This is a genomic window from Streptomyces sp. NPDC002690 (assembly GCF_053592415.1).
In genome coordinates, this window is the sequence record NZ_JBSFVR010000009.1 from 1 (window position 1) to 55,409 (window position 55,409).

Consider the following 55,409-nt stretch of genomic DNA (forward strand, 5'->3'; position numbering starts at 1 on the left):
GGACACGCCGTGGACCTGGGCGCCCTCGTACAGGGGGACCGTGTCGGCGTGATCGAGGAGCCAGTCGACGGCGGAGCCCCGCCCCGCGCCCGTCCTCAGGCCTCGCGCGCCCCCGCGTACATGTCCTCGATCAGCGCCTTGTACTCGCGTTCGACGACCGGCCGCTTCAGCTTGAGGCTGGGGGTCAGCTCGCCGTGTTCGATGTCCAGGTCACGCGGGAGGAGGCGGAACTTCTTGATGGTCTGCCACCGCTGAAGGCCCGCGTTGAGCTCCTTGACGTAGCCCTCGATGAGCTCCACGGTCTGCGGGGCGGCCACCACATCGGCGTACGCCTTGCCGTCCATGCCGTTCTCGGCGGCCCAGCCGAGGATCGCGGGCTCGTCCAGGGCGATGAGCGCGGTGCAGAAGTTCCGGTCCGCGCCGTGCACCAGGATGTTGGAGACGAACGGGCAGACCGCCTTGAACTGGCCCTCGACCTCGGCGGGCGCGACGTACTTGCCGCCCGAGGTCTTGATCAGGTCCTTCTTACGGTCGGTGATGCGCAGGTAGCCGTCGACGGAGAGCTCGCCGATGTCGCCGGTGTGCAGCCAGCCGTCGGACTCCAGCACCTCCGCCGACTTGTCCGGGAGCCGGTGGTAGCCCTGCATGATCCCGGGGCCGCGCAGCAGCACCTCGCCGTCGTCGGCGATGCGGACCTCGGTACCGGGGAGGGGCTTGCCGACGGTCCCGGTGCGGTAGGCCTCGCCCGGGTTGCAGAAGGAGGCCGCGCTCGACTCGGTCAGCCCGTACCCCTCCAGGATGTGCACGCCCGCACCGGCGAAGAAGAAGCCGATGTCCGGGGCGAGGGCGGCGGAGCCTGAGACGCAGGCACGCAGCCGGCCGCCGAAGGCCTCGCGGATCTTCGAGTAGACGAGGGCGTCGGCCGCCTTGTGCTTGGCGCCGAGGGCGAAGGGGACGGAGGCGGTGCCGGTACGGCGGAAGTTGTCCTGCGAGACCTTGGCGTACTCGCGGGCGACGCCCACGGCCCACTGGAAGATCTTGTACTTGGCCCCGCCACCGGCGCGGGCCTTGGCCGCGACGCCGTTGTAGACCTTCTCGAAGATGCGCGGTACGGCCGCCATGTAGGTGGGCCGGACCACCGGGAGGTTCTCGATGATCTTGTCGACCCGGCCGTCGACGGCGGTGACGTGGCCGACCTCGATCTGCCCGGAAATGAGCACCTTGCCGAAGACGTGCGCGAGCGGCAGCCAGAGGTACTGGACGTCCTCGGTGGTGACCAGCCCGGTCGCCGGGATGGCCTTGGCCATGTACGACCAGTTGTCGTGCGGCAGCCGCACACCCTTGGGCCGCCCGGTGGTGCCGGAGGTGTAGATCAAGGTCGCCAGCTGGTCGGCGGTGATGGCCGACACCCGCTCCTCGACGGCCTCCGGGTGCTCCGCCAGGTGTGCGGCGCCCCGGGCCTCCAGCTCGGAGAGGGTCAGCAGCCAGCCCTCGGGGTCGCCCTCGACCGGCTCGGCGCCGGCCGGGTCGATGACGACGACGTGGGTGAGGTCGGGCAGCTCCGCGCGTGACTCACGGGCCTTCGCCACCTGGACCGCGTTCTCCGCGATCAGCACCCGGCTCTCGGAGTCGGCCAGGATGAAGGCGGACTCCTCAGTGTTGGTGGAGGGGTAGACCGTGGTCGTCGCGGCCCCGGCGCACATCACGCCCAGGTCGGCGAGGATCCACTCGATCCGGGTGGAGGACGCCAGGGCGACCCGCTCCTCGGGCTGCACGCCGAGCGCGATCAGGCCCGCCGCGATGGCGTGGACCCGCTCGGCGGACTCGCCCCAGCTCAGCGACTTCCACTCGTCCGGGCCCTCGCCCGTGGACGAGGGCACCGGGTAGCGGTACGCCTCGCCGTCGGGGGTGGCGGCCACCCGCTCGATGAAGAGATGCGCCACGGAGGGCGGTCGATTGTCGATCAGGGTCTGTGGTGTGTCGCTCACGACGTCCTCCGGGCCTGCGGCATCACTACGACCGGCCGCTTGGTGATCCTGCTGTCTCTGCTTGCTTCTCGTTCCCGCTCTGCGCGTGATCCTGATCCACCCGCGCGTCCTGCTCGTCCCGCTCGCTCGGCTGTTCCCGCCCTGTACGGCCGGCTCACCACCGGCTTGTTTAACTGGCGAGTAACTAGACGAGCCGTGATCAGGGTAAAGCTCGCCCGGGCCTCGCGTAAGAGGCCACGGGCCCCCGGTTGATAACGAACGGGCCCCCGCCCTCCGCGCTGTGCGGAGGAACAGGGGCCCGAACGTGTGACGCCTCGAACGCCGCCCCCATACGCCCGGTGGAGGTGTCCACGGGCGCGTGGGGGCGGCTTACGGGGATGCCGCGGCGGGTTCGCCGCGGGGCGGGGCTACTTCTTGCCCTTGGCCTCGGCACCGGACTCGTCGGTGGACAGGACGGAGATGAACGCGTCCTGCGGCACCTCGACGTTGCCGACCATCTTCATCCGCTTCTTGCCTTCCTTCTGCTTCTCCAGCAGCTTCCGCTTACGGGAGATGTCACCGCCGTAGCACTTGGCGAGGACGTCCTTGCGGATGGCGCGGACGGTCTCACGGGCGATGACCCGGGAGCCGATGGCCGCCTGGATCGGCACCTCGAAGTTCTGCCGGGGGATGAGCTTCTGCAGCTTGGCGACGAGCCGGACGCCGTACGCGTACGCCTTGTCCTTGTGGGTGACGGCGGAGAACGCGTCGACCTTGTCGCCGTGCAGCAGGATGTCGACCTTGACGAGCTGCGCCGACTCCTCGCCGGTGGGCTCGTAGTCGAGCGAGGCGTACCCGCGGGTCTTGGACTTCAGCTGGTCGAAGAAGTCGAAGACGATCTCGGCGAGCGGCAGGGTGTAGCGGATCTCCACCCGGTCCTCGGAGAGGTAGTCCATGCCGATCAGAGTGCCGCGCCGGTTCTGGCAGAGCTCCATGATCGCGCCGATGAACTCGCTGGGCGCGAGGACGGTGGCCCGGACGACCGGCTCGTGCACCGAGTCGATCTTGCCTTCGGGGAACTCGCTCGGGTTGGTGACGATGTGCTCGGTGCCGTCCTCCATCGTCACGCGGTACACCACGTTGGGTGCGGTGGCGATGAGTTCGAGGCCGAACTCGCGCTCCAGGCGCTCGCGGATCACGTCGAGGTGGAGCAGACCGAGGAAGCCGACGCGGAAACCGAAGCCGAGCGCGGCGGAGGTCTCCGGCTCGTAGACCAGGGCCGCGTCGTTGAGCTGGAGCTTGTCCAGGGCCTCACGCAGGTCCGGATAGTCCGACCCGTCCAGCGGGTACAGCCCGGAGAACACCATCGGCTTGGGGTCCTTGTAGCCGCCCAGCGCCTCGGTCGCCCCGTTGTGCAGGGAGGTGATCGTGTCACCGACCTTGGACTGACGGACGTCCTTCACGCCGGTGATGAGGTAGCCGACCTCGCCCACGCCGAGACCGTCCGCCGGAGTCATCTCCGGGGAGGAGACGCCGATCTCCAGCAGCTCGTGCGTGGCGCCGGTCGACATCATCCGGATGCGCTCGCGCTTGTTGAGCTGGCCGTCGATCACACGGACGTAGGTGACGACGCCCCGGTAGGAGTCGTAGACCGAGTCGAAGATCATCGCGCGGGCGGGGGCGTCCGCGACACCCACGGGGGCCGGAACGTCCCGGACCACCCGGTCCAGCAGCGCTTCCACGCCGACGCCGGTCTTCGCGGAGACCCGCAGGACGTCCTCCGGCTGGCAGCCGATGAGGTTCGCCAGCTCCTCGGAGAACTTCTCGGGCTGCGCCGCCGGAAGGTCGATCTTGTTCAGCACCGGGACGATGGTGAGGTCGTTCTCCATGGCCAGGTACAGGTTGGCCAGGGTCTGCGCCTCGATGCCCTGGGCCGCGTCGACCAGCAGGACCGTGCCCTCGCAGGCGGCGAGCGAACGCGACACCTCGTACGTGAAGTCCACGTGACCGGGGGTGTCGATCATGTTGAGGATGTGGGTGCTGCCCTTGCCCTCCGCCGTGGCGGGCGCCCACGGCAGACGGACCGCCTGGGACTTGATGGTGATACCGCGCTCGCGCTCGATGTCCATCCGGTCGAGGTACTGAGCGCGCATCTGCCGCTGGTCGACCACGCCCGTCAGCTGGAGCATCCGGTCGGCAAGGGTCGACTTGCCGTGGTCGATGTGCGCGATGATGCAGAAGTTGCGGATCAGCGCCGGGTCGGTACGGCTCGGCGCGGGCACGTTGGTAGGAGTCGCGGGCACGCAGGGTCCTGATTCTTGAGACGCCGAACGCCGTGTCTCGGGTCGATGTCGGGTCGGTCGGATCTATACGTAGCTTCCATCGTCCCACGCCTGCGGGCCGACGACGGGTTTGGGCCGGTAGGAGGGTGACTGGTACCGTGGTCAGCTGTGCCTCGTGGCTCCTCGGACGACTCCCAGGACGACTCCTCGGAGTGGCGTGGCGCACTCAGAAGATCCAACGAACCTGAAAAGGCTCTCTCGTGGCGAACATCAAGTCCCAGATCAAGCGGAACAAGACCAACGAGAAGGCGCGCCTGCGTAACAAGGCCGTCAAGTCGTCGCTCAAGACCGCGATCCGCAAGGCCCGTGAGGCTGCCGTCGCCGGTGACGTCGAGAAGGCCACCACGGCCGCTCGCGACGCTTCCCGCGCGCTCGACAAGGCCGTCTCCAAGGGTGTCATCCACAAGAACGCCGCGGCCAACAAGAAGTCGGCCCTGGCCTCCAAGGTTGCCTCCCTCAGCGCCTGAGCACCCTGATGTGATCGCCGGAAAGGACACAGCGGGCCCTCTCTCCCGCTCCTGACCGGCACCCCGTGCCGCACACCGAACCTGCGTTCGCCACGCGGGTGCGGCACACAGAGCGTGAACGGAAAGGCCCCGTACGTCCCCTCCCCAGGGTGACGTACGGGGCCTTTCCGCGTGTGGTGTGAGGTGTGGACTGCTGCCCTCACTGGGGGCACGTCCGGGGCTTTCCGCCTTCCGTCTTTCCGTCTTTCCGTCTTTCCGCGCGTGGGCGGGGCCTCGCGGGGCCCGTCCGGGGCTCGTGACGAGCGTCTCGGGCCGGGCTCAACGGCCGCCCCGCGCGGGCCTCGGGTCCGAGCGGCTCAGCGGCCCGCGCGGGCCGCTCGTGCCACGGCGACGACCGCCTTCTCCAGGGCGTATTCAGGGTCGTCGCCGCCCCCCTTGACGCCCGCGTCGGCGGCTGCCACGGCCAGCGTCGCCGCGGCGACCCCGTCCGGGGTCCAGCCGCGCATCTGCTGGCGCACGCGGTCGATCTTCCACGGCGGCATACCCAGCTCACGGGCCAGGTCGGCCGGGCGCCCGCCCCGGGCCGAGGAGAGCTTGCCGATGGCCCGGACCCCTTGGGCGAGGGCGCTGGTGATGAGGACCGGGGCGACCCCCGTCGACAGCGACCAGCGCAGCGCCTCCAACGCCTCGGCCGCCCGGCCTTCGACCGCCCGGTCCGCGACGGTGAACGAGGACGCCTCGGCGCGGCCCGTGTAGTACCGCCCGACGACAGCCTCGTCGATGGTGCCCTCCACGTCCGCGACCAGTTGCGAGACGGCACTCGCCAGTTCCCGCAGATCGCTGCCGATGGAGTCCACGAGGGACTGGCACGCCTCCGGGGTGGCGGACCTGCCCAGCGCCCGGAACTCCGACCGTACGAAGGTGAGCCGCTCGGCCGGCTTCGTCGTCTTCGGGCAGGCGACCTCGCGGGCTCCCGCCTTCCGCGCGGCGTCCAGCAGGCCCTTTCCCTTGGCGCCTCCCGCGTGGAGCAGCACCAGGGTGATCTCCTCCGCCGGGGAGTCGAGGTATGCCTTGACGTCCTTGACGGTGTCGGCGGAGAGGTCCTGGGAGTTGCGGACGATCACCACCTTCCGCTCGGCGAAGAGGGACGGGCTGGTCAGCTCGGCGAGCGTGCCGGGCTGCAACTGCTCCGAGGCGAGATCGCGGACGTCCGTGTCGGCGTCCGCGGCGCGGGCTGCCGCCACCACCTGCTGCACGGCGCGGTCGAGGAGGAGGTCCTCCTGGCCCACGGCGAGCGTGAGAGGGGCGAGCGGGTCGTCGGTGGGATTCCTTCTGGTGGCCATCGCCGTCCAGCATCCCACGCCCCACCGACAGCCACCGTCGGCCCGCCCGGTCCATGACCGGGCCCGGGGGCGGGAGCCGGGAGCCGGAAGCCGGGGGCCTGGGGCGGGGGCCGGGGTGGCGGGAGCCGGATGCGATCCCGCCCGGGAAACACCGTTCTGCCCGTGGGAAACCGCCGTTCCCCGGGCCCCCCTACCGTCCAGCCGTATGACGAACCGAACGACGGTGACGACTCACTCGGTCGAATACCCGCCGACGGCCTGACGATGGTCGGCCGCCTCGCGCTCCCGGGAGGCACGGGCCCTCGGCCGGCCGTCCTGCTCGGGCCCGAAGGGCCGGGGCTGAGCGACTTCCAGCGCCGCCGCGCCGACGCCCTGGCCGAGCGGGGATACGTGGCGCTGGCCTTCGACATCAACGGCGGGCGCTGGTTCACCGACCCGCAGGAGATGCTCGCACACGTGACCCCTCTGCTCGCCGATCCGGACCGGATGAGGAGGATCGGCCACGCGGCACTGGACGTCCTGCGCTCCGAACCCCGGACCGATCCGGAGCGGATCGCTGCCATCGGTTACGGCACCGGGGACGCGATCGCGCTGGAACTCGACCGTGACGGCGTGGACCTGCGCGGAATCGGAACGGTCAACGCGCTGACCACCGGCCGCCCGGGCGAGGCGACGCGCATCCGCTGCCCCGTGTGGGCCGGGGTCGGTTCGGAGGATCCGATCATGCCGAGCGCGCAACGGGACGCGTTCACCGCCGAGATGCAGGCAGCGGGCGTCGACTGGCGTTTGGTGGTCTGCGGAGGCGCCCTGCACGCCTTTCACCATCCGACGGTCGACCAGGCCGTACTCCCCGGCGTCGGCCACCACCCGCTGCACGCACGGCGGGCCCGGCGCGACATCCTCACTCTGCTCGACGAGTGGGTGCCCGTGACGGAGTGATCCTGCGCACGCGAACCACGGGTTGTCGGCCCCTGCCGGAACGGGTGCCCGCGAGCGCGCACCCACCGTGGTCCGGCCCACGGTCGCACCCGGGGAGAATGGGCGGGTGAGCGATGTGAGACATGTACTGGTTCTGCCCGACCGTGACGCCGCCCAGGAGGTGGCGGAGGAGCTCCCCGACCGCTTCGCCGTCGGGGAGGAACCGCAGCTGCTGAGGGACGCGCTCGCCGGTGAGGACGACGCCGAGGACGCCCAGTGGCTGGTGGTCGTGGAAGACCCGGACGGGCTTCTCGACGCCGCCGCCCTCGACGCGTTCGCGGCGGAGTACGAAGGCTGGCTGGAGACCCCGTAGGGCGGCGCCGCCGACCGGCTCCCGAGCTGCGGGAAGCGCCGCCCCCGGGCTGCGGGAAGCGCCCCTCCCGGACGGCAGAGCCCTGCTCCCGGGTGGCAGAAAGCTCTGCCACCCGGGAGCCCGGCCGGGGTCAGCTCTTCTGGACGATCTGGATGTCCATCTCGATGGCGATGCTGGAGCCCACCACCGCGATCCCCTTGGCCAGCATCGTCTGCCAGGTGAGGGTGAAATCCTCGCGGTGCAGTTCTGTGGTGGCCCGGCAGGCGGCCCGCGCCTCGCCCTCCAGCCCGTTGCCGAGGCCGAGGTACTGGGTGTCCAGCGTCACCGTGCGACTGACGCCGTGCAGGGTGAGCGCGCCGGTGACGGCCCACCGGGTCCCGCCGCGGTGCGCGAAGCGCTCGCTGTAGAACTCCAGCGTCGGGTAGCGGCCGACGTCCAGGAAGTCGCCCGACCGCAGGTGGTCGTCGCGCATCTGGACGTTGGTGTCGATCGAGGCGGCGTCGATGATGACGTGCATCGCCGAGTCCTCCATGTGCTCCGCGATGCGGATGGCACCGGCGAAGGTGTTGAACCTGCCGTGGACGCGCGCCATGCCGATGTGTCGCGCCACGAAGCCGATCTGACTGTGGGTCGGCTCGATCTCCCAGTCGCCGGGGGTGGGGAGCTGCGGGGGCTGTGCCAGCTGGAGCCGTATGTCGCCGAGGTTCGCGTGCCCGTTCTCGGTCACCACGACCGGCCCGTGGAACGGTGTGAACCCCTCGGAGGTGACACCCAGCCGGTACTCCCCCGCCGGTACCGCGGCGAGAATCCTGCCGTACGGGTCGGTGTCGCCGCCGAAGACCCTGCGGCCCGAAGTGTCCGTGACGACGAACTCGGCCTCCAGCACGGGCTGGTCGACGGGGTCCAGCACCCGGCAGCTGATCATGCCTGCGGACTGCGGCACGGTGACACCGGCGAGGGCGCCGCCGGAAGCGGCCCCCGACTGTCCATTGCTGCGAAACAAACGGCCGAACATGCTGCACTCCTGGGGCGATCAGATCACCTGGGGCCCCTGCATCTGTACGTCGCTGTCGGAGCAGCGGCCCGCCGACGAAAATGCATTCGATCACTCTTGCCGCGTTCGAGGCAAACAGAGTCGGTCATGCGGGGATGAAGGGAGCTGTCACGGACTGCTACCGAAGATCCTTATTGACGCCACCTCTCATAGATTGATCCGTATTGCGGAATCCGTATTGCGGATTGCCGTGCCTCCGGCGGCCCCGGTACGCGACATCGGTCCTGGCAGCGGTAGGCGCGGCCCCCGCGCCCCTACCGGCGCCCCATCACCCGTAGTCCCGCTCCCGCGCCGCTCACGGCGATCGCGCCGTCCACGTCCGTACGCATGACCTTCGCGCCTCCCGCTGTCAGCGCCGCCACGGTGCGCGGGGCGGGGTGCCCGTACGGGTTCCCGGCGCCGCAGGAAATGAGCGCGAGCCTCGGTCGCAGCCGGCGCATCAGCCTCGGGTCCTGGAACCCGGAGCCGTGGTGTCACAACTTCCTTGGAGTACATCTACTCGCTAGCCTTGTCGTCATGAAGACCTCCGCCAGGGCCCGCAGAGTCGGCCTGTACCTCCGCATCTCCGATGACCGCGAGGGAGCGGGACTTGGCGTAGAACGCCAGAAGAAGGAGTGCCTCCCCCTCATCAGCCAACTCGGCTGGCACGTCGTAGAGATCTATGACGACAACGACATGTCGGCGACCGACCGGCGGAGGAAGCGCAAGGGCTACCACCGGATGCTGGCCGACATGGAGAGCGGTCACATTGACGCTGTGGTCGCCTGGCACCCGGACCGCCTTTACCGGCAGCCCCGGGAGCTGGAGGACCTGATGGACCTCTTGGACAACCCGAACCTGGACGTGGAGCTGAGGACGGCCAGGACAGGGACCATCGACCTCTCTACTCCCGATGGCCGGATGCTCGCCCGAATCCAGGTGGCCGTGGCCAAGCGCGAGGTCGAGCACCGCCGGGAGCGCATCTTGAGCAAGGTCGAGGAGTTGGTGGTCGCTGGGAAGATCCACAACTCCGGCCACCGGGCCTTCGGCTACGACCGGCACTTCGACGGCACGGGGGAACGTCGAAAGATCACCCACGAGACAGTGAACGAAGAAGAGGCCCGCTGGATCAGGCGCTGGGCTGACCGGGCTCTGGCGGGCGAGACGATGTACAGCCTGGTGATGGACGCGGTCGACAACGGAGTGAAGACCACCACCGGCGGCGATTTCTCTCACCAGGCGATGCGGTTCATGCTCAAGTCCGGCCGCATCTCGGGCCGCAAGGAACACAAAGGCGTGATCAGGGGAAAGGCTGTCTGGCCCGCCATCATCACACCAGAAAAGAGCGACGCCCTCCGGGCTCTGCTCGCCGAGCACTCCGCAGAGTACAAAGCAGAGTTCGGGGAGCGCGACTCTACCGCCCGGAAGTACCCGCTCTCGGGTCTGCCCCGGTGCACTTGCAAGATCCCGCACATCGTAGGGGAGCCCTGTTCATGCGCGGCGGAAGGGCGTCGGCATCACAGGATGAGCACAGGCCAGCGCGGGGACAAGATCATGGGCATCTACACATGCAAGCGCGACACCGGCGGTTGCGGCGGACGGACGATCCAGATCCCTGACCTGGAACCGCTCATGGAGGAGCTGCTGTTCAAGAGGCTGGAAAAAGTCGAGGCGGCAGCCGAGGGGGACCCTCATGACCCCCGGCCGGCCCTGGAAGCCAAGCTCGCTCGCTGGGAGCAGAGGAAGGCCGAACTTGAGGAAGAACTCCTGGACGGCGACCGGCCGGCCCGCGAGATCCGGGATGCGATCGACAAGCTCAACGTGCGGATGGGGAACACCCGCCGCGTGGCCGCGGAGTACAGCGTCAAGGCCAACCTCTCCGAGGTCAGCGCCGCTGAGCTGAGAAGGGAGTGGAAGGGCTACTCCGTGGCCCGGAAGCAGTCGGTGTACCGAGGTCTGATCAAGGAGATCCTGATCCACCCCGCGACCCGGCCGTTCAACCGCTGGAACCCGGACCGGGTCGAGGTGTTCTGGAAGTGATCAACCCGAGCCGCTTCGCCACCCATCAGGTGAAAGGAAGTCTCTGGGATCACCCCCGACAGAGATCTCACTGACCCTGACTCCGGGGATGTGGAGCCCTTCCAGCGGCTGGTCGTCCGGATGGTGGAAGACGCTCCGGTGGGCATTCAACACAAGCTGCTGGTTGAACGTCTGCGCGATTTCGGCGCTCGCCGGAAGCTCACGGTCTGGCCCAGGACAGTTCTGAATCACGAGTCCCACATGGCGGTCCAGGGGGACCAGAAACATCTGCGCTGTCGCCAGACCGACACCATCGTCCCCGGTTCCAGCTCGCGGGACCAAGACCACGGGGCAGTCTGCTGTCAGCAAAGCCTGATCCGGAAATCGGCAGATCCACCAAGCGCTGGCATAGAAGTGGCTAGCCGCCTTGGGACCCAGATCGCTGATGAGCTGCAAGTGCCTGTTCGGGTGCTGCTTCACCTTGTAGGAGTCGAAGTCCGTGAGCCTCGCCCAGCTCACCTCGATCTCCTCTGTTGTCGGTGGTCTCCCCAGTCGTTCTGCGAGCACTTGGCGGATGCGCGGTTTGCCGTTGACCGCCACACTCAGCTTGAGCATGAAGTCCGCGACCTCGTCACCGCCCTGCCGGATGGCCGGAACCCTTACGTACTGAAGCGCCACCCATGCCGCGAGAGCGGCGCGATGCTCAGCGACCAGAGGCCATTCGCCGTCATCGGCGACTGCCCGGATCGCCTGAATACCATCGTTCTCGATCAGCCCGAACGCATCTTCCGCTGCGTCCGACCACTGTCCGGCTGCGGATTCCATGAGGTAGAAGTCCCTCACCACAGTGGACCGCTTGATGGGCTCGCGCCTACTGACGCCGTCCTCCAGCCGAAGACGGGACACCTGCATGTGCTCACCGGCGAAACGCTCCAGGTAGGACCTGGGCACAGTGTGGTTGTTCCGCTTCAAGCCCTTCTTGGCGCTTCCCATGATCAGACCGCGGCCCTTCGCCATGGCGCTGCCGGATCTGCCAGCGTGTCGAGGATCAGCTCGCACCAGGTCACCGCGGCGTTGACGGTCAGGCGAGCATGGCGGACCCCGAGTCCTGAAGGCGCGCTGGCCTGCCCGTGGCCACTGCCGAAGCCCTGGTTACGCAGCTCCGCGACGCCCACGGCGATGTTGACGGCTCCAGACAAGATCCTCTTGATCGCCTTGCTGCCATCCGGCCCCTCGGGCGCTGAAGCGGCATCCAGTCTCAGTTCCTTGTGGACCATGGCCACCAAGACCGGAACGTCTGGCTTCTTCGCGACGACGACACCCAGTTCGTGCAGAGCAGTCTTGGCGGTGGCCTCGATGAGCTGCTTGGCGGCCCCGATGGCCCCCTGGGGGTCAGTGGTCAGGTCCCGCCTGATCCGCTCCAGCTCGACTGCAATACCTGAACTATCGGTGAGAGAGCTGAGGTCACGGCCGAGAAGAGAGATGGGCTGCTGCTTCCACGAGATCCGACCGCTCTGGTCGAGAAGGAAACCGTCGCGTTCCAGCCGGACACCGATGTCCTCCAACCACTTCGGAGTGCCCTCCTGGTCAGGATTCCGGTACTCGCGGATGAAGTCCTCGAAGACGAGGAGTGCTCGCCGAACGTGGCCCGGATCAGCCCAGTCCACGCCCTCCGCGTAGAGCATGAACTCAGTACGCCGCTGGCCTGGATCGCTGTACTTCAGCTCGTCTGGGGGGATAGGGGCGAACCCATGGTCCTCCCATAGCCCGGACACGATCCGGAGGGTCAAATCCGTAGCGAGTGAGCGGAAGGCGTTGCGGGTCGCTGGGCTCACCAGCTCGCGCCGGGCGGTGACGGTCATGATCTGACGATACGAGCAGACCCTGACACCGTCATGACCTTTTCCGACAAAGGACTTCAACTGCGCTGTGCGGATCTCATCAGGTCCGTCTTCACCCGGCGGAGCATCCGGGTCTGGGCCACCGTCAGCGGGGGCGCGGTGGCCATCTGCCGCTCCACCCACGCGGCCTCCTGGCGGTCTCTCTCGACCCAACGAAGCTGATGCATCACGAGGTTGCCCACGAGCTTCCGCATCGCGGGAGAACGCAGGGGCCGGCCGTTCACGACCGGACCGTACGAGACCTTCCGGAAGCCACCCGGGGCCTCGGGGTCAAGGATGACGAGGCCCTTCATCGCGCGGACTCCGACCGATGCGGCAGCGCGCCAATCTCTATGCCAGACATACGGATACGCTGTCACCCAATCGAGTGACAGCGCAACTTCCGGTTGACCGCTCGGGGATCTCGCCAGCATTTCCTGGAGAGATAAACCTGATCGGTCAGCTGGCGACAATCGGCGCCGGGAGATCCATCGTCAAGATCTGATTGATGACGGCGCCGATGTTGAAGCCCGCCTGGGTCGGGTTGTACCGCACGAAGGCGCACCCCAACTGGTCTGCGATGAAGGTCTGGCGCCACCACTCGCCGCTCCGGTCGTACGTCTCGTGGCCGTGCTCATCGCACTCGACAACGACGTTCAACGTCGGCAGGTAGGCGTCCACTTTGAAGGGTCCGACCGAGTACTCCTCGATGAACTCGACAGGCGCCAACGCGGCCTTGAGGACCCTCAAGGTCTCGGCCTGCGGAAGCGGCGCGTAGACCAGCTCGATGCCCAACTCCACGGCCATATCCCAGGCCGTAGCCTTCCGGCTCGTGGCGACAAGGAATTTCAAGCCGCCCAAGGTGATTGCCGTGGTCCTGGTCTCAGCCCGGGGTCCAGTCTCGCCAAAGAGACCCCACCTGACCCGCCGCTTCAACCGGTCCGGAATCCGAGCGCTCGGCTCGGATTGCCGATGCCCGAGAACCCGGCATGCGTCCCACGCCGAATAGACCATCTCGCCGTCTAGCTCAGTAGTCCGAATTTCGCTAAGCTGTCCCAAGTCTGTTTCCTCCAGACCGGTCACGGGGGTGTTTGCTGCACCCACCGAGGCTCTGTTCTCTCGCCAGAGAAAATGTCGAAGGCCCACCCCAGTCCCCCGGGGTGGGCCTTCAACATGTTAGCCGTCTCAAGTGGCTTGCGGTGACGAATCTGTCACGGAGCACGATTACCCAGTAGGGGCCGCCTCGATTCAGATTCCGAGGATGCGGAATTTAAATTCGGACTCGTACAACTGGTCGCGGAACGCCTCGATCTGGATACAGAGGACGTACTCCCAGCAGAGCGGATCGTCAGGGACAAGGCCAGCATCCGGACCACCTCCTGCCCCCCTGACCGCGTACGGCCTCCAGAGCCCCCTTGGCGCCCTCTGGAGGCCCGTCCTGGGTCCTCCACCAATCCGTGCCGACTCAGGGCCTACTGGCGCCCCTCAGGCACCATCGGTGGTCACGGGCTCGTCCTGCGGCTCATCCAGCAGAACCTTCCACGCGGGCCGGAAGGCGAGGTGATCGGCGTACGCCAGTACGAGTTCAATGACTACCGGGCTCCGGCGGCGCAGGGACCCATCACCATAGATTTCCTGGGCGAACGCCTGCCAGCGGGAGCGGGGCTCGTTGGCCGCCACTCTGCGCGGCATCTCCTCCACCCATTCCATGATCCGCCGCTTCGCCTGGGCATCAGCAAGGACCCGCTCCCGCAGACGAGCCACGTTCTCGTTCTTGCCGGGCTTCAGCGCCTTAGCCGCCGCCTCGTCCTCAGCAATGCGAGCCCCCAGGAAGTCCATCAAGTCCGCGAAGTCGATCTTTCCCATCACTGCCCCCCTAGTCGGTGTGCGATGGGGCAATCATCCGCTCCAACCTCAGTCTCTACAGGGCTTCCTGGAGAACTTCCCCGGTCACCGGGGGACCTCGGCGATAATGCGCCTCCGCATCTCCGCCAGCAGCTCCGGGGAGACCGCCGCGGACCCCGAGGAGTCCTGAGCCGGCCGCCGCTGAGGGAGAGGGCGCGAGGTTCCCTCCCTCGCCGTCTCGACCAGTACCGCCGGGGTGGCCGGAACCGGGCCCGCCTCGGCCTCCTGGGCCCGCAGGTGCTCGTACAGCTCCATCTCGTCCCCGGCCGCCACCAGGGCCTTCCAGACCCCGTCAGCGTCCGCCGGGAGCGGGTTGGCCGCCAGGTACTCGTCCCGCCTCGGAGAGGCCGCGCTGATCCTGTACGCGAGGTATCCGGCCGGAGTCCCCCGACGGGCCGAGGTCTCCTGGATGGCCCTGTCCTGGGCGGCCCGGCGGTTGCGCACGTCGTGGCGGGTGACGCGCTCGTCGTACCGGTCGCCCAGCGCCTCGTCGAAGACCTGGTCCCAGGCGATCTCGTACACGAATGACCTTCCCTGACGGGTCTTCTGGACCAATCCGGGGATCGCCCCGGCCATCCGGGCCAAGAGGTCGCGGGCGCTCTTCGGGGCCAAGCCCAGGAGCCCGGCGATGTCCCCGCTGGACAGAGTCACGTCTCGCAGGCCGGTGAGAACGGCGAGCTTCCACGCCTGGCGGCCGAGGGCGAATTCCGGGGCGTCCGGGCCCTGCGCCTCGGACCAGACGTCCAGGGATGCGTCCAGGGCCCGCAGGGTCCGCGCCTCTCGGGACATGCCGGTCATCGAGTCCAGGCGGGAGAGGGTCCTCACCCCCTCGGCCAGGACCTCCCGGGCCCTTTCGCTGATTGCGGCGGTGACTACCGCATTACCCTCCAAGATCCTCTTTCCTCTCTCCAAGGCCAGGAGGGCCAGGGCCTCAGAAGCCTCAGGGCCCTGAAGAGTCTTGGGAGAGGTACTGCGGTAGTCACCGCCGCAGTTGGAGTGGAACCGGAGATGCATCTCCTCGCGCTCCTCAACCGTGGGCGAGGAGGTCCCCCGACTCCTGGTCCAGATGAACCCGTGCTCGCTCAAGCTCCTCTCGGGTCCAGCAGAGTCCCGGACGGTCTTGTCGGAGAGGCCGCACCAGCGCGCGAGGCCACGGGTGCCGTCCAGGTACGGCCGAGAGACGATCTGCCAGGCCATCACCTGCTCCACGAGCGACTCGGCGTGCCCCACGGAGCGCGTGGCGATCTCGACGAGGTGCGCGGCGTTCACCGGCTCCGGCGCGGCGGGGAGATCGGTTCGACCGGTGACGTCACGGCCGCTAGAATTCTGGTTCACGGTGCTCCGGTTCATTGCGTGGGCGGAGTGCCGGTCCTGCGAGGTGTTGGAGCCTCTCAGACCGACGGAATTTAAATTCCGGTGTCGTCGCCCTCGGTTCGCACCCGGGGGCTTCGTCGTGTTCGGGTCAGGATAGACGTTCGGACACCTGATTGGCGAACGTCGAAAACCACTCAAAGAATCCTTGTAGAGCCGTCTCCGTAGGGCCACTCCAAGGAAAGTCCGAGTAGTAAATGCGTCTTGCAGTACCCATTCTCGGAATTGCCTTTCGCATACCCTCCCGGGTAATATCAATCCATCGCCACAGGGCGATACGACTCCACTGGAGGACCCCCGCACGGGGATGTCCTCCGTGCATTGAGTCGAAGGGAATGCCGATGCTCTCCATCGCTCCCATATCACCCCAGGCTCCGGTCAGGGTCTCCTTGTCCACCGGCTCCCTGCTCATCGTCATGCACAGCGGGAAGCCTCACGTGGTCGTCCGCCCGGCAGTCGAGTCCCTGGGACTGGACTACTCGACCCAGCTCCGGAAGTTGAAGACCCGTTCCTGGGCCTGCGTGGTGCAGCAGCCCATGCAGATCCCGGGTGACGACCAGATCCGCTCGGTCGCCGTCGTCCCGGTCCGGACGTTCTTGATGCTGCTGGCCACGATCAACGAGCACCGCGTCGCCGAGCACGCCCGGCCCGCCCTGGTCGCCTTCCAGAACGAAACCGCTGACGCGATCGAGGCGTACTGGACCCAGGGTGTGGCCGTCCGTCCCCGGCCCTGGCAGATCAACCGACCGCGTGGCATGACCGTCTCGGACTTCCGGGTCACGTTTTTCGGGGACGTCGCACCGCGTCAGCTCGACAGGCACCTGTACGACCGGGGATACCTGATCGACCAACGCAACACCCGAATCAACTCTCACGGGGAGCTCCGCGACGGGTACAAGCACCGTCACCCCACCGCCAAGGGCTCCCGGTGGTTCCAGCTCCCGGAGGACCGGTACGTGGACGGCAACGGGCACGAGCGAGGCGGAGCGGTCATCCGACCAGATCGAGTCCACGAGCTCGTCGACCAGCTCATCTCCGAGGGCCTGGAGCACAACGCCACTATCTCCCGGGCCCCGAGCCGGCTGGCCTTGACGGAGTCCACCGAGGTAGTCGACGGCTACCGAATCACCATGCGCAGGGGTGCCTGATGGCACGTCTGAACACCGATCCCGTGAGCACCGACGAGATCCATGCCGTCCTCACCGCCCCGGACCTCCTCATCAGCGCCAAGGCGATCTGGATCTACCTCCGGATCGTCACCGACCCGCAGTCCCAGAAGGCCATCTCTGACGCGCTGCGTATGGACCCCGCCACGGTCTCCCGGCTGGTGAGGGCTCTGGAGACCGAGGGTCTGGCCCGCAAGGTCCACGGTGTCTGGCTCTCGGAGGTGCCCCGATGAGGCCCACGGAGAGGTTCATCGTCGGCTACGGGGCCCAGCCGATCCAGAACACCGTCCATGAGGACGGTGTGATCAAGACGGTCACCATGAGGCCCGTCCGGGTCTTCGAGAAGTGCCCCGACGGCTCCCTGCTGGAGCTGTTCGACAAGGCCAAGTCCGCCGCTCTGGCCGCCTTCTGGGTCGACGCCGAGCGCTTTAACGAGCAGCAGGAGAACTGATCATGGCCGTCATCGAGAAGCCGTCCGGCGCGCTGTTCGACAGCGAGACCGGCGAGTACCTGTACCCGGACCCCTGGATGGTCGGGCAGGGGTACATGACCCTGAAGATCATCGGAGGCGAGCCCGTCATCCGGATCACCGAGATCGGGATCGAGTACCTGCGCGAGCAGCTCCGGCGCGAAGGCCCGGGGGCGCAGGGCCGATGATTACCTGGCACCACACCAACCTGGGACTTCACCTCGTCGCCGCCTCGATCCTGATCGGCTTCGTGATCGCGATCATCCGGCTGATGCGGGGAGCCCGGTGAGCTTGACCGCCCTCAACCAGAACCCCGAGATCCCCGACGGGGCTACCCGGGGCGAGTACGCCGCCCTGCTCCGCCTGCCCCCGATGGGAGTAACCCCGTGAACAACGAGTGCTTCGTCTGCGAGGACCCGCAGGAGGCCAAGACTTGCGACCGGTGCCGGAGCCGTATCCGCGGTGCCCTCGCTCAGCTTCCCGAGCAGTACGCGTACCTCTCCATGAGCCGTCAGCCGTCGCGGGGAGGTGGCGGTGACGGCAGGTCCTCCGCCCGTCTCCACGCCCCTCCCCCGGGTCGGGAGGACGTCCTCAACCTCCTCGGGCCCGCGAGCCGTGACGCCGTCACTGACGCCCATGACCAGGTGGGCCCGGCGCCGTTCCTGGAGGTCCTCCGTAGCTGGTGCGAGGCGGTGACCGAGGAGAGACGCCTGACGCCCGTCAGGCGGGACGTCAGCTCGATGGTGACGCTCTTGACGCGACACCTCGGATGGATCTGCGAACGCCCCTGGGTCCGGGACTTCGACGAGGAGATACGGGACCTGCTCAGGACCGTCCAGAGGATCACGCTGACGGAGCCCCGGAAGGAGCTGCTGAAGGGCGTGACGTGTCCGAGCTGCGAGGGCCTGACGCTCGTCCGGTACGTGCCGGGTGACTGGGCCGCCGAGTGCGCCCTGTGCCAGTCGGTGAAGCTCGACCGGCGGGATTACGAGAACCTCGTCCGAGACCAGGCACTGACCCAGGAGATGTGACCTCCCGTGCCCAGCACAGGACCTGCCCTGCCACCCCATGCGCTGGCAGGGCAGACGCCCGTACGCACCCGCTGGAACGCCCAGCTTGGCCTGACCGTGGGCGCGGCCGTCCTCACGACCGCGCTCACGGTCGTGAGCTTCTGGTTGAGCTTCGAAGCCCTCCACGACCTGGCCACCGACCACCGACTCAGGGGCGAGCGGGCCTGGGCCTGGCCCGCCACGATCGACAGCTTCATCGGCATCGGTGAAATCCTGATCTTGAGGGCCTCGTTGCTCCGACGCGTCGATCCGTGGGCCATCGCCCTGACGGCGGCCGGCTCGGTCGGCTCGATCGTCCTGAACGTCGCCTCCGTCGGCGTCAGCAAGGACGTCCTGGACTACGTCGTAGCCGCCGTGCCGCCCGTGGCCGCTCTGTTGGCCTTCGGCGTTCTGATGCGCCAGGTCCACGAGTTCCTCGCCTCGCGTCAGCAGGTGCTGACAGCTCCGCCCCTGCCGTCAGCCAAACCCCCGACACACCAGAAGGAGCCCGAGGTACCGGAGACCGACGACAGGACCCAGGAGACCGGCGAGTCCCCCGTCGAGGAGGCCGCCGCGGCGGAGGAACCCGAGCCCGTCAGGGCCGAAGGCGAGCGCCGGGAACCGCTGACGCAGCGGGACCGGATCGACCTGGTGATCAAGGGCCTCTACGACTCTCTGGGGCAGCAGCGTCCCGGTACCCGTCACATGACTGACGCCCTGCGGAAGGCCGAGTTGCCCTCATCTGACGGCACGGCCCGGGAGAGCCGGAAGAGGGTGGAGGCCGCCGAGCCTCACCTGAAGACGCTGCCCTCCGCTCCCGCCGCCTGAGCGAGCCCTCGCACCCACCAGGGGTGCGAGGGCTCGCCGGCGGCGGGAGGTCCCCCTGCGCATGGCCCGGGAGATCGCAGGGAGGCTGAAGGAGGGCGAGAGGCCGAGCGACTTCGTGATCCGCCTGGTGTTCCTCGCGATCCCCGTGGGAGTCCTCTGGAGCCCCCTCGCGGCCCGCAGGGGCTTGATATGACTCCTGCTGGCCTGCTGCGTCGGAGCCTGGCGAGCGACGCGACGAACCAAGGGCGAGCCCGGTCTCCGCCCCGAGGATCTGGGACAGATCGCCAACACCCACCGCGGTGCCTACGAGTAGTGGATCGGCGGCTGTCCGCATCAGAGCCGGGACAACGACCGGTAGGCGCACGGTCTCTGGGCATACCGCCCACGACACGGCTGACGGAACGGCACACTGGCCCGATGGCATATGACCTCTCGAAGGGTGTACCTGCACCCGAGTTCGAAACGCAGAGCTTCAAGGGCTACGTCGCGACAGTGACGCTCCACGCAGACCGCGCTGAGATCAAGCGCAAGCTCATGGGGAAGATGACCGGCGCCAAGGACTGCGTCATCCCCCTCAACGACGTCATCAAGGTTCAGTCCAAGGAGCCGACCCGGCTCGTGAACGGGTACGTGCAGCTCGCCACCGAAGAGGATCGGGGGCAGCTCCGACTGGCGACCGCCGAGGCGCAGAAAGCCATCGCGAACAACTCCCACACCGTCCTCTTCACGTGGAACCAGCGGGAGACCTACGCCGCCTACCTGGCAGCGGCTACGGCTGGAGTCCAAGGTCAGGGCGGCAACCCGTTCGGATGAGGGGCACTCCATCCAGGTCGAGGCAAAACCGACATTATGAGACAAGATTCCATAGAGAGGGACAGGGTGGCCGTGGCCAGGTGGATGTGCGAGGCATGTGGTGCGTTACTTCCCGGGCAGTTCGAGCCGGTCACGTCCCGCCACGCCCGACTCGTGGCGCACGAGATCAAGCCCGTACCTTGGGTGGCCCACAAAAATGGCAAGCCGACATCCAGCCCCACCCCGCCGCGCTCCCGGCAGACCCCTCATGAACGCCTGACGTGGATCTCCGTCACGGCCCTGGTAATCGGATGGATCACTTTCGGCATTTGGCACGAGGACGTGTACTGCCAGCAGAATCCGAACTCCGGGCCCAACATGCGCGTGGACAGGTCATGCTACGAGGTCCTTGCAGAATCAAGCACCTGGAGGGCAGTGATGGGCAACCTCGGCCTATGGCTGATCCTTGGAAGCATCGTCGGCTTCATCGTCGCCTCGTGGTGGTGGTTGCGACACAACCTTCGTGAGCGGTGACAGTGGACGAACCGCTTCAACCCCTTGGGTTGATTCAGCAACTGCCGGGCGCGTCAACACCGTCACGATGCCTGTCCTGACGAGCCGGCCAAGCTGAGAGAGAATGACTGCCGTGCGGATAGAGATCCTGGTGGGGCTGATCGGGTTCGGCGGTGCCGTAGTGGGTGCCGGGGGTGCGCTACTCGGCGGATGGCTCCAGCAACGCCACCAGGCCAAGACCGCGAAAGAGCAACGCCGGGACGAACGCCGCTTCACGGCTGGCCGCACGGCCTTGGACATGCTCATACGTCTTCGTCGCGTGGCAATGAGCCGCTCTGAAGGGAGCGCCGAGCGCGAGGAGGCATGGATTGACGAGCTGGTCGAGTGGACCACCACCTTCGATGCCGCCCTCCTTGTCGTGCCCGACGGAGACGAGATGCGTGAGCGCGTGTTCGAGGTCGTCAGGCACCTCGGGTTCTACGACTCGCTCGGTCAGACGCATTCCGAGGCGAACCGCTGGATCGACCTCACGTGCAAGGAGGCAATCGAACTTCTCTCCGCCTTCTTGCGCGAGGAGCCGCTCCCGCCACGGTCGAGGCCATTCGTGAACCAGATAGGGATGGTTCAGGCGCATCTCCGGTCCCGTCAGACCCCGCCCTGACGCCCGCCAGAAGAAGTACTTGCTTTCCCTAACGAACGACTGCATACTCTCGAACAGCAGGACAATTGCGTCCATGTGCAGGCCCCGACTCCCCTGGAGATGCGGGGCCTTTCGCATGTGCTCGGGAGGACTTCAGTGGAGGACGAATCCTGGCTGACGGCCCGAGAGGCTGCCGAGCTGACGGGCGTCAGCATCGTGACGGTCTACTCGTGGGTCCGTCGTGGCCACCTGAAAGTCGAGGGCCTCGATCACCGGGGCCAGAAGCTCTTCCGACACCTGGACGTGGCAAGGGCCGAGCAGGCCACCAGGACCAGGGCCAAGCGTGTCCTGAGCGCGGCAGCCTGACACCCGAACGCGTCACGACCCTAGTTCGATGACGCGGGAGCCGGAACCGAAGCTTCGAACCCGCTGAAATCCGGAACCTCGTTCAAGTTGATGCCGTTGAGGACTGGGATCTCCGCCTGGGCGAACTTGAGGATCAACGCCGCTTCAAGCTGGGCCTTCAGTGCTGGGTTCTGGACCTTGTCGAGGAGTGCTACTGCCTGGCGCGCGTCACGTTCAACAGCCATGTCTGCGCGTAGATTCCGCGTCTGCTCCGTCAGGTGAGCGAGAGCTTTGTCCGCTCGCCGGTGGAAGAGTGTCGCAACGACGGACATAACGAGACCAGCAACGCTGGTGACCATCGCAGAGTAGAACTCACCACTCGTCTCGGCCTTCCAAACGGCCATCCCTGCGCCTCCCAGAAGAACGACACCTCCCAGAACTGAGAAGCTGACGCTGGTAGTCAGGTTGATGCGTGCCGCCGACAGCCCATGTCCGTAGTACTTACGCAGCATCCTCTGGAAGTCACGTTCGAGCGCCCCCATGGGTACACCCGAGGAGTCCACCGGCTCCTGCGGATCTGGTCCGAATTCATCGACCTCCTTCTTAATCAGACGATTGACAAACAAGGACGAGAAGCTCGGCACACCCAGTGCGCCAGCCACGGCAAGCAAAAGTTCAGGGATGAACGTGAAGGGCATGGGGTTGATGGTGTCAGCGCCAGCGCGTCCTCGTCTCCCGGTTGAACTGTTTGACCGGTCACCCGTCACCACGCACACGTGAGGGGGGTGAGCCGGCCGTGGCCCGCACCTTCTCCGCAGGAGACGAAGAGCGTCTCCGTCAACTCCACGCTGACGGCGTCAGCCGCAACGAGATCGCCCGTCAGACGGGCTGGTCCGTCGGCACCATCACGAACCACGCGCAGCGCCTCGGACTGGACTTCGACCGCTCTGCCACGAGGGCCGCGACTGACGCCCGTCAGCTCGACCTGAAGGAGCAGCGTCAGGCGGTACAGCAGGACCTCCTGACGCTTGCCCGGGAACAGGTGGCGCGAGCACGGAGCCGGTACCTCCTGACGGGCATGACGCAGACCGGAGAGGTCACCGCCCAGTGGCTGGACCTTCCTCCGGCGAGGGAGACCAAGGACCTGACGACCGCCGCGACGAACGCCCTGGCCCGGTTCGACCAGAGGGCCAAGGACGACGCGGGCGGGGACGACCGGAACCTCTCGGCCATCGACCGCTTCCTGAGTGCCACCATGGGCAGCAACGAGCCGGACGAGTAGGCCGTGGACCTCCAGCAGCTGACCGCGAAGCAGCGCCTGGCCGTCCGGATCAGCCGTCAGCACCAGATCACGATCTACGAGGGCTCGGTCCGCTCGGCGAAGACCATCACGTCCCTGATCGACTGGCTGGAGTTCGTCCGCAACGGACCGCCCGGCAACCTCCTGATGGCCGGGAAGACCACAAGGACCCTGCGTCAGAACGTCATCGACGTCCTGGTGGAGATGCTCGGCACCCAGCTCTGCTCGTACAACGAGGGCAAGGGCGTCCTGACGCTCCTCGGCCGCAAGGTCATCATCGCGAGCGGCAACGACGAGTCCTCGAAGGACAAGATCCGGGGTCTCTCGCTGGTCGGTGCGTACGTGGACGAGCTGTCCACGATGCCGGAGAGCTTCTTCTCGATGCTCACCTCCCGCATGTCGGACGCGGACCCGCGCCTGATCGGCACGAGCAACCCGGACAGCTCGAACCACTGGCTGAAGAAGCAGTACCTGGACAAGGCCCGCGTGCACCTGACGCGGACCGGTGAGGTCCTGAGGCCCGGTAACGACCTGGACCTTGCCCGGCTGACGTTCGTCATCGACGACAACCCGACGCTGACGCCCACGTACGTGCAGCAGCGCAAGGCCGAGTACTCGGGCCTGCTGTACAAGCGCCTGATCCTCGGCGAGTGGTGCGTGGCCGAGGGCGCGGTTTTCTCGATGTTCGACGAGGACCAGCACGTGGTGGACGACATGCCGTTCATCGTCGACTGGATCGGGACGGGCATCGACGTGGGCCACTCGGTCCCCTTCGCCGCCGTCCTGCTCGGGCTCGGTGAAGACGGCCGGCTCTACTTCACGGGCGAGCACCGGTACGACCCCAACGCCAAGGAGAACCAGGGCGTGGGCAAGACCAACGCCCAGCTCTCCCCTGCGTACCTGAACTGGCTCCGGACGTACCGGAAGCCGCACGGGTCCCGGTTCGGCCCTCAGACGGGCGTACAGCCCCACCGTCACGTAGTGGACGCGGCGGCCAAGGACTTCCGCCTCCAGCTCCACTCCGATCTCCGGAGGCTCGGGAGCCAGTACGGCAGCGTCCACCTGGCCAACAAGGACGTCATGCCCGGCATCAATTGGATGGCCGGACTCCTCCAGGGCGACGCTCTGAAGATCCACCGCTCATGCACGGGATTGATCGAGGAGATCTCCTCGTACGTCTGGGACCCCAAGGCCAGTGCCGAGGGCAAGGACGAGCCCATCAAGCGGGATGACCACTCGATCGACGCCGCCCGCTACGTCCTCTACACGACGCGCCAGGACTACCGCCGTCGCATCCGCTTCAAGCACGAGGAGGTGGCTGCGGCATGACCGGTCTGCCCTCTGGAGACATCGCCTGGCCTCCGGCCTCCGTGGAGCTTCCCTGCCAGCGCTTCACTGAGTGGGGTGCCTGGTGGTCCGGCTCGATCCACCGCCTGGCCAAGGTCTACTCGGGGCAGTACGGGACCACGGTGTCCGGTCAGGTCCTGGGGACCTCCCGGTACGACGCGCCGTTCTGGTGGGGAGCCCCGGTCACCCCGGGCCAGTCCCCCATCCGCGAACACGTCCCGATCGCCGGGGACATCGCGGCCACGAGCGCCAACCTCCTCTTCGCCGACCCTCCCGCCCTGAAGGCCCAGGACGACACCACCCAGCAGCGCATCGACGACCTCATGCAGGACGGCCTTCACGCCGTGCTCCTGGAGGCCGCTGAGATCGCCGCGGCCTTCGGTGGCGTCTTCATCAAGGTCGACTGGGACCTGGAGGTGGCGGACGCCCCCATCGCCCAGGCCATCCAGCCCGAGCGCGCTGTCCCCGAGTTCCAGTGGGGCCGGCTCAGGGCCTGCACCTTCTGGACCGAGGTAGCCGTGGAGAGCGGCAAGGTCTACCGGCACCTGGAGCGGCACGAGCCCGGCGTGGCCTTCCACGGCCTCTACGAGGGCACAGCACAGCGTCTGGGCCATCAGGTGCCGCTGGAGACCCTCTCGGCCACTGAGCCGTACGCCAAGGCCGTGAACGGCGCGGGAGCGGTCCCGACGGGACTGCCCCGCCTCGCGTGCGTCTACGTGCCGAACATGCGGCCCTCCCGGCGCTTCAGTGAGTCCGCCCTCGGGCGCTCGGACTACGCCGGGGTCGAGAAGCTCATGGACGCACTGGACATGTCCTACAGCTCACTGATGCGGGACATCCACCTGGGCAAGGCCCGGCTGATCGTCCCGCAGGACTTCCTGATGCGAGCCCAGGACGAGAAGGGCCAAGGGGCCTGGTTCGACCTGGAGGCTTCGGTCTTCACGCCCCTGGATGTCCTGGCCGACGGAGGAGGTCTCCGCCAGGAGATCACCATGGTCCAGCCGGACATCCGGTACCAGCAGCACCTGGCCACGTCCGGTGACCTCGTCCAGCAGATCGTCCGGAGCGCCGGGTACTCCGCGCAGACCTTCGGGCTGAAGCAGGAGACCAGCGGGGAGACCACGGCTACCGAGGTCAACGCCCGTGAGCGGGCCTCCCTGAGCACCCGGGGCAAGAAGATCCTGTACTGGATGCCGCAGCTCCGTGAGCTGCTGGAGATCCTGCTGACGATTGATGCCCAGATCTTCGCCTCCGGGGTCACGCCCCAGCGCATCGAGATCGCCTTCCCCGAGGCCGTGCAGACCGACCAGCTCACGCTGGCCCAGACGGTCCAGGCGTTCAAGGCCGCCGGGTCCGCATCCCTTCAGACTCTCGTCCGCCTCTCGGGCCTGGTGCCCGACGACCAGGTGGACGAGGAACTGGCCCGCATCGAGGGGGAAGCCCCCGAGCCGGCCGCCATCCCCGCACCCGAGCCGGAGCAGGACTCCGAGCCCGAAGCGGCCTAGCACCACCTCCACGGCACGGCAGGACCGTGCCTTCCCCGACCTAGCTCCAGGAGGGCTTCGTCATGCAGTTCGACACCACGCCGGACCTCGGCACCCCGTACGTCTCCGTGCCGCCCGGCACGGTGCTCGGCCACCGCAAGGACGGTCGCCCCATCTACGCCATCGCCGGTGGGTCCGGCGAGGGTGAGGGCGGCGGCACCGAAGGCGGCCAGGGGAACGAGGGCGGCAACCAGGACCCGGATCAGGACCCGGCTGCCCAGCAGGGTGCCCAAGGCGGCAACGACGACCAGGACGGCGAAAGCTGGCTGGACGCACTGCCCGACAAGGCGCGCAAGGAGATCCTGCGCCTTCGCCGGGAGTCAGCCGCCAACCGCGTGAAGGCCAAGAGCGGCGGAACCGAGCAGAGCGAGCAGCTCCAGAAGGTGCTGAAGGCGCTCGGCCTGGAGACCGACGGCGACGACGCCGACCAGCTCACCGAGAAGCTCACGGCGGCCCAGACGGACGCCAAGCAGCGAGCGGTGGAGCTGGCCGTCTACAAGGCCGCCACGAAGGCAGGCGCCGACCCGGACGCCCTGCTGGACAGCCGGGCCTTCCTGAACGCCGTGTCCGCCCTGGACCACAACGGAGACACCTTCGACAGGGACGTCCTCCGAGAGGTCAGGGAGGCCGCGAAGAGCCCCAAGTACCGCACCGCGCCCGCGCGGTCGGGCGGGGACTTCGGCGGCTCCGACTCCGACGGCGACCGAGCGGCCAAGGCCGAACCCGGCAAGGCCCGGCTCAGCGCCTACTACGCGGAGAAGTAACCGCCCACCCCCATCAGCCCCGGCACTGACCGGGGCTTTTGCATGTCCGAAGGAGCACGGCAGTGGCCGTTTCCCTCGCTGAGTCCGCAAAGCTCAGCACCAACCAGCTCGTGAAGGGCGTCCTGGAGACGTTCCTCACCGACACCGAGTCGGTCGTCCTGGACCAGGTCCAGTTCGAGGACGTGGCCGGTAACGCCTGGGCGTACAACGAGGAGGCCACCCTCCCGGGTGTCGCCTTCCGTGACGTCAACGAGGCGTACACCGAGTCGACCGGCACGCTCAACACCAAGACCGAGTCGCTGAAGATCTTCGGTGGCGACGCCGACGTGGACCGCTTCATCGAGCAGACCCGGGGCAACCTGGCGAGCCAGCGGGCCACCCAGACCGGTCTGAAGATCAAAGCCCTGCGCCTCGGCTTCCAGACCGCGTTCATCAACGGCGACACCTCGGTGAACGCGAAGTCCTTCGACGGCCTCAAGAAGCGCCTCGTGGGCTCGCAGGTCCTGGACACCGCGACCAACGGTCTGCCGGTCTTCACCTCGGCGAACCCGGCGGCTTCGGCCCAGGACTTCTTCGACGCCCTGGACGCCCTGATCGCGGCCGTTCCCGGTGGGGCGAACGCCCTGTACATGAACGCCGGAACCAAGGCCCGCATCAAGTCGGCCGCCCGTCGGCTCGGTGCGTGGCAGCAGCAGCGGACCGAGTTCGGCAAGAGCATCGACACGTACAACGGCGTCGCCCTGCTCGACATCGGCACCGACGCGTCGGGCACCGCGATCCTCCCGCAGAACGAGACCCAGGGCTCGGCGAACGACGCCTCCTCGATCTACGCCGTGCGCTGGTCGTCCGGTGAGGGTGAGGTCGGCGTCCTCGGCCTGTGGAACGGCGGCGTCATGGTCGACGACCTCGGGATGCTCCAGTCCATGCCGGTCTACCGGACCCGCATCGAGCTGTACGGCTCGATCGCTGTCCTGGGCAAGGGTGCCGCTCGCCTTCGTGGCGTGCGCGTCGCCGCTGCCTGACCCCTACAAGTCAAGGAGGACTCGGGATGACCGAGAAGAAGGACGGCCTCCGGCACTCCGAGGGGTGCCCGGCCAAGCGCGTGGAGACCTACGAGGTCGAGCGCCACAACCGCGACCACTCCGTGGACCAGGTGCCCGTCAAGCGGTGCCTGGACTGCGGTGTCCAGGAGGTGTCCCACTGATGCGGACCTACCAGCGCCTGAAGTACATCGACGGCGTCCCCCAGGCCCAGGAGACCCGCAAGGTCACCGAGGAGTCCCCCGAGGACTACGAGCTGGCCCGGAAGGTCTTCGCCGAGGAGGAGGGCTGGGTCCTCACCGAGGACACCAACTCCCTGGCCCCCGACGGCCGGATGCCCAAGCGCGTGCGGGACATGGCCGAGGAGCCCGTCTCCACCGAGCCGGCCAAGGCCGCGCCCAAGCAGTAGGAGGGGCCATGGCCTACGCGACGGAGCAAGAGTTCGCCGCGTTCCTGGACCCTGACGCCGCTCCGCCCAACGCCCGGCGCCTGCTCGACACGGCATCGGATCAGGTCGACGAGCTGATCCATTACGCGGTGTACGAGGTCGACACCGAGGGCAACCCGACGTCCGTCAAGGTCGCCGACGCCCTCACCAAGGCGACGATCTACCAGGCGCAGTACCTGGCGACGACAGGGGACGAGACGGGGGCCAACGCCAACGTCTCGTCCATGTCCCAGGGCGGCCTGAGCATCTCGCGGTCCGTAGGCGGCTCCAGAGGCTCCGGCAGGACTCCGAGGTACTCGGAGAACGCCCTCGGTGTCCTGAAGGCCCAGGGCCTGCTTCCCGTCCGTCCTCGCACGTACTGAGGGGGTGCCGTGGCGCTCCTCTTCGCTCCGCACGCCGTCACCGTGGTGACCAAGGCAGACGCCGTGAACCCCCGGGGACCGTCCGGCACCGACTGGGATACCGCTCAGCGGGTCACGGTCCAGGGGCAGGTCGAGCCGGAGGGCTCTTCGGAGAACCGCGACAACCGCGACCAGGTGGCCACCACCTACCTGGTGCAACTCCCGCCTGGCACTGCGATCAGCTTCAGGGACCGCCTGGAGTGGAACGGCATGACCCTGGAGGTCACCGGCGATCCGCTCCTCTGGTCGGGCCTCGCCGCCTTGGACCACGTCCAGCTCACCGCGACCCGAGTCCGGGGGTGACTGTGGACGTCGAACTGGACGAAGCAGCCATCCGCTCCCTGGTGCGCGAGCAGGAAGTCCGGGAGGCCGTCCGAGACACCGCAGAACGTGGCCAGCGATTCGCACAGCAGATCGCCCCGGTCGTCACCGGGCGGTACCGGGACTCGATCCGCGTCGTGGAGGACAGCGACGGCGCGGACGTCGTCGCCGAGATCGACTACGCGGAGCACCTGGAGTACGGAACCCGTCACATGCCGGGACAACACATCCTCGGCCGGACCCTGGACTCCCTGCGGAGCAGCGGCCAGCCCTGAGCATTCGAGATGAGGAACACCCATGTCCGTGCAGGTGAAGGTCTCCTTCCCCCACAAGGACTGGCAGGGCAACCCCCACGAGGTCGGCGAGGTCTACTCCTGCTCCGAGCAGGAAGCACAGACCCGCGTGAACGACGGCTTCGTACGCCGCGTGGAGGGTGAGAGCCAGCCGGCCGCCGAGAGCGAGTCGAAGGCGCTGAAACCCGAGCAGTCCCGCCGCACCGCAGAGGCGAAGGCCCCGAAGTAGGAGGCGGCCGTGGCCATCAGCATCACGGTCTTCCCCGACGCGGAGCTGATGGCGATGAACTTCCTGGCCGAGTACTTCGGCGAGGACGCCTTCGTCTGCTCCACGGCCCCGGAAGGCGGCTCCTTCGAGGAGCAACTCCCGATCGTCCGGGTCTCCCGCATCGGCGGCACCTGGCGCGTACGCAAGGCGCTTGACGAGCCCTCGATCGACGTGGACGTCTGGTCGACCGACGCCACCCTCTCCCACGCCCTGGCCAACCGCGCTCGCGGGGCTCTGGAGGCCATGGTCGGTGACCAGCGGAACGGCGGGCTGGTCACGTTCAGCTCCGAGATCTCCGGGCCCGGTAGACGCCCGGACGAGAACCCCAACGTCTACCGCATCGGCTTCACCGTCGGGCTCTGCGTACGCCCCGCGTGACCGACTCTCTCCCGGGCTTGACCGGGACCAACTACCCCTTGAAGGAGGGCCATCATGGCTGACCCCAATGACGGCGTCCGGGTCGGATACGCGGGCAAGGCGTACATCGGCGCCGTCGGTGCTGTCGCTCCGGCGACCCTGACCGCCGCCCCGGACCCGGACGACTGGTTCGACCTCGGGAAGATCACCGAGGACGGTCTCACCGAGGCCACCGACCAGGCGCGCTCGGAGTTCAAGGCTTGGGGCTACGACTCCCCGGTCCGGACCCAGCTCACGTCCAAGACCACCACGTTCCAGCTCGCGTTCATGCAGTCGAGCAACGCCTACGTCCAGAGCCTCTTCCACTCGGTCCCGCTGGACGACATGACCACCACCGGTACCGGTGACGCCGCGTACACGTCCTTCACCATCGGCCAGAACACGGAGCCCGACGTCCGGGCTCTGCTGCTGGACATCGTGGACGGCGGCATCGCAACGCGCATCATCGTTCCTCGCGTGGAGGTCACCGAGCGCGGCAATAAGAGCTACAAGGGCACCGAGACGGTCAACTTCCCGATGACCTTCACCGCCCTGACCTCGTCCGACGGCACCTCGGTCCGCTACATGATGGGCGGCCTCGTCCTCCCGGCCTGAGCCGGCCAGCGGTCACCGCACGTCTGAACCCCACCCCACCCCCTTCTGGAGCACAGCCATGTCTGACCGCGAGATGTACCACGACGACGAGTACGACGAGCCTGAGTACGACGGTCCGGACGAGGACACGGTCGACGACTTCGACGACGACTTCAGCGGGGCGGACCTCGCCCGGCGCGAAGCCACGAAGAAGCCGTACCGCTTCCGTGGTCCCGACGGCACCGTCTTCTCCGTGCCTCACCCGGACCTGTGGAGCGTCCGAGGCCACGACGCTCTGGAGGGTGGCGACATCGCCGCCTGGGCCATGGAGGTCTTCGACCAGGACGTTGAGCTGTCCCAGGGCCTCCTGGACCTTCCGATGGGCGTCTTCCGCCCGGTCATGACGAAGATCGGCCAGCTCGCCAACGAGACCAGCCGGGCGGGGATGAACCGGGGGGAACGGCGGACTTCCGCGCGCACGTCGCGGAGCACTCCGAGGAACTCGAAGCGTCGCTGATCTCCGAGTACGGCTCAGAGGGTGACCTGCTCCGGTACTTCCGGGGCGAGATGACCCTCCGGCGGCTCAAGGTCCTCATCAACGGGCTGCCGTCCAGCTCGATGTACAAGGCCAAGCTCCGTGGCGTCACCGACGGCCAGCGCTGGGGCGACGTTGAGTATCTCCTCGCCTTCATGGCGGACATGCTCCAGGCCCACTACGGGGTGGCCTACGTCGGCGTGACCGGCAAGCAGCCGACCACCATGGCCCCGTACCCGCGCCCGGAGTACGCCTCGCGGGCTGCGGCCGAGGACGCAGACGCGCGGGCGGAGGCGCTCCTCGAAGCCTGGTCGAGCGGAGCCCTGGAGACTCAGGCAGGCCCGCAGCCGGAGTGGATCGACGGAGCACCAGCAGACCACCGCGGCCTCTTGCCCAGCGGTATCGATCAGCTCCCGGCAACGGGAGGCGCGACCACCACTGAGTAGGGGGCGGTCGTGTCCTCTGTCGGCTCTGTCTCGCTGCGGGTTTCTCCGGACGTAACCCGGTTCGGCCAGGAACTGGCGGCCCGGCTGAGGGCGGAGAGCACGTCCTTCACCGTCCCCATCGCGATCGACCGGGCCTCGCTCGCCACCTTCCGGGCCCAGGTGGCCAACCTCGTGCGCCCACAGCAGGTCGACATCAACGTCAACCTCCAGGGCGAGGCTTCGGCACGGACTCGCCTGGACGCGCTCGCGCAGAGCCGTACGAGCAACGTCCGGGTCGACGTCGACCGGAGCGCGGCAAACACCATCGGCCGCATCACCTCGGCGGCCGGCTCGGCTCTGGGCACGGTCGCCGGGCTCGGTTCGAAGCTCGCCCTCCTCGGCTCGGCCGCTCCTGCGGTCGGAGCCATCGCGAACGTGGTCGCTGCCATCGCTCCGGCAGCAGCCCTCGCACTTCCGGCTGTCGCTGCTCTCGGCTCGGCCGTCGGAGCCATCAAGCTCGGTACCACCGGACTGGGAGACGCCTTCAAGGAGGCGTTCAGCCCGGCGGCCTCCGGCGCCTCTGGAGCGGCGTCCGCGACCCGCCAGGTCGAGCAGGCCCAGCGGGGCCTGGCAGACGCTCAGCGGGCCGTAGGAGACGCACGCAGAGCAGCGGCGGAGCAGGTCGCCAACGCCAACAGGGCAGTTGTCTCTGCGGAGCGGGACCTCTCGGACGCGCAACGGGACGCCAAGTCGGCGCAGGAAGACCTCACCGGCGCCCGCCGTGACGCCACGCGCGAGTTGGAGGACATGAGCCTTCGCCTCCAGGGCTCCCGCTTGGACGAGAAGGAGGCCGTCCTCCGGGTCCAAGAGGCCGAGGAGGCGCTCAAGAAGGTACAGCTCGACCCCAGGTCGAGCGACCTCCAGCGCGCGCAGGCCCAGCTCAGGGTTGACGAGGCGAAGCAGGGGCTCAAGGAGCAGCGGGTCGAGACCCAGCGGCTGGCCAAGGACACCGAGGCTGCGAACAAGGCTGGGGTCGAGGGCTCCGACCGGGTCAAGGACGCGAAGGACCGTCTGGCCGAGGCCAATCGGAACGTCGCCGACAAGGCCCAGGGCGTCAGGGACGCAGAGACCGCGGTGGCCAAGGCGCAGTCCGACGGAGCCCGGCAGGTCGCCGATGCTCAGCGGAGCGTTGCCGACGCCTCCCGGGCTCTCGCGGATGCCCAGACAGCCTCTGCCGCCCAGACGGCCAAGCTCTCCGAGAGCTTCTCCAAGCTCTCGCCCAACGCTCAGGGATTCGTCAACGCGGTCAAGGGCCTCAAGCCCTCCTGGGACGCCATGCAACTCGGTGTTCAGGACCGCCTGTTCGCTGGTCTCGGCGGTCGGCTGAGCGATGTGGGCAGTCGGGTCATCCCGATCCTGCGGGGCGGCCTGGAGGGCACTGCGGGCGTCCTGAACCGCATGGCCAAGGGCGCACTGGACGCGGTCAACAACCTGGCCAAGACCGGCATGCTCCGGCAGATCTTCGACGGAGCCACCAGGTCCCTGTCCCCGCTGAGCCGCATCCCCGGACAGCTCGTCACCGGCTTCGGCCAGGTGGCCGTGGCGGCGCAGCCGGCCTTCCAGCGCATCACGGAGGGCGTCTCAGGCGTTGCTGACGGCGTCGCCGCGAAGCTCTCCAAGGCGTTCGAGTCGGGCGCGATGGAGAAGGCCATCGACACGGCGGTCTCCCTGCTCGGCGACCTCATGGATGTGGCGGGCAACGTCGTCAGCATCCTGGGCGACGTCTTCATGGCCGGGGCCGATTCCGGTGGCGGCACCATCGGGATGCTCAAGACGATCACCGAGGAGATCTCGAAGATCACTTCGAGCCCCGAGGTGCAGGGCGGCCTGAAGGCGCTGTTCGACGTCATGGGCACCCTTGCCACGACAGTCGCCCCGTTGCTCGGCACGGCACTCAAGTTCGTGGGCGAGATCTTCCAGAAGCTCGGGCCTCCGATCGAGACCGTGGTCCAGGCCCTGGGCGATGCCCTGGCGCCCGTGATTGACGCGCTCGGTCCGGTCCTCGTCGTCCTGGCGGACGTCGTCGGGAAGATCCTGATCGCCCTCTCCCCCTTGCTCGTCGTACTCGGCAATCTGATCGCCACCGCGCTCAAGCCGCTCGGCCCGATCTTCGCCATCATCGGCGGCCTGATCCAGAAGCTCGCACCCATCATTGCTGTCCTGGCCAGCACGGTTGGGCAGATTCTGACGCCGATCCTGGAGGGGCTCGGGGCAGTCCTTACGGAGCTGGTCACGCAGTACGCGGATCAGTTCCTCAAGCTGCTCGAAACGCTCCTCCCGGTGATCCCCGAGCTGATTCCACCGCTCCTCGGAGTGGCGAAGTCGCTCGGCGATCTCCTGCTCGCCATCGCTCCGTTGCTGCCGCAGATCCTCCTGCTGACGACGCAGCTCGTCGTCGCGCTGCTCCCGGCGCTCCTGCCGCTGCTCCCGCCGATCCTCCAGCTCGTGGACCTGCTGGTCCGGTTGGCTGTCTGGGCGATCAAGAAATTCGTCCTTCCGGCCATCCAGGACTTCATCGGCTACGTCAAGGACATGGGGCACAAGCTCCAGCCCTTTATTGACGCGGTCAAGCACGTCACCGAGTGGATTCGCGACAAGTTCCAGTGGCTCCACGACAAGCTGATAGGTCCCTCGGGCGTTCCCGACCTGATCAACGGGATCGCCGGCTGGTTCAGCCGGGGCAAGGCGTGGATCAAGAAGATCTGGGACGAAGCCTGGGCCAACACGATCGGTCGCGCCACCAGCGCGGCAAAGGCCGTGGGCGAGAGGGTCTCCAGGTTCGCCAGCTCTGTGCGGGACGGCTTCACCGACGCCAAGCACTGGGTCACCGACCGGTGGTCCAGCATGTGGTCCAGCGTCTCCGACCGGGTCACCTCGATGCGCAAGACGGTCGAGGGCAAGGTCCGGGACTTCAAGGACAGCATCGTCGGCTTCTTCGTGACCGCCGTCAGCGGTGTGAAGACCGCCTGGGACAAGCTCCAGGCCGTTGCCAAGTCACCGGTGAAGTTCATGATCGAGACGGTCTTCAACAAGGGGATCGCCGGGGTCTGGAACAGCACGGCCGCCAAGCTCCCGGGCATCGGGAAGATCAGCGAGATGAAGCTCCCCCAGGGCTTCGCGAGCGGCGGTGTACTGCCGGGCTACACCCCCGGCTTGGACGTTCACCGCTTCGTCTCGCCCACCGGCGGCACGCTCGACCTCAGTGGAGGCGAGGGCATCCTCCGGCCCGAGGTGACCCGGGTCGTCGGGAAGAGCGGGATCGACACCCTGAACGCAGCAGCGCGAGAGGGCGGGGTGCAGGGCGTTCGGAACGTGCTCAGCAGCAAGATTCCGCACCAGGCGTTCGCGGGCGGCGGCATCTTCGGAAGCATCTGGGACACGGTCTCGGACAACCCGGTGACTGGCGCGGTCGGGGACATCCTCGGCAAGGGCGCCGACTGGGCTCGCGGCGGTGTTGCGGACCTGGCGGAGAAGGCTCTCAAGGCCCTGCTGGGCCCGCTGAAGACCCCGACCATGGCCCACCCGGACTGGACCGACCTGATCAGGGCCGTCCCGACGCAGTTCGCCGCGAAGATGGTCAGTTTCATCCGGGGCAAGGAGGACGCCGGGGCCGGTAGCGAGGTCGCGCTCAAGGGCTACAAGCCCTCGGCAGGCGTGGCTCAGTGGTCGAGCGTTGTTCTCCAGTCACTCAAGGAGGTCGGAGAGCCGGCCAGCCTGTTGAACACCACGCTCCGGCGGATGAACCAGGAGTCCGGCGGCAATCCCACGATCGTCAACAAGTGGGACGGCAACTGGCAGGCGGGCCATCCGTCGGTCGGCCTCATGCAGGTGATCGGCCCGACCTTCCGGTCCTACGCCGGGAAGTACAAGAACAAGGGCCCGTTCCTCTACGGGACGTCGGTCGACCCGCTGGCCAACGTCTACAGCTCGATGCGGTACGCGAAGGCGGCGTACGGGTCGCTCTCCAGGGCGTACGACCGGCCCGGTGGCTACGACAACGGCGGCTGGCTCCCTACCGGGGTCTCCACCGTCGTAAATCAGACTGGTGAGCCCGAGGCGATTCTCAACCCCCAGCAGTGGCAATCGATGGTCACCCTCGCTGAGCAGGCCAAACGCGGTCAAGCGAGGGGCCACCAGATCACGGTGAACAACCCACCGCAGCCCACCGCAGAGAAGCAGATCGCGGACGCGATGTACCGCTCCGAACTCCTGGGGAGGTAGCTCATGGCCTTGCTCGTCGCCGGTACGACCTCAGGGCCGGAGGGCCCGAGGGTTCGTGACCCTCGGGCCACCTCTGTGACCTGGAGCAGTTCGTCGGGCCGGATCACCTCGCTGTCGGACTTCGACGACTGGCGGTCCGGTGCCTTCGTCATGCCCGGAGTGGCAGGCACCGGGCTGCCCGACTACACGTACTACGCGGATCAGTCCCCGGCCTTCGACGGCTCCGTGATCCGTGGAGTGCGAGCCGGCCAGCGAAGCATCACGATCCCGCTGCACATCTGGGGGCTGGACAGGCCGTTGTGCCTGGCTCGCTTCCATCGGATCGTGCAGGACCTCAACCCCGCCTACGGGCCGGGGACGCTCATGTTCGCCGAATCCGACGGCTCGGCCCGGCGTATCTCCGCGTACTACGCGGGCGGGATGGAGATCCAGGACGACGACGAACGGACGGGGCGCCACTGGATCACGGCGGTCCTGACGTTCAACGCGCCGTCGCCGTTCTGGAGCGGTCAGGACGAGACGGTGACGTTCCAGGTCGGCGGAGGGGCGGATGGCTTCTTCCCGTTGCTGTCCTGGAAGGTCCGGGACTCGCAGGTCCTGGGAGCAGTCAAGGTCTTCAACCTCGGCGAGGTAGACACCTACCCGGTGTGGACCATCAAGGGCCCAGGTACGGCGGCCACGATCACGAACGCCACCACGGGCGAGTCCTTCGTCCTGACGCGCACCATGTCCTCTTCGGACACCGCCGTCATCGATACCCGCGAGGGCATCAAGAGCGCCCTCCTGAACGGATCGACCAACCTCTGGCCGAACCTCAACTCCGCGGCCGTCCTGTGGCCGCTCAGGCCCGGCAGCAACGACGTGGGGCTGACCGTTACGGGTACCACCGGGGTCAGCTCTGTCCAGCTCTCGTACACCCCTCGCTACCTCACGGCGTACTGAGGAGGCTGCGTGTACAACCAGCGTGACCTCCAGGTCTACGTTCGGGACTCCAGCCACCAGGTCATCGGCCAAGTCGACGACTTCACCCAGGTCCAACTGGTCCTGCGATACAACGCCGTCAGCAACTGGTCCATGCAGATCTCGGCGACTCCGCGCAACGCGGCGCTGCTGACCCCCGAGGCGAATCCCGGGGGCGGTCTGATCTTCAAGCTCTACGGGACCACGCTTCTCTCCGGACCGGTCCACACCTTCGGGTACGAGTCAGATCAGGACGGCTCCAAGAAGTTCACGGTGGCCGGGCCTGACGACACGATCCACGCAGCAGGCACGCTCATCTGGCCGGACCCGGCGCACGCCATCGAAGCCCAGGCCACGTCCTACTACGCGGTGACGAACTCGACCGCGTTCACCGAGACGCTGATGAAGAACCTGGTCAACCTGAACCTCGGCCCGGGGGCTCTCACCAGCAGACGCAAGAGCGGCCTCACGGTCGAGACGTCCAGCAACAGAGGGAAGACCGGGCACTCCTTCACCTACCGCTTCGAGACTGTGCTCGACGCCCTGGCGGAGATCGCCAGGGCAGCCCCGATCGGGACACCCGCCGGGTACCTCGGCTTCCGGATCATCCAGCAGGGCACGGGAATCGAGTTCCAGGTCTACTCGACCCGGGACCGCAAGGACACCGCGACCTTCTCGGAGGGCCGTGGAAACGTCGTCACGTCCTCGTACGAGGTGAAGGCGCCGACAGGCGTCTACGCGGTCCTCGGGGCAGGACGGGATGCCGTGGCCGGATCGACCAGCTCTGCCGTGGTGGCCAAGGAACTGTTCGGCTACAGCCGGACGGACACGGTCTTCCCTGGCTACCGACCCGAGATCTTCGTGGACGTGGGGGAAATCGATCCCACCGCCGCAGACGCTCAGGCCCAACTCGACGAGAAGGCGCAGGACGCGCTGTACGCGGCGGCCACGTCCATCAGCATCTCGATGGCCCCACAGGACACCGACCAGCTTGCGTTCGGCAAGGACTACTTCCTCGGAGATCTGGTCACAGTCGTCGTCCCGTACGCCGACCAGATCCAGGAGCAAGTCCGTGAAGTCGAGCTGACCTTCGACGCCTCGGCCGGGCTCAGGACCGAGATCACCGTCGGCACCGAGGCCACGACCTCCCGCAAGACATCCGGTTCAACGAAGAGGCTCAACACGCTCGCCGACCTCCTCAAGAAACTCAACACCCGAAAGTGAGATCGGCGTGGCCTTCTCTTCCTTCCCCTTCAGCAGCTCCCCGCTGTCCACCGAGGCCCAGTACGCCCTGACGGCCAGCCGGTGGGGCAACGACGGCGTCCACACGGACGACCTCTCCAGCACCGCCCTGAAGGTCACCGCGAACGGCACGAGCAGCCTGTCCATCGCGGCCGGCTCGGCCTTCGTGAACGGTGCCACCGTCGTCAACGACGCGGCCTTCTCGCTCGCCGTCACCTCGAACTCCGGCGGCTCCTCGGCCCGCAAGGACCTGGTCGTCCTGCGGTACAACGCCTCGGTGGACTCGATCACCCCCGTCTACAAGACAGGTGGGACGAGCGCTCCCGGGCTCACCAACACCCCAGGCACGGGCGTGGTGGAGATCCCCCTCGCCGAGTGCACCGTGGCTGCCGGTGCATCTGTCGTGACGTCGGGCGCCGTCGTGGACCGCCGCTGGGGCTCGGGACGCCCGGTGGCCATCGGAAGCCCTTCCGCCCGACGTCCGTCGATCAAGGGCCAGATCCTGATCGAGGGCAACGACATCCTGCTGGGCGACGGCGTCACCTGGCTCTACCTCGGCACCGCGAGCGCACCGGCCTGGTCCTCCTACACACCGGTGTGGACGGCCGGGGCCGCCGCCCTCAACTGGGGCTCCGGCTCCAAGAACATCGGTCGGTACAAGCTCGTCGGCAAGACCTGCCACGTGAAGATCGAACTCACCCCCACGGGCAACCCGCCCGCCTACGACGATCCGATCCAGGTGAGCTTGCCGTTCCCCTGCCAGAACTTCGTCCGCGAAGTCGGGTTCAACGTCGTCTTCACCTCGGTCAACAACGAGGGGTCCGGAGCGGGAATCGCCATGATCTTCCCGGCTGAGAGCACGACCAAGATCGCTCGCATCCGCTATCCCCTCAGTTCGAACGTCAACGGATCGCCCGCGATCGGGGAGGTCAACAGCGCCAACATGTTTACGAACGCGCCGTACAACGTCCGGACCGGTGACTCGCTCACGATCTGCGGGACGTACGAGATCGCCTGAACTCTCGCACCCACGCGTCCCCCGAGGCCCTGCCTGCGGGGGCCTTTTCATGAGCGAAAGGCAACACGATGAGTCGACACATGTTCGGACTTTCGGCCGCCGACCTGGCCATGGAGAAGGTCGGCGACGAAGTCCGGCTCCGTGCGGCAGCGATCGGTACCGTCTGGGACGCCCTGGTCGGCGGGAACCAGCTCACGGACCTCACTGACCTGGCCGGTACTCCGATCACCCAGATCACCGCCGACGCAGAGGCCGCGGTGGGCTTCTACGGCCCCGACGGAGCCAGCACGGTGTACGTGGACTTCGGGTACTCCCGCCGGTTCCTGATGATGGCCGTGGACCTCGGGAGCCAGATCGACGGCGTCACGCTGAACAAGCTGGACCTCACCGGCGGCACGATGCTCGGGCCGATCACCACCTCCGGCCTCCCGTCCGCCCCCGGGCACGCCGCGAGCAAGGCGTATGTGGATGGTGAGGTCACCAACGGGGACACCGCGACCCTGACCAGCGCGACGAACTACGCGGCTTCGCAGACGGCGCTGAAGGTGGCCAAGGCCGGCGACACCATGACGGGCCCGCTGACGCTGCCTGCGAACCCCACGAGCGCCTTGCACGCGGCCACCAAGCAGTATGTCGACGCGCTCACCGGCGGCGGCGCGGTCACCTCCGTCAACAGCCAGACGGGCGCGGTGAACCTCACGGCCGCCAATGTGGGTGCCCTGCCCAACACCGGCGGAACGATCTCAGGGAACCTCAGCGTTACCGGGAACCTCAGCGTGACGGGAGTGGGGCGGACACTGTTCGCCCGGAAGACCTCCGACCAGTCGGTGACCTCCTCCACCACCCTGGTGAACGACAGCCAGCTCCTGCTGCCCGTGGTGGCGAGCGCGACGTACACGCTGTTCCTGCTGTGCATCTTCTCCGGCGGCACGACAGGGGACCTCAAGTTCGACTGGACCGTCCCGTCCGGCACCGTGCTGCGTTGGTCGGACCAGACCGGGAGTTCGGGCCTGCACTCTGATGTGGACACCTACTCGGCTCCCGGCGGCAGCACTCAGGTCGCCCTTCAGATCTGGGCCACGGTGGTGACGTCTGGGACGGCAGGGAACGTGCAGTTCCGTTGGGCTCAGAGCGCCACGGACACCACGGCAACCATCGTGCGGACCAACTCGCACCTGCGCCTGGAGCGGGTCGCGTAGCTCACCTTCAATCAGAAATACCCATCACGCGGCACACAACGGGCTCTATGGTCCTGACATGGCCAAGGTCTGTGTCTTCTGCGGGGGGACCCCGCTGACCAAAGAGCATGTTCTGCCGCGCTGGTTGAAGGTGGCGCTGGACCCATCTGTGCGCCGGTTCCGTTACATCCGGCTGAGCGAAGAGGGCTTGCAGCGCCACGACGCTCCGCCGCTGAACGATCAGGTTAAGGTGGTCTGCTCCGAGTGCAACAGCGGCTGGATGAACCAGCTTGAGGAAGGTGTCCGCCACTTCTTGCCTGCCCTCATCCAGGGCACGGCCTGGACCCTCGACGCTGACGAACAGCAGGCACTGGCGACCTGGACGCTGAAAACGCTGCTCATGTTCCAGTACACGCACCGCCCCGGCGTGCGCGCCGTCATCCCGTCAGAAGACTTCGTCAGGCTCAAGGAGTTCCGCCAACCAACGGTCTCCATGCTTGGCCGCCTCGGGTTCATGAACTACCCACCAGATGACTCAGAACCACTGGTCGACACCCTCTGCCAGGTGTACGGCACCCCGGAGGCTGGCGACATCGCGTGGATAGGCACTTTGAAGATCGGCTGCATGGTGGCCCAGATCATCCGGGCTCCGGACGTCCCTGAGGGGCGGACGCTGACGCCCTTCGAGAGTCTGCCCTCGCTGCGGTCCATCTGGCCGCAGGAAGAGCACGTCGTGTGGCCGCTTCCGGCCGCGATCCCGCACGAGCTGATGACCGCCTTGGCGCTGCCCCAAGGGCTTGACGTGAACACCATGCCCGCATAGACGAAACGGATCGCTGCCGGGGCACCGATCCCGCTACCTTCCCCTCATGGACGAATCACTCTCCTTCGAGAGTTTTCTTGGCGGCGCAAAGAAGGCCGCCCACAAGGCGATGGACGACCATGGGCGCAGTGAATACGACGAGTTCGCGCTTCACGCTGGCGTTGCTGTAGAGCGGCTCGCCAAGGCCGTTCTGGTCAGGAAAAACCCGATCTACCTCGTAGAGATGCGCAACGGGCCTTCGGACCTTCTCCTTTACTTCGGTGGTCACCTTGAGATAGAGACTGAGAAGGTTCGCACTGTCGGGGCCGGCGAGGCCCTCAAGAGGCTGCGACGCGTAGGCGTGCTCCCCACGGACCCGCAGCTTGACCTGCTGATCGAGCTGCGTAACGGCACGGCACATACAACTGTTGGGGATCAGGCCAAGGCTCTCTTGCCCACGCTTGCTGAGACCGTAGGCACCCTGCTGACCGACATCGAAATCGACTTTGCCCAGTTCTGGGGACGCTGGTCCAGCGCCGTACACGTGGCGATCGACCGGCACCGGAACGAAGTGCAGCGGGACGTGGAGATCCGGATTAAGCAGGCCAGACACCTCTTCGATGACCGGTTCAAGGGACTTCCCACAGCGGCCAAGAAGCTGGCTCTCCAACTTGATCCGCCCGATGTCGACTTCGATTTCCCTTATCGCTCTGGTCCTCGCCCCGACACTGCATATATGCGGATCTCCATCAGAACCCCTTGCCCGGCGTGCGGAGGGAACGCTCGGCTCGGGATGATGGCTCAGAGCATGGACCTCGCTGACGGCTTCTGCACCCCTGACCTCCTCGCATGCCACTTCTGCAATCTGGAACTGAACAGTGCGGAAGAGATCGTTGCGTCAGGAGCTGACGTGGAGAAGGCGGAACTGCCTACGTCCGTCAGCTTCTCTTTGCCCCGAACGGCCGCAAGCGGGATGAAGATCGGCCGAGTATCCAGAGGCTGAACACCTCATCCAAAAGCCCCGGCTCCCCGCCGGGGCTTTTACATGCCCAGATAGCGCATGGACCCCTTGCGCTCACTCGCAAGGAGGACCCCGTTGCTCGGACGTATTGCGATCCTGGCCGCCACAGAGGCCACCGACGCCCCCGCCGACATCGGCAAGATGATCGGCAGCTTCGCCCAGTACGGCATCGTCGGCCTGATCGTCGTGCTCCTGATCTTCGGCATCCTCGTCCCCCGCTACGTGATGGCCGCGCTGACGGCTGAGAAGGACAACTGGCGCACCGCGTTCGAGCAGGAGCGCGCGGCTCACCAGGTGACCCGGGAGCAGCTCGCGAAGGCCGAGGAGCGTGGCGACGTTGCCACCGAGCAGGGCAGGGCGATGAACACGCTCCTCATCGAGCTGGGCCATCGGCCCCATGCTGCCCCCGGGAGCGCCTGAGATGTGGACCTTTACCCGCCGGAGCCAGGTGTCCCCGGAGTCGGAGACCGCGAAGAGGGCTGCCGAGAAGTCCCTCCAGGAAGCACAGGCCCGGACCCCCGAGGCCGACGCTCAGCTCAGCGAGAGCCGCTGGGTGACGGAGCAGCTCAAGGCGCACAACCGGGCCAACGCCTACTCCGACTTCATCGAAGGTATCGTCCTCGGCCGCCTCAGCGACGGTCGATCGTAAGGAGGCTCCGTGCTCTACACCGCCACCCTGTACATCCTGCTCGTCACCGGGCTCGGCGCCTCCGTCGGCTTCTTCGCTCTCCACCGGCCCCGGCGGTTCTTCCGAGCGGTCGAGATCAACGCCTCATGGTGGGTCCTCGTCGCCGCCCTCTGGTCCGTGCGCTCGCTCGTGCTCATCAGCATCCGCGGCGCCTCGGCCGGCCCGTGGTGGGACGTGCTCGTCTCCCTCGGCCTCCTGGTCGCCATCGACGCCCTCCTCCTGGTCCGCCTCGTCACGTACGTCGGGTACCTGCGGAACCACCCCGAGCGGCCGTAGCCCGCCTGAACCCCTATCTCGCCCTCCTGACCCCACAGGTCCGGAGGGCTTTTCCATGCCCACCAGAACCCCGAGGAGACACGTGAAGCTCGTCACCAGAACCCAGCTCGGATGGCCCTCTTCCGCCGCTCCAGCCCAGGCGAAGACCAAGGGCGTGAAGGTCCACTACGAGGGGACGGCAGTCTCCCGGAACCTTCTGACGGATCACGGCGCCTGCCTGGCCGAATGGAAGGCCATACGCGCGAGCCACCTGGCGAACGTCGAGGAGAACTACTCGGACATCGCTTACAACTTCGGGGCCTGCCCGCACGGCTACCTCTTGGAGGGACGGGGCGTCGGAAAGCGCTCCGGCGCCAACGGCGATCAGGCCCTCAACATCGCGCACTACGCCATCGTCGGGCTGGTGGGAGACGAAGGTCTGACCGAGCCCACGGACGAGATGCTCTCCGCGATCCGCGACGGCATCGAGCTGCTCCGACAGAACGGTGCCGGGGACGAGATCAAGGGTCACCGCGACGGATACGCCACGGCGTGCCCCGGCGGCCCGCTCTACGCCTGGGTCCATGACGGTGCCCCGCGCCCCAAGGCGGATACATCGGCCGTCCCCGCCTCCCCGAAGCCGACGTACGAGCCGTATCCCGGCTCGGCCTTCTTCATGAGGGGCGCCGTCCCCGCCATCGGGAAGTCCTCGCCCGTCTTCACGGCCATGGGCAAGCGCCTCGTGGCAAAGGGCTGCGGCCTCTACCTGGTCGGGCCCGGTCCGAAGCTCGGAGACGCGGACGTGAAGTCGTACGAGAAGTTCCAGCGGTCCCTGGGCTACGTCGGATCAGACGCCAAGTGGCCTCCCGGTCCAACCTCGTGGAAGATGCTCCAGGTGCCGAAGGCTTGATGGTTCACGCCCTTCCACACGCCCATGTCGCCTCACGCGCCCTCCTTCACGCCGTCGCCGCACGGACAGTGGACGGATTAGCTGTCTGTCCGATCAGCGGCAGCCAGGAGGCCCTGTGCGAAAGACCCTGAAGTTCGGCATCACGGCAGTGTTCAGCGCGGCAGCACTCGCCATAACCACCCCTGCGTCGGCCTGGACGGGGAGCTACATCTCCTCGAACAGCGGTCAGGCGTACGTACGAGGAGCTGCGACCACCAACAGCGCCATCCTCGGCATCGCTCCTAACGGCCGTCTGGTCGACATGATGTGCTGGAAGACGGGCGAGTGGGCCAACGGGAACTACTGGACCGACCGGTGGTTCTACTCCACAGTCCAGTCCAACGGCACCAACAACTGGAACGGTTACGTCCACGCCTCGCTCGTGGCCAACCAGAAGTCCGTACCTCGCTGCCCGTGACACGACAGAGCGCCCCTTCCCGGCCGATGCTGGGAAGGGGCGCTCTTCTGCGTTTTCCGGATGAACCTGCGGATCAGTCGCCGAGTCGGCAAGACTCTGATCGTGGATGCAGGAGCGGCGGCCGTTGTTGGCGCGGCAATCGGTGGTGGACTGGCCGGACTCACAGCCCTGGGAACGAGTTGGTTCAACCTGCGGGTGACAGGACTCCAGAGCAGGGCTCTGGCTACGGAGTCCGCTCGACAGCGTCGTTTTGAGAGCCTCCGAGAGCGACGAGAGCCACGCTCGAAGGCGTACGCGGATCTAGTCGACGCCGGGCAAGAGGTACTCGACCTCACTCGCTCCTCCAGGGAGGAACTGCACGACCTCATCGATGGCCTGTACAGGACTATCCGCAAGCGTCGGGCCGCCGTGGCGATCGTGGGGCCCGCAGCTGTCGTGCAGTCGGCCTCCAACCTTGCTCAATCAGTGTCGAGGCTGCGGAACGAGATCGAGCACTTGCGCCAGTTCACCGCTATCTCAGACGTCGAAGTGGCCCTGGAGTTGTTCACCAGAGCGGCTCGCGCAGCCCTAGAGGACGACGGCGATGAGCCGCACGAAGCCCCCTGAGAACAAGAGCAACCCATGCTGAGCGGCTGGGCCCACGGAGAGACCCGGTAAGGGGCACACCCTTCCCCGCTCTTCCGAGCCAGGGGCGGTGTTGCCCCATGTACCTCTATGGGTAAGCGTCGTAGAAGTACGTAGAAGCAAGAAGAACGAGGGAGAGTCATGACGTTACGGTTCATCGCGAAGGACCCGAACACAAACGGGGAGAACTGCCCGACCCTCTGGGTGGATGAGGAGACGAAGGACTTCATCATCCAGGGATGGAAGGCAGACGACGAGACGGAGCGGGAGTGCCTGGAGACCGGCGCCATCCCCGACACCGAAGCAGTCGTCCGGCTGCCCGCCCGCATGGTGGCCGCGATCAGGGAGGCGTGCGATGCCGCAGACGGTGCCGCCGTTTGCTGACCTCCTGGCGAACTGCCGCCACAGCGCCGTCCATCTGGAGACGCGCGACGTCTACGGAGTGGAGAACGAGGACGAGGACTTCGCCGCGTGGCGAGCCGGCCAGCGGCACACCCCCGAGAACCGCGGCGAGTGGTGGAACTCCTTCCACTCTTCCGTTGCCCAGGCGGTGAGCCGTGGTGTGAAGGTGCGCCGAGCCCGCGTCGTCTCCGAGCCGCTCTCGGAGTACGTGCGCTACGAGCACTCGTCCACGTTCCAGAACGTCATGGCGGGAGAGGAGGTCCGGTGGCTTCCGCGTCGGATGGCCTCGGATCTGCTGATCCCGGGCAATGACCTGTGGCTGTTCGATACCGACCTGATCCGCTTCGGCCTGTTCTCCGGTGACGGCACCTTCGTCAGCCACGTCCTCACCACCGACTCTGAAGTGATCAAGAACGTCTCCGACTCGTTCGAGAGCATCTGGAGCCGAGCCGTCCCGCACGACCGCTACACCATCTGAGCGAGGAATGACCGAGTCACCGACAGCCGCCGTACAGGAAGCTCGGCTACAACTGGCCGCCCGTCTGCGGGAGATCCGCACCGAGGCCGGCCTGACGGGCACGCAACTTGCGCGGCGGCTGGACTGGTATCCCTCGAAGGTCTCCCGCATCGAGCACGCCCGGACTCCTCCGGCAGTAGCCGATATCCGGGCCTGGTGCGCGGCCTGCGGGGCCGAGAGGGCGGCCGAGGACCTGGTGGCTTCCGCCGTGTCCGCCGACTCGCTGTACGTGGAATGGCGACGGGTACAACGCACCGGGCTGCGGCACCTCCAGGAGTCCCGTGTCGAGCTGTACGAACGCACCCGCCTGTTCCGGGTCTACTGCTCCACCGTGATCCCCGGAATCTTCCAGACGCCCGCGTACGCGACGGCCCTCCTGAGTTCCATCTCTCGGTTCCACAGGACACCCAACGACGTGGCAGAGGCCGTGGAAGCCCGGGTCCGCCGATCCCGGGTGCTCCACGTCAACGGCAACCGGTTCTCCGTGCTGATCGAGGAGTCCGTCCTCCGATACCAGATCGGCGACTCCGAGGCGATGGCAGGCCAACTGGCCTACTTGATCACGCTGATGGCGCTCCCGTCGGTCAGCCTCGGCGTGATCCCCTTCTCGGCTCCCCGGCAGAACTGGCCCCTGGAGAACTTCAACATCTTCGACGACACCCGGGTGCACGTCGAGCTGTTGTCGGCGGCCGTCAAGATCACGGCTCCCGGCGAGGTCGAGCACTACATCCGGGCCAGCAAGATGATGGCCGATGCGGCGGTGTACGGCAGCGCGGCGCGGGAGCTGATCACGGCTGCGATTGCCCATATCGGGTAGTCCCCGTAGAAAAACTTAGAAACTTGTTGAGGGGCCACCGAGGCCCTTCCTACGGTCACAACACACCGCTTCCTTCTGGGTCATCTCGGCCTCTTCTACCGGTCCATGACACGTAGTCGGCGGTCTCCCCTGATCGTTCGACAACGGACGAGGTCCCGATGTCAGTGACCGCAACACCCCGCCCTACTGGCCATCCCGGCTACTCCGAAACCCTGCCTCGTGAGCCGGAGAGCGCGGCCACGGCGCGCAGGCTCGTCCGAACCGCTCTGGCCGCCTGGGGTATGGAGCACCACATCGAAGACGCCACGGTGGTCATCACTGAGCTGGTATCGAACGCCGTGGATCACGGCCGGCTCGGCTCCATCCGCGTCCTCGTCACCCACCCCGCCCGCGACTGCGTCCACCTCGGCGTCGTCGACCGCTCGAAGAGCGTCCCGGTGCTACGGAGGGACGCGGATGACGAGGAGACCCGGGGGCGCGGGCTCGTCCTCGTCGAGGCGCTCAGCGACCGCTGGGGCACCGAACTGTACCGCTGGGGCAAACAGGTCTGGGCAGAGCTGAAGAGCGAGGTTCACACGTGAAGAACGGCAAGCCCTGGGTGGGCGATCAGGTCCGCGACGAAGAAGCGGGGCGCGACGGAGTCGTCACCGATGTGCAAGGCGGCACCGTCTATGTCCTGCGCGCCCTGCACGGGCCTGACCAGTGGAAGAACCGGAACGGCGACCAGTTGACGGTCGTCGTGTCTCTCCAGGACCAGACCGAGTTCTAGCAGGACGACAGACTCCTCGCCGGGTCGAGTCAACAGGCTCCCCCCAGCCCGGCGGGGCGAGGAGGAGCCCGGTCTCTCGCGCGACCGGGCTCCGTTCCTCATGGAGCCGCCATGCAAGGAGCAGGCCCGTGCGCAGCAGCACGTTCCCTTGGTTGGAGAGCCTCACGGACGAGCAGGCGTATGCGTTCCTGGACGAGCTGATCAAGGCGGCGCAGACGACCGGAACCCACACAGGCTTCCTCCACGCCTTGGACGAGGCCGTGGCCGCGTGGGCCGCCGCGACCGAGGCCGTGACCCAGGACTTCATCACATGACGATGATGACTCCGCTCTGAGCCATTCTTGCGTTCCACTGCCGTACGGACGAAGGGATCTGGCTCACCATCCCCGTCCACGCGGGAATCATCGACCACTCATTCCCGGACTCCTGCAAGTACTGCTGCGCGTAGAGCGTGGACGGGTTCGCAACGGTAATCATGCATCGGTCCGGGAAGATCTCGCTAAAACCGACATTCACGTATGCCGTCGCATCCGCAGTCTGCTGCGCCGCAGTGGCGATTGAAGCAACGCTCCCCTTATTCGGATTTCTCTCGTTCCAACTGTCGGCACATCCCTGCACGGCCTCGTCGGCCTCGTTGGCGAGATCGCCCTCACTGTCGTCCGAGGCGGCGGAGGCGGTTTCGTTACGTGCCTGAACTGCCCCGACAGTCACGCCCGCACTGAGGATGGCGACACACACCACGATCGCACCGACCCTCCTGCGGGTCGACAGACCCCTCCAGAACGCAGGGCCCCGCGTGGGCTGCGGAGATTCAGACGGAGGAAACGAAGGAGAGTTCTCAAATGGCATGACCGGATACTAGGAGAGCTCCCGCATGAAATCACCTTGGTTCACACATAGGGAGGAAGCCACAAGAATTCAGCAGCACCGAACGCCACAAACCATTACCCTGCCCCGTCAGGCTTCGTCTTCGAATAAGAAGTCATCGTCTGAGAATTCCTCGTCCACGTCGATTTCTCCCCTGGGGTGGACGACGGACTCAGGGTCCCAGTGGCGGTACTCCCAGCGCGCCTGAGTGGTGACCTGCTCGATGCTGTCCGTCGGCAGGTGAGCGCGAGCCGCCTCGATGGCCGCCCTCACGACTTCGGAGTACGTGTCCCGGAGACGGTTGTACCGGGTCACCTTCTCGTTGACCTCGATCTCCAGCTTGATCGTCAGGATCTTCTTCTTTGCGGCCATACGTCCCTCCTCGGTGTACGAGCGACCAGTCTGTTCGGCGGTACCGGCCGTCCGCTGGCGATCAGGCAAGTTGGGTCTTCCGAAGTCTCAAGTTGACCCCCTCCAAGGAACTTGTGGTGGGCGACTTTGACGACGTCCACGGCACGGAGCTCGGGATGAGCACCTATCAGCCCTTGCTGGGCCGGGGGTTCGAGGTCGCCCAGGAGAAGCAGCCGCAGACCTCCCCTCGCGGTGACCATCAGGGTCACGCTGGAGTCGTTCGGTTCCTCCGGTACGCCGGTGGCCGCCCCCCTCGTCCTCGTCCCCGCCACTCCCGGCCACAGGACCTGCCAGTCCAGGGCCCCGACGCGCCGGCGCTCCCCGGCCGCAGCCGGGACGACCGGCACTCCCGCTGCGGCTGCGGTCCTCCGCACGAACGCCGCCTGCTCCGGTGGCTGTTGCAGGCCGGTCGTCTGGACCGCTCCCACCGACCTGCCCCGAAGCACGCCGGGCAGCCCGCGTACATGGTCCGCGTGGAAGTGGGTCAGCACCAGCAGCGGCACCCGCCTCACGCCCAGCTCCCGCAGGCACCGGTCGACGGGTGCCGGTTCGGGCCCGGCGTCCACGACGACCCCCGCTCCGTCCCCGGCCGCGAGCACCAGCGCGTCGCCCTGCCCGACGTCGCACATGGCGAAGGCCCAGCCGGGCGGAGGCCATCCCGTCGCCATGCGGGTCAACGGCACGGGTCTGAACACCGCGAGTACCAGAAGCAGGGCGGCGGCCGAGCAGATCCAGGGGTGCCGGTGGGAGCGGCGGGCGCCCAGTGCCACCAGCAGGGTGACCCCGGCGAGCAGCCCGGCCCCTCCCCAGCCGCCGGGCCAGGCCACCTCAGCCCCGGGCAGCCCCGCACCCGTTCTGGCGATTCCCGCGATCCACTCCACCGGCCACCCCGCGATCCGGGCCAGCGCCTCCGCCGCCGGCATCGACACCGGCGCCACGGCGAGCACGGCGAACCCGAGGACCGTCGCGGGCGCCACCGCGAACTCGGCGAGCAGGTTGCACGGGATCGCCACCAGACTCACCCGGGAAGCCAGCACCACGATGACGGGCGCGCAGACGGCTTGCGCCGCCGCTGCGGCGGCCAGCACCTCGGCGAGCCGGGACGGCACCCCCTTTCGGCACAGAGCCGCTCCCCAGCGTGGCGCGAGCGTGAGCAGCGACCCGGTCGCGAGGACTGAGAGCAGGAAGCCGTAGCTCCGGGTCAGCCACGGGTCGTACAGCACCAGCAGCAGGACTGCCGCCGCCAGCGCGGGAATCAGGGTTCTGCGTCGGCCGGTCCCGATGGCCAGGAGTGTGATCAGGCCGCACACCGCCGCGCGCAGCACGCTCGGCTCCGGACGGCAGACGATCACGAAAGCGAGGGTGATCAGGCCGCCGACGAGCGCGGTCGTACGCAGAGTCAGCCCCAACCGGGGTGCGAGACCTCGACGTTCGGCACTCAGCGCGGCGCCCGGAGGGCCGATCAACAGGAAGAGCAAAATCGCGAGATTGGATCCCGAAACGGACAGCAGGTGAGTGAGATCGCTGGACCGGAAGGCGTCGTGCAGCTCGGTCGGGACGCGCGAGGTGTCGCCGACCACCAGCCCCGGCAGCAGCGCCCGGGCGTCCGGACCGAGACCCTCGGTGGCCCGGCGCAGCCCTTCCCGCAACTCCCCCGCCAGGCGTTGCGTGAACGTGGGCCCGGCGACGATCCGAGGCGCGGCACCCGCCGTCACCCGCAGAGTGGCGGCACTCCGCTCGCCCTCACGCATCGGGGGGACGAGCCGGCCGCTGATCCGCAGACCGGTGGAGGGCAGCAGGCCCTGCCACGCCCGCGACGCGGCCCCGGGCGACACCATCAGGACGACCGGCGTACGGAGCCGGTACGCCTCTCCGCCAAGGCCGGGGCCAAGGGCCGGACCCGAACCGGAGGCCGGACCCGGGCGCGGTGCGGCGCGCCCACCGGGGCGGGCAGCGGTACCCGCACGGGAGCCGGAGCGGGACCCCGGGGGTGCGAGCCGGGTGATCTCGGCGTCGATCAGCAGCAGTGCCGGCAGGCTCCGGCTGCCGCGCACCTGGGCCCGTGTGCGCACCGGGTCGGAGGTGACCGTCACCTCCGCCTCCACCTCGGCGTGCGCCCGCGCCAGCCCCGGTACCGGCCCCCGGCGCGCATCGGCCCCGTGCAGCCCTGCCGAAGCGGCCCCCGCCGCTGCGCACAGCAGGACGGCGCTCACCGCGATCCTCCCGGTGGGCCGGCCGCCCCTCTTGCCGCGCGCCGCGCGCAGGAGCGTCAGGGCGGCCACGAGAGAGACGACGACCCCCGCAGCCGTCCAGGCCCCCGGCATGACCAGGCAGAGCGCGGCCGACGCCCAGGCGGCGAGAGCCGGGAGTACCAGCCTGAGATCCGCCGGACCCTCCTGCCCCGGCCCCGTGCCGACGGCCGTACCCGTACCCGCACCCGCACCCGCACCCGCACCCGCAGCGGAACCGAGGGCGCTGCCGGTGCCAGCGCTTGGGCCTGTGCCTGCGCCTGCGCCTGCGCCCAACGGGCGGTCCGTACCGGCGCCCGCGTCGGCGGACGGGCCATTGTCCCGGGTCATGGCCGTACCAGGGGCTGGAGATCGGCGAAGCGCCGGTCGCCGATGCCCGTGACGTCCCGCAGCTCGTCCACGGAGCTGTATCCCCCGTGCTCGGCGCGGTGGTCGAGGATGTGCTGGGCCAGTACCGGCCCGACCCCCGGCAGCGTCTCCAACTGCTCGGCGGTGGCGGTGCTGAGGCTCAGCGGGCCGGCCGGGGTCGCGCCTTCGCCGCCAGGACCCGTTGCCCCGGCCGTACCCGGGGACTGCGGGGCCACGGGGACTCCGACCACCACCTGTTCACCGTCCACGAGAATCCGGGCGCGGTTGAGGCCGGTGGTGTCCGTCCCCTCGAGTACGCCCCCTGCGGCGTCCAGCGCGTCGGCGACTCTCGCTCCGGCCCTCAGGTGCTGCACTCCCGGCCGCCGCACCTTGCCGTTGACGTCGACCACGATCCGGTCGGCCGTCACGGTGTCGGGAGCGGTGACGGACTGCGGCCGTGGCGGCGAGGACGGTGGTGACGGCACCGACTCCGCGCCGACGTTCTCCGCACGGGGCACGGCGGACCCCTCGGCCGCCGCCCGCACCATTGCGGGCACGCGTACGCTCTCCGGTCCGGCCGACCAGAAGTGCGCCCCTGCCAGGGCCACGAGGCCGGCCACGGCCACGCCGAGGGCTGTCACCGTCCTCGGTTCGAGGCCGCACCGGACCTGGATCCAGAGGGGTAACCGCTCGCGAAGAGCGGACGCGCTCCGGCGCGGCTCTCCCCTTCGCCCCGGCCGAGGCTCGTCTCCCGCACGGATTCGGGCACCATCGGTCCGGGTCCCGGCACCCTCCTCCCCAGGGGCCTCCTTCGCACAGCCGGGCAAGGCGTCGGCGGGCGATGCGTCGGCGGGCGATGCGTCGCCGAGCAACGCGTCGGCCCTCCGGCGCGCGGCAGCCGCCGTCTCCTCGGCCGGCCGCCCCCTGGCACGGCGTCCCGGGCGCGCCCCGGAACCAGCACCGGCACCGGCACCGGCACCAGCGAGCGGAGCGCCGACGACATGAGCGTCCTCGACGGGCAGAAGAGATGCGGAGCCGGAAGGAACCGGACCGTCGAGGATGGGCGCGGAGGAGAACGGACGCACGGGAACTGGTCGAAGAGTCATGCCTTCGGACATTAGGCACTTCTGCGCAAACCTGCTGAGCAGCCCCAATTTCGGTGGACAACTACCCAGTTGTGGATAACTCCGTCACTCGTGGGAGGGACACCGGCCAACGGGCTGCCCGGTCACCACGCCGAAGTCACATGCCGAAGTCGCGCCCCGAAGCCAGCGCCCCGAAGCCAGAGCCTCGAAGCCGGCGCGCAGAAATCACCGCGCCGAAATCACCGCGCCGAGCAGTCCTGGCCCCGTGTGTGCGCCGATCACCGCGCCGACCTCGCTGACATGCAGGTTCACGAGCCCCGGCACCCGTTCCCGCAGGCGTTCCGCGAGCCGCTCGGCCCGGTCCGGGGCCGCGAGGTGGTGGACCGCGATGTCCACGGCCCCCGTACCGGCCCGGTCGGCGACGATCTCCTCCAGCCGGGCGATGGCCTTGGAGGCCGTCCGTACCTTCTCCAGCAGCTCGATGCGCCCGTTGTCGAGCTGGAGCAGTGGCTTCACGGCGAGCGCGGACCCGAACAGCGCCTGGGCCGCGCCGATCCGGCCGCCCCGGCGCAGGTAGTCGAGGGTGTCCACGTAGAAGTAGGCGGAGGTGACGCGTGCCCGCCGCTCCGCCGCCAGCACCGCTTCGTCCAGTCCGCCGCCCGCCTCCGTGGCCTCGGCCGCCGCCAGCGCGCAGAAGCCGAGGGCCATGGCGACCATCCCGGTGTCCACCACGCGCACCGGCACCGGGGCTTCCTTCGCCGCCAGGAGCGCGGCGTCGTACGTCCCCGAGAACTCGGCGGAGAGGTGCAGCGAGACGACTCCGGCCGCACCCGCTTCGGCCGCCGCCCGGTAGGTCTCGGCGAAGACCTCCGGGCTGGGACGCGAAGTGGTCACCGAACGACGCTTCTGGAGGGCCACCGCGAGCGAACGGGCCGAGATCTCCGTGCCCTCCTCCAACGCCTGGTCGCCGAGTACGACGGTCAGCGGCACCGCTGTGATGCCGTGCCGCTCCATCGTCCGGGGAGGCAAGTAGGCCGTTGAATCGGTAACGATCGCGACATGGCGGGACATGAGCCGGAGATTACCTTCCGGAGCGGTGGTGCGGCAGCCCGACCCCGGGCCACTGATCTTTACGGACGGTGCGGGAGGCATCTTGCCACCTACCGGGTCACCACCCATCACCCCGCATGCCCCGTCCACCCACTCCTAAGGCCGCCCGACGGGACCGATGCGCGGGGCCCGGCACACGGGACCGACGCACGGGACCGGTGCACGGAAACCGGCTCGGGCCGTTCCCCGCCGGGCTCTCAGTTCGTCGTCTCCGGCCGGGCCGATTTCTGCCACGGACGGCTGATCCACCCGGCGGGCCCGGACTCCGGCAGCTCCCGCGCCGCCCCCGGCCCGGCGGTACCGGTGCCGTGGGCCGAATCGGACCGGGGTGTCCCGGTCGGAGGAGACGAAGGGGACGAGTGGGACGGAGGAGGCGAGTAGGACGGAGGGGACGGCTGGGGCGACCGGGGTGCCGTCCCCGGCTCCTCGTCCGCCCAGTGCCGCAGCGCCCCGGCCTCCACGTCGATCTGCGCGTTGAGGGCGTCCAGGTCGTCGTCGGCGAACCGCCTGGCCCGGTCCCGGGCCGCCCAGCGCAGCGAGTCGGCGGATCGCGTGATGCGTTCCGTCCGCTCCCGCAGTCCGGGCATCAGCTTCGCCAGCGTCGCCCGGTCGGGCTCCCGCTCCAGTCGCCTCAGCTCGTCGTCCAGTTCGCGGCCGTGCGCGCTGAGCCGCTGGAAGAGCCCCAGGGACTCGGACAACGAGGCGTCCTCGGCGACCGAGGCCCCCAGGGTCTCCTGGGTGGCGCGCATCGCGGTACGCAGGGAGAGCCTCAGTTGGGCCAGCTCACCGGCTACTCCGGGCTGGCCATAGCTCTTCGCCCTCAGGGTGGTTTCCTCGACCGTCCGGCGGGCCTGGGTGAGAGTCCTGTCGACACCCCGCTTGGCGGCCTTGACGGCTTTCACCCCGGCGTACACGCCGAGGGCCACGAAGGCGACGAAGAGCAGCGTCAGGATCAAGAGCAGGGTCTCCATGAGCGCCCCTCGGCAGTCGACGGTCGATCGGACCGGGAAGTCGGATCGGAAGCTGGTCGCATACGGCCCCGGCGGCCACCGGTGACGGCCGCCCCTCCACCGTAAACGCAACGGGCAGGCCGAGGGTTCCGTCGGAACCCCCAACCTGCCCGTAGGGGAAAGCCCTGGCGATCGTGCCCGGTGGGCCGGGGCCCCGGGAGGCGCTCGCAACGGGCTGCCTACCCAGGACCCCGGCGCCTCACGCGCGGACGGTCACGCGGGGACGATGTTGACCAGCTTCGGAGCCCGCACGATCACCTTGCGGATCTCGGCCCCGCCCAGGGCGGCGACCACGGAGGCGTCGGCCAGGGCCAGCGCCTCCAGCTCCGCGTCCGTGATGGACGGGGAGATCTCCAGACGGGCCCTGACCTTGCCCTTGACCTGGACGACACAGGTGACGGTCTCGTCCACGACGTAACCCGGGTCGGCCACCGGGAAGTCCTGGTGCACGACCGACTCGGTGTGGCCCAGCCGGCGCCACAGTTCCTCGGCGACGTGCGGGGCCAGCGGCGCCACCAGCAGGACCAGGCTCTCGGCCACCGAGCGGGACAGCGGGCCGCCCGTCTTGGTCAGGTGGTTGTTCAGCTCGGTCACCTTGGCGATGGCCGTGTTGAACCGCATTCCGGCCATGTCCTGGGCGACGCCGTCGATGGCCTTGTGCAGCGCGCGCAGCGTGTCCTCGCCGGGCTCCGCGTCCACGACGGTGACCTGGCCGGTCTCCTCGTCGACGACATTGCGCCACAGCCGCTGCAGCAGGCGGTACTGGCCGACCACGGCGCGGGTGTCCCACGGGCGCGACACGTCCAGCGGGCCCATCGCCATCTCGTACAGGCGCAGGGTGTCCGCGCCGTACTCGACGCAGATCTCGTCCGGGGTGACGGCGTTCTTCAGGGACTTGCCCATCTTGCCCAGGACGCGGCTGACCTTCTCGCCCTGGAAGAAGAACTGTCCGTCCCGCTCCTCGACCTCGGCGGCCGGCACCGGGATGCCACGGGCGTCGCGGTAGACGAACGCCTGGATCATGCCCTGGTTGTACAGCTTGTGGAACGGCTCGGCGGACGAGACGTGGCCCAGGTCGTGGAGCACCTTGGACCAGAAACGCGCGTACAGCAGGTGCAGCACGGCGTGCTCGGCGCCGCCGACGTACAGGTCGACACCGCCGGTCGGCTGTCCTTCGCGCGGACCCATCCAGTACTGCTCGATCGCCGGGTCCACCAGCGCGGACTCGTTGTTCGGGTCCAGGTAGCGCAGCTCGTACCAGCAGGAACCGGCCCAGTTCGGCATGGTGTTGG

The 55,409-nt window shown here is 67.8% G+C and carries 65 protein-coding genes and 2 pseudogenes (1 of these 67 running past the window's edge); 48 read left to right on the forward strand and 19 right to left on the reverse strand.

From position 1 onward, the window contains the following. Positions 1-95: 95 nt before the first annotated feature. Positions 96-1,988, reverse strand: coding sequence for an AMP-dependent synthetase/ligase (locus ACWD3D_RS02460; protein WP_451459054.1), 1,893 nt, complete (start codon positions 1,986-1,988; stop codon positions 96-98). 407 nt (positions 1,989-2,395) lie between these two features. Continuing rightward, positions 2,396-4,270, reverse strand: coding sequence for a translation elongation factor 4 (gene lepA / locus ACWD3D_RS02465; RefSeq protein WP_451459055.1), 1,875 nt, complete (start codon positions 4,268-4,270; stop codon positions 2,396-2,398). Positions 4,271-4,509: 239 nt separating this feature from the next. Between lepA and rpsT the strand changes: the two genes are divergently transcribed. Then, positions 4,510-4,776: a 30S ribosomal protein S20 gene (gene rpsT, locus ACWD3D_RS02470; RefSeq protein WP_327175777.1), complete on the forward strand. Its 267-nt coding sequence runs from the start codon at positions 4,510-4,512 to the stop codon at positions 4,774-4,776. Positions 4,777-5,132: 356 nt separating this feature from the next. Here rpsT and holA read toward each other — a convergent pair whose 3' ends face one another. Continuing rightward, on the reverse strand, positions 5,133-6,119 hold the full coding sequence (gene holA, locus ACWD3D_RS02475; protein ID WP_451459056.1) for a DNA polymerase III subunit delta: 987 nt from the start codon (positions 6,117-6,119) through the stop codon (positions 5,133-5,135). A gap of 205 nt (positions 6,120-6,324) precedes the next feature. On the opposite strand from holA, the pseudogene ACWD3D_RS02480 reads away from it, so the two are divergent. Both ACWD3D_RS02480 and ACWD3D_RS02485 read left to right on the forward strand, forming a co-directional pair. Next, positions 6,325-7,058: pseudogene (locus ACWD3D_RS02480) on the forward strand (dienelactone hydrolase family protein). Between the two features lie 106 nt (positions 7,059-7,164). Next, on the forward strand, positions 7,165-7,410 hold the full coding sequence (locus ACWD3D_RS02485; RefSeq protein ID WP_387368219.1) for a hypothetical protein: 246 nt from the start codon (positions 7,165-7,167) through the stop codon (positions 7,408-7,410). Positions 7,411-7,540: 130 nt separating this feature from the next. On the opposite strand, the gene ACWD3D_RS02490 is transcribed toward ACWD3D_RS02485, so the two are convergent. Continuing rightward, a complete protein-coding gene (locus tag ACWD3D_RS02490; protein WP_451459057.1) occupies positions 7,541-8,425 on the reverse strand; it encodes a YceI family protein in 885 nt (294 codons plus the stop codon). A 293-nt stretch (positions 8,426-8,718) separates the two neighbouring features. Then, positions 8,719-8,937 (reverse strand): annotated as a pseudogene (locus tag ACWD3D_RS02495) (hypothetical protein); the annotation flags it as partial. Positions 8,938-8,980: 43 nt separating this feature from the next. Between ACWD3D_RS02495 and ACWD3D_RS02500 the strand changes: the two are divergent. Beyond that, positions 8,981-10,483 carry a recombinase family protein gene (locus tag ACWD3D_RS02500; protein WP_451459058.1) on the forward strand — a complete coding sequence of 501 codons (1,503 nt, stop codon included), beginning with the start codon at positions 8,981-8,983 and terminating at the stop codon, positions 10,481-10,483. Here ACWD3D_RS02500 and ACWD3D_RS02505 read toward each other — a convergent pair whose 3' ends face one another. The 6 genes from ACWD3D_RS02505 to ACWD3D_RS02530 all read right to left on the reverse strand — a co-directional run bounded on the left by ACWD3D_RS02505 (position 10,484) and on the right by ACWD3D_RS02530 (position 15,582). Next, complete coding sequence (locus ACWD3D_RS02505; protein WP_451459059.1) at positions 10,484-11,479, reverse strand: DUF4238 domain-containing protein; 996 nt, start codon at positions 11,477-11,479, stop codon at positions 10,484-10,486. It lies immediately after the preceding gene. Further along, positions 11,458-12,324 carry an abortive infection family protein gene (locus tag ACWD3D_RS02510; RefSeq protein ID WP_451459060.1) on the reverse strand — a complete coding sequence of 289 codons (867 nt, stop codon included), beginning with the start codon at positions 12,322-12,324 and terminating at the stop codon, positions 11,458-11,460. Before ACWD3D_RS02510 ends, ACWD3D_RS02505 begins: the two co-directional genes overlap by 22 nt. Before the next feature lie 56 nt (positions 12,325-12,380). Then, positions 12,381-12,587 carry a hypothetical protein gene (locus ACWD3D_RS02515; RefSeq protein ID WP_451459061.1) on the reverse strand — a complete coding sequence of 69 codons (207 nt, stop codon included), beginning with the start codon at positions 12,585-12,587 and terminating at the stop codon, positions 12,381-12,383. Between the two features lie 214 nt (positions 12,588-12,801). Then, positions 12,802-13,149, reverse strand: a complete 348-nt coding sequence (locus tag ACWD3D_RS02520) for a hypothetical protein (protein WP_451459062.1) — start codon at positions 13,147-13,149, stop codon at positions 12,802-12,804. 678 nt (positions 13,150-13,827) lie between these two features. Continuing rightward, positions 13,828-14,208: a DUF6221 family protein gene (locus tag ACWD3D_RS02525; protein WP_451459063.1), complete on the reverse strand. Its 381-nt coding sequence runs from the start codon at positions 14,206-14,208 to the stop codon at positions 13,828-13,830. 84 nt (positions 14,209-14,292) lie between these two features. Next, positions 14,293-15,582 carry a hypothetical protein gene (locus ACWD3D_RS02530; RefSeq protein WP_451459064.1) on the reverse strand — a complete coding sequence of 430 codons (1,290 nt, stop codon included), beginning with the start codon at positions 15,580-15,582 and terminating at the stop codon, positions 14,293-14,295. 377 nt (positions 15,583-15,959) lie between these two features. On the opposite strand from ACWD3D_RS02530, the gene ACWD3D_RS02535 reads away from it, so the two are divergent. From ACWD3D_RS02535 to ACWD3D_RS02580, 10 genes are all read left to right on the forward strand, one after another. Then, positions 15,960-16,766, forward strand: a complete 807-nt coding sequence (locus ACWD3D_RS02535) for a phage antirepressor N-terminal domain-containing protein (protein ID WP_451459065.1) — start codon at positions 15,960-15,962, stop codon at positions 16,764-16,766. Continuing rightward, a complete protein-coding gene (locus tag ACWD3D_RS02540; protein ID WP_451459066.1) occupies positions 16,766-17,017 on the forward strand; it encodes a MarR family transcriptional regulator in 252 nt (83 codons plus the stop codon). The genes ACWD3D_RS02535 and ACWD3D_RS02540 overlap by 1 nt, the downstream gene beginning before the upstream one ends. After that, entirely contained in the window at positions 17,014-17,235 is a 222-nt protein-coding gene (locus ACWD3D_RS02545) for a hypothetical protein (RefSeq protein WP_451459067.1), read from the forward strand. The genes ACWD3D_RS02540 and ACWD3D_RS02545 overlap by 4 nt, the downstream gene beginning before the upstream one ends. A gap of 2 nt (positions 17,236-17,237) precedes the next feature. After that, positions 17,238-17,441, forward strand: a complete 204-nt coding sequence (locus tag ACWD3D_RS02550; protein ID WP_451459068.1) for a hypothetical protein — start codon at positions 17,238-17,240, stop codon at positions 17,439-17,441. A 198-nt stretch (positions 17,442-17,639) separates the two neighbouring features. Next, entirely contained in the window at positions 17,640-18,284 is a 645-nt protein-coding gene (locus tag ACWD3D_RS02555; RefSeq protein WP_451459069.1) for a hypothetical protein, read from the forward strand. A 6-nt stretch (positions 18,285-18,290) separates the two neighbouring features. Beyond that, on the forward strand, positions 18,291-19,130 hold the full coding sequence (locus ACWD3D_RS02560; RefSeq protein ID WP_451459070.1) for a DUF2637 domain-containing protein: 840 nt from the start codon (positions 18,291-18,293) through the stop codon (positions 19,128-19,130). A 417-nt stretch (positions 19,131-19,547) separates the two neighbouring features. After that, a complete protein-coding gene (locus ACWD3D_RS02565; RefSeq protein WP_451459071.1) occupies positions 19,548-19,943 on the forward strand; it encodes a hypothetical protein in 396 nt (131 codons plus the stop codon). Between the two features lie 153 nt (positions 19,944-20,096). Next, entirely contained in the window at positions 20,097-20,456 is a 360-nt protein-coding gene (locus ACWD3D_RS02570) for a hypothetical protein (RefSeq protein WP_451459072.1), read from the forward strand. A gap of 112 nt (positions 20,457-20,568) precedes the next feature. Then, positions 20,569-21,096 (forward strand): hypothetical protein, encoded by a 528-nt coding sequence (locus ACWD3D_RS02575; protein WP_451459073.1) that lies wholly within the window; start codon positions 20,569-20,571, stop codon positions 21,094-21,096. Between the two features lie 135 nt (positions 21,097-21,231). Then, positions 21,232-21,441: a helix-turn-helix domain-containing protein gene (locus ACWD3D_RS02580; protein ID WP_451459074.1), complete on the forward strand. Its 210-nt coding sequence runs from the start codon at positions 21,232-21,234 to the stop codon at positions 21,439-21,441. A gap of 20 nt (positions 21,442-21,461) precedes the next feature. Here ACWD3D_RS02580 and ACWD3D_RS02585 read toward each other — a convergent pair whose 3' ends face one another. Continuing rightward, entirely contained in the window at positions 21,462-22,118 is a 657-nt protein-coding gene (locus ACWD3D_RS02585) for a TRADD-N-associated membrane domain-containing protein (protein ID WP_451459075.1), read from the reverse strand. 98 nt (positions 22,119-22,216) lie between these two features. Here ACWD3D_RS02585 and ACWD3D_RS02590 point away from each other — a divergent pair, with 98 nt between their 5' ends. The 34 genes from ACWD3D_RS02590 to ACWD3D_RS02755 all read left to right on the forward strand — a co-directional run bounded on the left by ACWD3D_RS02590 (position 22,217) and on the right by ACWD3D_RS02755 (position 47,351). Beyond that, positions 22,217-22,702: a hypothetical protein gene (locus tag ACWD3D_RS02590; protein ID WP_451459076.1), complete on the forward strand. Its 486-nt coding sequence runs from the start codon at positions 22,217-22,219 to the stop codon at positions 22,700-22,702. 3 nt (positions 22,703-22,705) lie between these two features. Continuing rightward, positions 22,706-24,049, forward strand: a complete 1,344-nt coding sequence (locus ACWD3D_RS02595; protein ID WP_451459077.1) for a PBSX family phage terminase large subunit — start codon at positions 22,706-22,708, stop codon at positions 24,047-24,049. Next, a complete protein-coding gene (locus ACWD3D_RS02600) occupies positions 24,046-25,572 on the forward strand; it encodes a phage portal protein (protein ID WP_451459078.1) in 1,527 nt (508 codons plus the stop codon). The genes ACWD3D_RS02595 and ACWD3D_RS02600 overlap by 4 nt, the downstream gene beginning before the upstream one ends. A gap of 62 nt (positions 25,573-25,634) precedes the next feature. Further along, complete coding sequence (locus ACWD3D_RS02605; RefSeq protein WP_451459079.1) at positions 25,635-26,375, forward strand: hypothetical protein; 741 nt, start codon at positions 25,635-25,637, stop codon at positions 26,373-26,375. Positions 26,376-26,437: 62 nt separating this feature from the next. Further along, positions 26,438-27,397 carry a major capsid protein gene (locus ACWD3D_RS02610; protein ID WP_451459080.1) on the forward strand — a complete coding sequence of 320 codons (960 nt, stop codon included), beginning with the start codon at positions 26,438-26,440 and terminating at the stop codon, positions 27,395-27,397. A 26-nt stretch (positions 27,398-27,423) separates the two neighbouring features. Next, positions 27,424-27,579: a hypothetical protein gene (locus tag ACWD3D_RS02615; protein ID WP_451459081.1), complete on the forward strand. Its 156-nt coding sequence runs from the start codon at positions 27,424-27,426 to the stop codon at positions 27,577-27,579. Further along, a complete protein-coding gene (locus tag ACWD3D_RS02620; protein WP_451459082.1) occupies positions 27,579-27,824 on the forward strand; it encodes a hypothetical protein in 246 nt (81 codons plus the stop codon). The genes ACWD3D_RS02615 and ACWD3D_RS02620 overlap by 1 nt, the downstream gene beginning before the upstream one ends. Before the next feature lie 8 nt (positions 27,825-27,832). Next, positions 27,833-28,225 (forward strand): hypothetical protein, encoded by a 393-nt coding sequence (locus tag ACWD3D_RS02625; RefSeq protein ID WP_451459083.1) that lies wholly within the window; start codon positions 27,833-27,835, stop codon positions 28,223-28,225. Between the two features lie 9 nt (positions 28,226-28,234). Then, entirely contained in the window at positions 28,235-28,567 is a 333-nt protein-coding gene (locus ACWD3D_RS02630) for a hypothetical protein (RefSeq protein ID WP_451459084.1), read from the forward strand. Beyond that, positions 28,564-28,860: an HK97 gp10 family phage protein gene (locus tag ACWD3D_RS02635; RefSeq protein ID WP_451459085.1), complete on the forward strand. Its 297-nt coding sequence runs from the start codon at positions 28,564-28,566 to the stop codon at positions 28,858-28,860. Before ACWD3D_RS02630 ends, ACWD3D_RS02635 begins: the two co-directional genes overlap by 4 nt. A gap of 22 nt (positions 28,861-28,882) precedes the next feature. Continuing rightward, the gene (locus ACWD3D_RS02640) at positions 28,883-29,107 is read left to right on the forward strand and encodes a hypothetical protein (protein WP_451459086.1); all 225 of its coding nucleotides are present in this window, start codon (positions 28,883-28,885) and stop codon (positions 29,105-29,107) included. Between the two features lie 9 nt (positions 29,108-29,116). Further along, positions 29,117-29,524: a phage tail termination protein gene (locus tag ACWD3D_RS02645; protein ID WP_451459087.1), complete on the forward strand. Its 408-nt coding sequence runs from the start codon at positions 29,117-29,119 to the stop codon at positions 29,522-29,524. A gap of 54 nt (positions 29,525-29,578) precedes the next feature. Then, a complete protein-coding gene (locus ACWD3D_RS02650; RefSeq protein WP_451459088.1) occupies positions 29,579-30,157 on the forward strand; it encodes a phage tail tube protein in 579 nt (192 codons plus the stop codon). Positions 30,158-30,215: 58 nt separating this feature from the next. Continuing rightward, the gene (locus tag ACWD3D_RS02655) at positions 30,216-30,653 is read left to right on the forward strand and encodes a hypothetical protein (protein WP_451459089.1); all 438 of its coding nucleotides are present in this window, start codon (positions 30,216-30,218) and stop codon (positions 30,651-30,653) included. A gap of 50 nt (positions 30,654-30,703) precedes the next feature. After that, positions 30,704-31,117, forward strand: coding sequence for a hypothetical protein (locus tag ACWD3D_RS02660; RefSeq protein WP_451459090.1), 414 nt, complete (start codon positions 30,704-30,706; stop codon positions 31,115-31,117). A gap of 9 nt (positions 31,118-31,126) precedes the next feature. Then, positions 31,127-35,377, forward strand: coding sequence for a hypothetical protein (locus ACWD3D_RS02665; protein WP_451459091.1), 4,251 nt, complete (start codon positions 31,127-31,129; stop codon positions 35,375-35,377). A 3-nt stretch (positions 35,378-35,380) separates the two neighbouring features. Continuing rightward, positions 35,381-36,319 (forward strand): phage distal tail protein, encoded by a 939-nt coding sequence (locus ACWD3D_RS02670; protein ID WP_451459092.1) that lies wholly within the window; start codon positions 35,381-35,383, stop codon positions 36,317-36,319. 9 nt (positions 36,320-36,328) lie between these two features. Continuing rightward, the gene (locus ACWD3D_RS02675; RefSeq protein ID WP_451459093.1) at positions 36,329-37,561 is read left to right on the forward strand and encodes a Gp37-like protein; all 1,233 of its coding nucleotides are present in this window, start codon (positions 36,329-36,331) and stop codon (positions 37,559-37,561) included. Positions 37,562-37,568: 7 nt separating this feature from the next. Beyond that, positions 37,569-38,597, forward strand: a complete 1,029-nt coding sequence (locus tag ACWD3D_RS02680) for a hypothetical protein (protein ID WP_451459094.1) — start codon at positions 37,569-37,571, stop codon at positions 38,595-38,597. Between the two features lie 80 nt (positions 38,598-38,677). Continuing rightward, complete coding sequence (locus tag ACWD3D_RS02685) at positions 38,678-39,796, forward strand: hypothetical protein (RefSeq protein ID WP_451459095.1); 1,119 nt, start codon at positions 38,678-38,680, stop codon at positions 39,794-39,796. 58 nt (positions 39,797-39,854) lie between these two features. Continuing rightward, positions 39,855-40,598 carry a hypothetical protein gene (locus ACWD3D_RS02690; protein ID WP_451459096.1) on the forward strand — a complete coding sequence of 248 codons (744 nt, stop codon included), beginning with the start codon at positions 39,855-39,857 and terminating at the stop codon, positions 40,596-40,598. Between the two features lie 46 nt (positions 40,599-40,644). Further along, positions 40,645-41,580, forward strand: a complete 936-nt coding sequence (locus ACWD3D_RS02695) for a hypothetical protein (protein ID WP_451459097.1) — start codon at positions 40,645-40,647, stop codon at positions 41,578-41,580. A 93-nt stretch (positions 41,581-41,673) separates the two neighbouring features. Further along, entirely contained in the window at positions 41,674-42,018 is a 345-nt protein-coding gene (locus ACWD3D_RS02700; RefSeq protein WP_451459098.1) for a hypothetical protein, read from the forward strand. 1 nt (position 42,019) lies between these two features. Beyond that, positions 42,020-42,247: a DUF7620 family protein gene (locus ACWD3D_RS02705; protein WP_451459099.1), complete on the forward strand. Its 228-nt coding sequence runs from the start codon at positions 42,020-42,022 to the stop codon at positions 42,245-42,247. A 9-nt stretch (positions 42,248-42,256) separates the two neighbouring features. Continuing rightward, the gene (locus tag ACWD3D_RS02710; RefSeq protein WP_451459100.1) at positions 42,257-42,562 is read left to right on the forward strand and encodes a hypothetical protein; all 306 of its coding nucleotides are present in this window, start codon (positions 42,257-42,259) and stop codon (positions 42,560-42,562) included. 55 nt (positions 42,563-42,617) lie between these two features. Then, positions 42,618-43,451 carry a peptidoglycan-binding protein gene (locus tag ACWD3D_RS02715; protein ID WP_451459101.1) on the forward strand — a complete coding sequence of 278 codons (834 nt, stop codon included), beginning with the start codon at positions 42,618-42,620 and terminating at the stop codon, positions 43,449-43,451. 115 nt (positions 43,452-43,566) lie between these two features. Then, on the forward strand, positions 43,567-43,908 hold the full coding sequence (locus ACWD3D_RS02720; protein ID WP_451459102.1) for a hypothetical protein: 342 nt from the start codon (positions 43,567-43,569) through the stop codon (positions 43,906-43,908). A gap of 60 nt (positions 43,909-43,968) precedes the next feature. Continuing rightward, entirely contained in the window at positions 43,969-44,514 is a 546-nt protein-coding gene (locus ACWD3D_RS02725; protein WP_451459103.1) for a hypothetical protein, read from the forward strand. Between the two features lie 159 nt (positions 44,515-44,673). Next, positions 44,674-44,916 carry a hypothetical protein gene (locus tag ACWD3D_RS02730; protein ID WP_451459104.1) on the forward strand — a complete coding sequence of 81 codons (243 nt, stop codon included), beginning with the start codon at positions 44,674-44,676 and terminating at the stop codon, positions 44,914-44,916. Next, on the forward strand, positions 44,888-45,412 hold the full coding sequence (locus ACWD3D_RS02735; RefSeq protein WP_451459105.1) for a DUF6879 family protein: 525 nt from the start codon (positions 44,888-44,890) through the stop codon (positions 45,410-45,412). The genes ACWD3D_RS02730 and ACWD3D_RS02735 overlap by 29 nt, the downstream gene beginning before the upstream one ends. A 7-nt stretch (positions 45,413-45,419) precedes the next feature. Continuing rightward, entirely contained in the window at positions 45,420-46,268 is an 849-nt protein-coding gene (locus ACWD3D_RS02740) for a helix-turn-helix domain-containing protein (RefSeq protein ID WP_451459106.1), read from the forward strand. Positions 46,269-46,426: 158 nt separating this feature from the next. Then, positions 46,427-46,849, forward strand: coding sequence for an ATP-binding protein (locus tag ACWD3D_RS02745; RefSeq protein WP_451459107.1), 423 nt, complete (start codon positions 46,427-46,429; stop codon positions 46,847-46,849). Next, entirely contained in the window at positions 46,846-47,037 is a 192-nt protein-coding gene (locus tag ACWD3D_RS02750) for a hypothetical protein (protein WP_451459108.1), read from the forward strand. Before ACWD3D_RS02745 ends, ACWD3D_RS02750 begins: the two co-directional genes overlap by 4 nt. Before the next feature lie 128 nt (positions 47,038-47,165). Continuing rightward, positions 47,166-47,351: a hypothetical protein gene (locus ACWD3D_RS02755; RefSeq protein ID WP_451459109.1), complete on the forward strand. Its 186-nt coding sequence runs from the start codon at positions 47,166-47,168 to the stop codon at positions 47,349-47,351. Here the strand turns inward: ACWD3D_RS02755 and ACWD3D_RS02760 are convergent. The 7 genes from ACWD3D_RS02760 to leuS form a co-directional block, all read right to left on the reverse strand. After that, positions 47,344-47,778, reverse strand: coding sequence for a hypothetical protein (locus ACWD3D_RS02760; RefSeq protein WP_451459110.1), 435 nt, complete (start codon positions 47,776-47,778; stop codon positions 47,344-47,346). The two genes, ACWD3D_RS02755 and ACWD3D_RS02760, sit on opposite strands and share 8 nt — an antisense overlap. A 216-nt stretch (positions 47,779-47,994) precedes the next feature. Further along, a complete protein-coding gene (locus ACWD3D_RS02765; RefSeq protein ID WP_451459111.1) occupies positions 47,995-48,276 on the reverse strand; it encodes a hypothetical protein in 282 nt (93 codons plus the stop codon). Beyond that, positions 48,252-50,894, reverse strand: a complete 2,643-nt coding sequence (locus ACWD3D_RS02770) for a ComEC/Rec2 family competence protein (RefSeq protein ID WP_451459112.1) — start codon at positions 50,892-50,894, stop codon at positions 48,252-48,254. Before ACWD3D_RS02770 ends, ACWD3D_RS02765 begins: the two co-directional genes overlap by 25 nt. Next, complete coding sequence (locus tag ACWD3D_RS02775; protein WP_451459113.1) at positions 50,891-51,553, reverse strand: helix-hairpin-helix domain-containing protein; 663 nt, start codon at positions 51,551-51,553, stop codon at positions 50,891-50,893. Before ACWD3D_RS02775 ends, ACWD3D_RS02770 begins: the two co-directional genes overlap by 4 nt. 669 nt (positions 51,554-52,222) lie before the next feature. Then, complete coding sequence (locus tag ACWD3D_RS02780) at positions 52,223-53,068, reverse strand: DegV family protein (RefSeq protein WP_451459114.1); 846 nt, start codon at positions 53,066-53,068, stop codon at positions 52,223-52,225. A 236-nt stretch (positions 53,069-53,304) separates the two neighbouring features. Continuing rightward, a complete protein-coding gene (locus tag ACWD3D_RS02785) occupies positions 53,305-54,078 on the reverse strand; it encodes a hypothetical protein (protein ID WP_451459115.1) in 774 nt (257 codons plus the stop codon). Positions 54,079-54,330: 252 nt separating this feature from the next. Beyond that, positions 54,331-55,409 carry the end of a leucine--tRNA ligase gene (gene leuS, locus ACWD3D_RS02790; RefSeq protein WP_451459116.1) on the reverse strand. The gene runs 1,795 nt beyond the window's last position, so the window shows 1,079 of its 2,874 coding nt (coding positions 1,796-2,874); the start codon falls outside the window, past its right edge; it ends in the stop codon at positions 54,331-54,333.

What these genes read in the sequence shown, in the direction of transcription:
- holA (WP_451459056.1), bottom strand. Translation starts at nt 6,119, where the DNA reads ATGGCCACCAGAAGGAATCCCACCGACGACCCGCTCGCCCCTCTCACG.
- ACWD3D_RS02490 (WP_451459057.1), bottom strand. Translation starts at nt 8,425, where the DNA reads ATGTTCGGCCGTTTGTTTCGCAGCAATGGACAGTCGGGGGCCGCTTCC.
- ACWD3D_RS02500 (WP_451459058.1), top strand. Translation starts at nt 8,981, where the DNA reads ATGAAGACCTCCGCCAGGGCCCGCAGAGTCGGCCTGTACCTCCGCATC.
- ACWD3D_RS02505 (WP_451459059.1), bottom strand. Translation starts at nt 11,479, where the DNA reads ATGGCGAAGGGCCGCGGTCTGATCATGGGAAGCGCCAAGAAGGGCTTG.
- ACWD3D_RS02510 (WP_451459060.1), bottom strand. Translation starts at nt 12,324, where the DNA reads ATGACCGTCACCGCCCGGCGCGAGCTGGTGAGCCCAGCGACCCGCAAC.
- ACWD3D_RS02520 (WP_451459062.1), bottom strand. Translation starts at nt 13,149, where the DNA reads ATGGCCGTGGAGTTGGGCATCGAGCTGGTCTACGCGCCGCTTCCGCAG.
- ACWD3D_RS02525 (WP_451459063.1), bottom strand. Translation starts at nt 14,208, where the DNA reads ATGGGAAAGATCGACTTCGCGGACTTGATGGACTTCCTGGGGGCTCGC.
- ACWD3D_RS02535 (WP_451459065.1), top strand. Translation starts at nt 15,960, where the DNA reads ATGCTCTCCATCGCTCCCATATCACCCCAGGCTCCGGTCAGGGTCTCC.
- ACWD3D_RS02540 (WP_451459066.1), top strand. Translation starts at nt 16,766, where the DNA reads ATGGCACGTCTGAACACCGATCCCGTGAGCACCGACGAGATCCATGCC.
- ACWD3D_RS02545 (WP_451459067.1), top strand. Translation starts at nt 17,014, where the DNA reads ATGAGGCCCACGGAGAGGTTCATCGTCGGCTACGGGGCCCAGCCGATC.
- ACWD3D_RS02550 (WP_451459068.1), top strand. Translation starts at nt 17,238, where the DNA reads ATGGCCGTCATCGAGAAGCCGTCCGGCGCGCTGTTCGACAGCGAGACC.
- ACWD3D_RS02565 (WP_451459071.1), top strand. Translation starts at nt 19,548, where the DNA reads ATGGCATATGACCTCTCGAAGGGTGTACCTGCACCCGAGTTCGAAACG.
- ACWD3D_RS02585 (WP_451459075.1), bottom strand. Translation starts at nt 22,118, where the DNA reads ATGCCCTTCACGTTCATCCCTGAACTTTTGCTTGCCGTGGCTGGCGCA.
- ACWD3D_RS02600 (WP_451459078.1), top strand. Translation starts at nt 24,046, where the DNA reads ATGACCGGTCTGCCCTCTGGAGACATCGCCTGGCCTCCGGCCTCCGTG.
- ACWD3D_RS02605 (WP_451459079.1), top strand. Translation starts at nt 25,635, where the DNA reads ATGCAGTTCGACACCACGCCGGACCTCGGCACCCCGTACGTCTCCGTG.
- ACWD3D_RS02615 (WP_451459081.1), top strand. Translation starts at nt 27,424, where the DNA reads ATGACCGAGAAGAAGGACGGCCTCCGGCACTCCGAGGGGTGCCCGGCC.
- ACWD3D_RS02620 (WP_451459082.1), top strand. Translation starts at nt 27,579, where the DNA reads ATGCGGACCTACCAGCGCCTGAAGTACATCGACGGCGTCCCCCAGGCC.
- ACWD3D_RS02625 (WP_451459083.1), top strand. Translation starts at nt 27,833, where the DNA reads ATGGCCTACGCGACGGAGCAAGAGTTCGCCGCGTTCCTGGACCCTGAC.
- ACWD3D_RS02640 (WP_451459086.1), top strand. Translation starts at nt 28,883, where the DNA reads ATGTCCGTGCAGGTGAAGGTCTCCTTCCCCCACAAGGACTGGCAGGGC.
- ACWD3D_RS02650 (WP_451459088.1), top strand. Translation starts at nt 29,579, where the DNA reads ATGGCTGACCCCAATGACGGCGTCCGGGTCGGATACGCGGGCAAGGCG.
- ACWD3D_RS02655 (WP_451459089.1), top strand. Translation starts at nt 30,216, where the DNA reads ATGTCTGACCGCGAGATGTACCACGACGACGAGTACGACGAGCCTGAG.
- ACWD3D_RS02660 (WP_451459090.1), top strand. Translation starts at nt 30,704, where the DNA reads ATGACCCTCCGGCGGCTCAAGGTCCTCATCAACGGGCTGCCGTCCAGC.
- ACWD3D_RS02670 (WP_451459092.1), top strand. Translation starts at nt 35,381, where the DNA reads ATGGCCTTGCTCGTCGCCGGTACGACCTCAGGGCCGGAGGGCCCGAGG.
- ACWD3D_RS02685 (WP_451459095.1), top strand. Translation starts at nt 38,678, where the DNA reads ATGTTCGGACTTTCGGCCGCCGACCTGGCCATGGAGAAGGTCGGCGAC.
- ACWD3D_RS02690 (WP_451459096.1), top strand. Translation starts at nt 39,855, where the DNA reads ATGGCCAAGGTCTGTGTCTTCTGCGGGGGGACCCCGCTGACCAAAGAG.
- ACWD3D_RS02695 (WP_451459097.1), top strand. Translation starts at nt 40,645, where the DNA reads ATGGACGAATCACTCTCCTTCGAGAGTTTTCTTGGCGGCGCAAAGAAG.
- ACWD3D_RS02705 (WP_451459099.1), top strand. Translation starts at nt 42,020, where the DNA reads ATGTGGACCTTTACCCGCCGGAGCCAGGTGTCCCCGGAGTCGGAGACC.
- ACWD3D_RS02715 (WP_451459101.1), top strand. Translation starts at nt 42,618, where the DNA reads ATGCCCACCAGAACCCCGAGGAGACACGTGAAGCTCGTCACCAGAACC.
- ACWD3D_RS02725 (WP_451459103.1), top strand. Translation starts at nt 43,969, where the DNA reads ATGAACCTGCGGATCAGTCGCCGAGTCGGCAAGACTCTGATCGTGGAT.
- ACWD3D_RS02730 (WP_451459104.1), top strand. Translation starts at nt 44,674, where the DNA reads ATGACGTTACGGTTCATCGCGAAGGACCCGAACACAAACGGGGAGAAC.
- ACWD3D_RS02735 (WP_451459105.1), top strand. Translation starts at nt 44,888, where the DNA reads ATGCCGCAGACGGTGCCGCCGTTTGCTGACCTCCTGGCGAACTGCCGC.
- ACWD3D_RS02740 (WP_451459106.1), top strand. Translation starts at nt 45,420, where the DNA reads ATGACCGAGTCACCGACAGCCGCCGTACAGGAAGCTCGGCTACAACTG.
- ACWD3D_RS02745 (WP_451459107.1), top strand. Translation starts at nt 46,427, where the DNA reads ATGTCAGTGACCGCAACACCCCGCCCTACTGGCCATCCCGGCTACTCC.
- ACWD3D_RS02765 (WP_451459111.1), bottom strand. Translation starts at nt 48,276, where the DNA reads ATGGCCGCAAAGAAGAAGATCCTGACGATCAAGCTGGAGATCGAGGTC.
- ACWD3D_RS02770 (WP_451459112.1), bottom strand. Translation starts at nt 50,894, where the DNA reads ATGACCCGGGACAATGGCCCGTCCGCCGACGCGGGCGCCGGTACGGAC.
- ACWD3D_RS02780 (WP_451459114.1), bottom strand. Translation starts at nt 53,068, where the DNA reads ATGTCCCGCCATGTCGCGATCGTTACCGATTCAACGGCCTACTTGCCT.
- ACWD3D_RS02785 (WP_451459115.1), bottom strand. Translation starts at nt 54,078, where the DNA reads ATGGAGACCCTGCTCTTGATCCTGACGCTGCTCTTCGTCGCCTTCGTG.